Genomic DNA, 57671 nt, shown 5'->3' on the forward strand with positions numbered 1-57671 from the left:
CCGCGCCCCAGCTGCGTATCGTCGCTGCCGGTAGAGGGGGTTCTAGTGTTAACTCCAAACACCCGCAACACCAAAATCAACAAAATCACACTTTTCTGCAAAACAAATGTGAAAATAAAACAAAAACAACATCTTACACACAGATAAAGTCAGCAAACCTGCCCCAAAGTCAAAGCAAAATCCCGCCAAACCTTCACCAAACCAGAAGATCAAACCCGAGTCACACCAAACATCAAGACTTACCCACAGACTTACCAACAGAACTCAACAAAACTCATAGGAATCACACTCACAAAAACACGAAAGCCCCTCCCTCCGAGTCGGTCTAAAGCTTCAGCCCGGTGGCGTGTCCTTCATAGATGGCCTGCGCCGCCAATCGTGGTGCATTGGCGTCGCCAATCAGGTGCGGCGTCTTTCCAGCAGACAGCAGGGCATCCCGCAGGGACATATCGGCATGATTTGGAGTGGCCATGATCAGATCGGATGCCGCAAAAGTTTCGGTTCGTCCGGTCAACAGTGACAGGATCTGCGCCCCCTGCCCCGTCCAACTGGTGATGGCTGCATCGACAATAAAGCGCACATCCCGTTCGGCCAAAGCCCGGCGCAGGGCAAAATCAGTGGATGAGCGCTGGAGCTCTTTGCCAACCATCGCATCGGGAGAAACCAAAGTGACCTGATGCCCGGCTTCGGCCAGATACCAGGCCGTACCGCAACCGCGCCAATTGCCGCCTTCATCCAGAACAATGACCTGCCTGCCCAACCGGGCCCGCTTGGTCAGCACATCTTCGGCGGACCAGATATGGCCGCAGTCCAGTCCCGGCAGCTCAGTCAGATGCGGCAATGCCTTTTGAAAGCCGGTCTCGGTTGGCAGTGAGCCCGTTGCCAAGATGATTTCATCCGCCCCAAAGGCCACTATGTCATCCGCATCCAAATATGTGTTGAACCGCTGGTCCACGCCGAGCTTTGAAAGCTGCCGCTCATACCAGGACAGAAGATCCAGGATCTGGGCCCGCCTAGGCTGCAGCCCCGCCAGGCGAAACTGCCCGCCAGCGACCGGCCCGGCCTCTGCCAGCGTCACGCGATGACCGCGTTCGGCGGCGACCCGGGCGACTTCCAGTCCGGCGGGCCCTGCGCCGACCACAAGAACGGTCTTTGACGTTTGGACGGGCGTGAAGCGGTCGCCACCCCAGTCGGCCTCGCGCCCGACCGATGGGTTGATCAGGCAAGAGATCCAATAGTCACGCCCGCGCCGCCCCCAGCATTGTTGATTGCACGACAGGCATCCGCGGATATCTGCGCCGCGCCCCATCGCGGCTTTGTTCACCAGATGCGGGTCGGCAATCTGACCGCGCACGATAGAGACCAGATCGGCCTGCCCGGCCCCAAGTACTGTGTTCGCATTGTCCGGCGTGCGAATATGGCTTTCGGCCGTGACCAATGCTTGCGGTGTTGCTCCCTTGAGGGTTTCCGCCAGATCCACGCCCAGAAGCTCACCCTCCTGAAAGCTGGGAATGAGACGGGAGAAATCAAAATAGGAGCCGGACCCGACAGTGACATAGTCCATCAAGCCTTGGGCGTCATGCAGAGCGATGATCTCGCTCATGCTTTCGCGGCTCAGCGCGACCTCGACGCCGGGTTCGTCATTGACCGAAAGCCCCACGATAAAATGCTCACCGCAAGCCCGGCGAATACGGTGCAGGATCTCGCGGGAAAACCGCGTGCGGTTTTCCAGAGCCCCCCCCCATTTGTCATCACGCCTGTTGGAAAAGGGCGTCCAGAACTGATCCAGCAGGCAATGATAGGCGGCCCAGACCTCAACCCCATCAAATCCGGCTTTGCGGCAGCGGAGTGCTGCCTGCACAAAGCCCTCGATAATCTCTTCGATCTCGGACTCAGACATGGCATGGCTGGCGTCACTGTCGTGATAGCTCACCCCGCCCGAAGGAGACCAGGCGGCATGCCAGGAATTGTCCTGATCACCATGTGCGCCCACATGATAGAGCTGCTGGATCATCACAGCACCCGCCCGCTGGCAGGGTTCAACCAGCTTGCGGAAATGCGGGATCACCTCATCGGAGGCGGGACGGAAATTGCCACGCGTCAGCACCGCAGAGGCATGCACCGGCATCGGCTCCACCACAATCATGGCGGCGCCGCCCAGCGCACGCTCCAGATAGTAGGCGCAATGCGCGGCCCCCGGCAGGCCGTCCTGGGCCATATTGGTGGTATGGGCGCCAAAGACCACGCGGTTGCGCAGGGTCTTATGGCGCAGTTGCACCGGCTGGAACAGATGCGAATAGGGTGCCACGGTCAGCCCTCCAGTTTCGTCAAGCCTTCGACGAGACACGCGCCCATGCCCGCATCCACCATATGTTGGCGCAGGCGCTGGCTATAGCCACCCGGAGTATTCAGCGCCTCAATCAGATCATTCGCTTGGGTCTCTGACAGAGAGGTGGCGATAATCATGCGCAAAAACGCCTCACCCTGTGTGGGATCAGACACCCGGCTGCTGAGCCAGTCGGCTGCATCCGCAACCAGCCGTGCTACCGGCGACAGCACCGCTTGCGCGCAGAGATAGGCGTCAAGCTCGTCTGCGTTGCGCAGGGCAAAGACGGTGTTTGCAGGCGCAAAGATTTGATTCAGCAAATCACTGTCGCCCAGCGCCATGATGGCAGAGCCACCCCCGGCAATACTGGGAAACGGCATCATCACGGCTGCGGCGCGCGCAGGTGCTACCATAGCGGAGACCTGATCCAGATCCGCCCCCGCCATAAAGGAGACCACCTGCAGGTTCGGCGGAAAGGTCAGGGCGGTCAAGATTTCCGGTGCGGCCTCAAGCATCAGCCCCAGAAACACCACCTCGCTGTGATCCAGGACATCCTGCAGCGCGGCGATCTGCACTTCTGGGATCTGTGCCGCCAACTGGCCCGAGCGCGCCTGGGAACGCGCCGAGATGCGGATCTCATGACCCTGCCCTGCCAATCCGCGCACCACAGCGGACGCAATTGTGCCGGTGCCGATAAAACCCAGTCGCATATCAGATGTCCTTTATCAGGCGCAGGGCATCATAGATGGCCGCATGAGTGTTGCGCGCAGCCACGGCATCCCCAATTCGGAACAGCTGAAAAGCGCCTTTCGGATTGGTATTGACGGTCTGCGGGCGTCCCTCGATCAGCGCACTCTGATCAACCTCACCGCGGTTTGACGACAGGTCTTTCAGGTCGAAATAGAGCTCATCCAACGGCAGCGTGCCATAGTTCACCACCACCTGATCGTATTGCGCCTCAGATGTATGGCTGCTGTAGTCGGTGCCGATGGTGGCCGTCAGCTGATTGCCGCTTTGCGCGACAGAAAGCAGCCGCCGAGTGACGGTGAAGGTCACGTCCTTATCCTGCAAGGCACGCATGTAAGGTACCAGGTTCATCGCCATGATATCGGGCGCGAATGTGCGATCCGGGGTCATCACCTCGACGTGGGCACCGGCATTGGCGGCGACTTCAGCTGCCATGACACCGGGGTGATCACCGCTTTCGTCATAGATCAGCACATTGCTGCCCGGCTTCACATCGCCCGAAATTATATCCCAGCTGGTGACAAGATGCGCGGCTTCCTCGCAGGTTTCATGCAACATGGTGTTCGGCATGCCACCCGTCGCCACGATCACCACATCCGGATTGAGCGCCATCACATCCGCAGCCTCCGCCCAGGTATTAAACCGGAACTCCACATCACGCGCCGCGCATTGCGCCATGCGCCAGTCGACGATCGAGATCATCTCGGCCCGACGTGGGTTCTGCACCGTCAGGCGGATTTGGCCACCGGGGTCGGCGGCAGCCTCAAGGACCGTCACCGCATGTCCGCGTTCCGCTGCAACCCGTGCCGCCTCTAGCCCGCCGGGGCCAGCACCGATCACGACGACTTTCTTTTTCTCCGCCGCTAGCGGAATATCATGCGGCATGGTCACTTCGCGGCCCGTGGCCGGGTTGTGAATGCACAGGGCTTCGCCCGCCTGATAGATCCTGTCGAGACAATAGGTAGCGCCAACGCAGGGGCGAATGTCATCTTCGCGCCCCTCAATGATTTTGCGCACCACATGCGGATCCGCCATATGGGCGCGCGTCATGCCCACCATATCCAACAGGCCTGAGGCCACCGCATGGCGCGCTGTCGCCACATCGGGAATTTTGGAGGCATGAAAGGTCGGCATGCCCGTGGCCGCGCGCACGGAGCCCGCAAAATCCAGATGCGGTGCGTTTTTCATCCCCTGCACCGGGATCATGTCAGTCATCGCCGGATCCGTATGGATGCGGCCGCGATTGACGTTCAGATAGTCGACCTGACCTGTGTTTTTGAGGATCTTTGAAATCTCCACACCCATTTCGGGCGTGATACCCCCTTCATACGCCTCATCCGGGGCAAAGCGCACGCCCAAAACGAATTCATCCCCGACCCGTTTGCGCACAGCGGCAATGATATCGGTGGTCAACCGCATCCGGCTTTCCAGATGCTCCTTACCATAGGGGCCCTCCAGATCATTGGTCAGAGGCGAGATGAACTGGTCCAGCAAATGACCATGGGTCATGATCTCGACCCCGTCCATGCCACCCTCTTTCATCCGTTCTGCTGCATCCGCAAAATCCGAAATGATACGCGAGATATCCCAGTCTTCGGCCAATTTCGGAAAGGCATGATGCGCCGGTTCGCGGTGCCGGGTGGAGGACACCGCCGGCAGCCAGTCTCCCTTGTTCCAATGGGTGCGCCGCCCCAGATGCGTCAGCTGGATCATAACTGCCGCGCCGTGCTCATGCACCTGATCGGTCATGTTCCGGATCCAGGGCACCACCTCGTCCTTATAGGCGAGGATATTATTGAACACCGGCGGACTATTGCGCGACACCGCCGCCGAGCCGGCCGTCATCGTCAGCGCAACGCCCGCTTTGGCGCGTTCCGCATGATAGGCCGCGTAGCGCTGTTTGGGCATGCCATCTTCGGGATAGGCCGGCTCGTGGCTGGTCGTCATGATCCGATTGCGCAGGGTCAAGTGTTTCAGTTTATAGGGCTGCAACAGCGGGTCGCTGGACATGGGCATTTCTCCTCGGGGCGGCCTGGGGTCTTTTTGGGGTCTTAAGTTGCGATCTGCGAGTGATTGAAGCGACCGCCGAGGGCCAAGTACAGCCCTCGGACGCCATATTGTGGAGCTAGTACCAGGCGTCTGGTGCAGCATCCTTGGCCTTGGTGATGAATTCACGCAGCGCCTCGTCGGTACCGGGATCCATTGCCGGGGCTTGATAGGCGGCAAGCTGTGCCTTCCAGCGTGTATTGGCGCGACTTGCAGCATCAATGCCGCCCTGCTCATCCCAACTCTCCCAGGGTTGGTGGTCATCCATGGCACTGTCCCAATAGGCCGTCTGGTAGTGGCGCAGGGTGTGTTGTGTGGCAAACAGGTGCTGTCCGGGGCCGCCTTCGGCCAGGGCGTCAAAGCCCAGCGTGTCTTCGTTGACCTCGAACCCTTTGAGATAGGAATGCAGCGCGCCGCACAGATCGGCGTCCAGCATGAATTTTTCGTAGGACATCGACAAAAGCCCATCCAGAAAACCTGCAGAATGCAGTATGAAATTGGCCCCGCATTGTACCGCCGACATCATCGACATCATCGACTGCTGCATGGCCTGCCCGTCTGGCAGTTTCGAGGTCGAAAAGTTCCCCGCGCAGCGCAACGGCAGGTTCAGACGCCGCGCCAGCTGCCCCATCGCAAGGGACCCCAATGCAGGCTCAGGCGTTCCAAAGGTAGGTGAGCCGGTGCGCAGCGACATCGAACTGATAAAGGACGCCAGCACCGCAGGCGATCCCGGCCGCACCAGCTGCGTGATGGCACAAGACACCATGCTTTCGGCCAGACACTGCGCCACAGATCCTGCAACGGTCAGCGGCGACACCGCGCCGCCCAGCAAGAACGGCAAATGGATCGACCCCTGCCCGGCGGCGGCATAGGCGCGAATACCCTGGGTTGTCACCCCGTCCAGAACCATCGGCGAGGTGGTGTTGAAATTGCCCATTATAACGCAGTTCTGGTCGACAAAATCAGCGCCAAACAGGATACGACACATCTCTATACTGTCTTCAGCGCGCTCGGGCGCTGTGATCGAGCCCAGAAAAGCACGATCAGAATAGCGCATATGGGCATAGACCATATCCAAGTGACGCTTGTTCACCGCGATATCTGTCGGCTCGCAAATGGTGCCACCGGAATGGTGCAGATTTGGGCTCATCTGTGCCAGTTTCACGAAGTTTTCAAAATCCGCGATTGTGCCGTAGCGCCGCCCCTTTTCGAGATCCATCACGAAGGGAGAGCCATAGGAAGGCGCCATTACCATGGCATCGCCACCGATCTCGACCGAATTGGCCGGGTTGCGGGCGTGCTGGGTAAAACGCGCCGGTGCGGTCTTGAGGATTTCGCGGATCATGCCGGGGGCAAATTTCAAATTCCAGCTGTTCGAAGTCAAATCTGTGACTTGGGCGCCGGCAGCGCGAAACAGCTCTACCACTTCGGGGTCTTCGCGAAACTCGATACCGATCTCGGCCATAATCCGATCTGCGGTCGCTTCGATCTGGTCCAGGCTTTCGTCTGACAGGATGTCATAGGTCGGAATTTTGCGGGTAATAAAAGGCACGCGCAGGTGATCATTCTGGCCTGGCTCTGCAGAACGGCCCTCACCGCGGCGAGATCGACGTCCTCGTGGTTTTTGCTGCGTGGCTTCCATGCCTTCTGACCTCCCAAAAGCTGCGTCACCTGACATATGTGTCGATAAACAAGCCGCACCTGTCAACTCCATTGCGACTTGAGCATGTCGGTGTTAGGACATCCGCATGAATATTCAGGACAGATCCCGCCCGCCGACCTCGGAAGAGGCCTGGCTGACCGCCGCCTACGAGCAACTGACCCGGCACGGTGTGGAATCGGTCAAGATCATGCCTCTGGCCAAACAACTGGGGGTTTCACGCACTAGTTTCTATTGGCATTTCAAGGATCGTGACGCCCTGCTAGAGGCGATGATCCGGCATTGGGAAGACAAGAACACTGGCAACCTAGTCGCGCGGACAGAAGCCTATGCTGCCAATGTGTTTGAGGCGGTGTTCAACCTGTTTGATTGCTGGTTGGACCCTGAGCTGTTTGATTCCCGTCTGGATCTGGCGATCCGCAACTGGGCGCGCAACGATGCGGATCTGCAAATCCGCCTGAATCAGGCCGATGCCCGCCGCGAGGCCGCTATGGCTGCTATGCTGGTTCGGTTTGGCTATGGCGCCGAGACCGCATTGGTGCGCGCACGTACCATGGTTTACACGCAGATTGGTTATATCTCGATGCAGATCCATGAACAGGCCGCCGACCGACTGGCCCAGATGCCTCAATACGTCGAGGTTTTCACTGGCAAGGCTCCGGGTCGGGACGATATCGATCGTTTCATGTCGCGCCATCAGCGCGCAAAAAACTAGGCCAGCTACATCTGCGCAGGAAGGTCAAAAAACTCCGATTGATGGGCACGGAAATACCGCCGCAACGCATCCTTCAACACTTGCGCCTTTTTTGACTGCAGCAGATCCCGGTGGCTGAGCACCCAGATTGGCGCGTAATCCTGTGGCGCCACCTGTGGAAGCGGCACCAGGTCTGGCAGATCACGCGCCAGAAACAGCGGCATCCGAAGCGCCCCCAGCCCGGCTCGCGCCGCCGCGACCATTGACGACATATCGTCAAACCGTGCGCGGATATGAAAATTCGGATAGTGTTTCTGGGCACTCTGCGGCGGGCTGTCATAGGCAGTATAGACGACCCAGTTCAAAACCGCCTGCGGGTCCGCAGCCGCCGCCGCGGCCAGCGGGGGCGTCGCAAAACAGCCATTGCGCTGATCGCACAAGCGATGCCCTACCAGCGTATCACCGGGCGAAGCACTGATACGGATCGCCAGATCAGCCTCGCGCCGGGTCAGATCCAGGATCTCGTTTGTGGCGCGGACTGTCAGTTCAATATCGGGGTACTGGTCGCAAAACCCGGTGATCAGCGGTGCCAGATGACTTTGGATCAAAAGCTGCGGCGCGGTCAAAACCAAAGGCCCGCTGAGGCTCTGGTCCCTGCCGGTCAACTGCCGCATGATCTGGTGTTCCTCCGCCTCCATCCGCGCAGCGGCAGCGGCCAGATCGCAGGCCTCTTGCATTGGCAGATACCCTTCGGGACGGCGTTCGAACAATGCGCGACCAAGCTGCTCCTCAGCACGCTGCACCCGGCGGGCCACAGTGGTGTAAGTCACCGACAGATCATCAGCTGCCGCCGCGAGCGTTCCACCCCGTACTAGGGCCAAAATCGTTCGCATGTCGTCCCAGTTGAATTGCATACATGCATTTACGCATGGCCAACACAAAAAAGCATGTGTTTTATCACGGCCTGACCTGCCCCATCTGTGCTGCATCACAAGGAAAGGACAAAAGATGGCTTATGTTTATGTGAACCTGCTGGTGGAAAACCCTGACACTATGGCAGCCTACCGCGAGAAAGCCGGAGCAGCCTTGCAAAAGCACGGCGCCACGGTTCTGGTTTCGGCGCCAAGTCAAACCGTGATTGAAGGCCGCCGGGATGAGACCGGCATTGGGGTTCTTCTTGAATTTGCGGATGTCGATGCCGCCAAGGCGTGGATCAATGACCCCGAACTGCAGGAAACACATGCCCTGCGGCGCTCAGCCGGCAAGAGCGCCATCACGCTGCTTGGGTAACACCAGAGACACAGGTTCTCCCATCCAGCGCAAAAGAAAAAGGGCGCGGTGCCTATATGGTCCCGCGCCCTTTCGTTTGACTGTGTTGCAAAAACTTACTCTGCTGCCATCTGGCTATTCGCCTTCTCGACCTTTACGGCCGCAAATTTGAACTCTGGAATTTTCCCGTAAGGGTCCAGCGCCGGGTTGGTCAGGATATTGGCCGCCGCCTCGACATAGGCAAAGGGCACAAAGACCATGTCCTCGGCGATGGCGCGATCCGCCCGCGCCATGATCTCGATCGAGCCCCGTCGCGTCGACAGGCGCACCATCTCACCTGGCTCCACGCCCATGGCGCGCAGGGTTTTGGGATGTAGCGAACAGTTCGCCTCTGGCTCCACCGCGTCCAGAACCAGCGAACGCCGTGTCATCGAGCCCGTGTGCCAGTGCTCCAGCTGACGACCCGTTGTCATGATCATCGGATAATCCGCATCCGGGGCCTCATCCGGGGCAATCACCGAGGCAGGCGTAAAGCGCGCACGCCCTTCGGGGCGTGGGAAGCCATCGCCAAACACAATCGCCTGACCGGGATCGGTCTCGTGGAGCGACGGATAGGTAATCGTTTCCGTCTCCAAGCGGTCCCAGGTGATGTTGTTCAACGATTTCATGTTGAGCTTCATCTCGGCAAAGACCTCTGAGACATCTTTGTAGTCCCACGGCAAGCCAATGCGCTGTGCCAGTTCAACCGTGATCTGCCAATCCTCGCGCGCTTCACCCGGAGGCGCCACTGCCGGACGGACCCGCTGAACCTGACGGTTGGTATTGGAGACGGTGCCGTTCTTTTCATAAAGCGCCGAGGCCGGCAGGATGATATCGGCAAAGTTCGCCGTCTCGGTCAGGAAGATGTCCTGCACGATCATCAGATCCAGCTTGGCAAAGGCCTCGCGGGCGTGATCAGCATCCGGGTCCGACATCGCCGGGTTTTCACCCTGGATATACATGCCCTTGATGTTGCCCGCATAAGCCTGATCCACGATCTCGGTCACGGTGAGGCCCTTCGCGTTAGAGAAGTCGCCGCCGCCCCAGACGTCCGAGAAAGACCGACGTACGTCATCCGAAGTCACGGTTTGGTAGTCGGGCAGGAACATCGGCACCAGACCAGCATCCGAAGCCCCCTGCACGTTGTTCTGTCCCCGCAGAGGGTGCAGACCAGCACCGGGTTTGCCGACATTGCCGGTCATCAGCGCAAGGCTGATCAGGCAACGTGAATTATCGGTGCCGTGGATGTGCTGCGACACCCCCATGCCCCAGAAAATCAGGCCGGCATTTGCCTTGGCAAAGAGACGCGCGACACGGCGCAGCTGCTCGGATTCTATACCGCAGATCTCGGACATCTTTTCAGGGCTAAAGTCCTTGAGATGCTCCTTCTCTGCTTCCCAGTTTTCCGTGCGCAGCTTGATGTAGTCTGCGTCATAAAGCTCTTCTTCGACGATCACATGCATGATCGCGTTCAGCATCGACACGTCGGCTCCGGGACGGAACTGCAGCATTTCGGTTGCGTAACGACGCATGCCTACACCGCGCGGATCCATCACGATCAGTTTGCCACCGCGCTTGGTGAACTGCTTGAAATAGGTCGCAGCAACAGGGTGGTTTTCAATCGGGTTGGAGCCGATGATAATCGCCACATCAGCGTTTTCGATCTCGTTGAACGTCGCCGTCACCGCACCAGAACCCACATTTTCGATCAGCGCCGTCACCGATGAGGCATGGCAGAGCCGGGTACAGTGGTCGACGTTGTTGTGTTTGAACCCCTGACGGATGAACTTCTGAAAAAGATAAGCCTCTTCATTGGTGCATTTCGCCGAGCCAAAGCCCGCCACCGAGCGCGGATCTTCATCGCGCAGCGCCTTCAGGCGGCTGCCTGCCAGATCCATCGCCTCTTCCCAGGAAGCTTCGCGAAAATGGGTCAACAGGTCACCGGGATCGACGTTCAGTCCCTTGGCTGGCGCATCCTCGCGTCGGATCAGCGGCTTGGTCAGGCGGTGTGGGTGATGGATGTAGTCAAAACCAAACCTGCCTTTGACGCACAACCGGCCTTCGTTGGCGGGGCCGTTGATGCCCTCGACATATTTGACCTTACCGTCCTTGACCTTAAGCGAGACCTTGCAGCCAACACCGCAGAAGGGGCAGACACTTTCGGTTTCACTGTCAAAATCCGCGCGGTCCCCGATCTGGTTTTCATCAACCACAGTCGCGGGCATCAAGGCCCCCGTCGGACAGGCCTGCACACATTCGCCGCAGGCCACACAGGACGAGCCCCCCATAGGGTCAGCGATATCAAAGGTCGGATAAGCATCATGGCCACGACCAGCCATGCCGATCACGTCATTGACCTGAACCTCACGACAAGCGCGCACGCACAATCCACAGGAAATGCAGGCATCCAGGTTCACCGACATCGCAACATGGCTGTCGTCAAGCAGCGGAATGCGGCCCTCTTCCAGCTTGGGAAAACGCGACTCCGAAACCCCGTTCAGGTCCGCCATTTCCCACAGATGCGAGGACTTATCATGTGCTTCTTCCGGCTTGGGCTGGTCCGCGACCAGCAGCTCCATCACCATTTTGCGGGCATTTTCAGCCCGCGCATTGTTGGTGGTGACAACCATGCCCTCGACGGGTTCGCGAATGCATGAGGCCGCCAGTGTGCGCTCGCCTTCGATCTCAACCATGCAGGCGCGGCAGTTGCCATCGGGGCGGTAGCCCGGCTGCGGCTTGTGGCACAGGTGAGGAATTTTCAGCCCGCGACCGTTGGCGACTTCCCAGATGGTCAGGCCAGCCTCGGCGGTGACTTCTGCGCCATCAAGGGTAAAGGTGACTTGTTCAGACATGGCTCAGACCTCCTCGGGGAAGTGTTTGATGGTCAGACGGATGGGATTAGGGGCAGCCTGGCCCAAACCGCAGATCGAGGTATCAACCATGGCAGCACTCAGCTCTTCCAGGAGATCCTGATCCCACTTCTTTTCGCTCATCAGCTTGACGGCTTTTTCGCAACCTACCCGGCAGGGGGTGCACTGGCCGCAGCTTTCGTCCTCGAAAAATCGCAGCATGTTCAGGGCTGCATCACGCGCGCTGTCCTGATCCGACAGAACCACAACCGCGGCGGAGCCAATAAAAGTGCCATGCGGCTGCAGGGTGTCAAAATCCAGCGGCACATCATGCATCGATGCGGGCAGCAGACCGGAGGACGGACCTCCGGGCTGGTAGGCTTTGAAGGCGTGACCTTCAAGCATCCCGCCGCAAGCCGCGATAATGTCGGTGATGGTGGAGCCCGCAGGCAACAGGTGCACGCCGGGATTGTTGACGCGACCAGACACCGAATAGCTGCGCAGGCCCTTGCGTCCGTTCTTTTCAACCGAATTCAGGCATTCAGGGCCTTCGCGATTGATCTTGCAGACCCAAAGCAGCGTTTCCACGTTGTGCACCAGAGTCGGACGACCAAAGATACCCACCTGCGCCACAAAAGGAGGGCGGTGACGAGGTTCACCCCGTTTGCCTTCGATCGACTCGATCATCGCACTTTCTTCTCCGCAGATATAAGCGCCAGCGCCACGGCGCAGGTCAATATACCCAGCTTCGACAATGCCCGCCGCTTCGAGGGCTTTTATTTCGGTTGCGAGGATCTTCAGTACAGCCGGGTATTCATCCCGCATGTAGATGAAGCATTTTTCAGCTTCGACCGCCCAGGCAGCCATCAGCATGCCCTCAAGGAAGACATGCGGCGTGCGCTCAAGATAGTAGCGATCCTTGAACGTGCCCGGCTCGCCTTCATCACCGTTTACGGCAAGATAACGCGTGCCTTCATTGGCGCGTACAAAGCCCCATTTGGTACCCGAAGGAAAACCAGCGCCGCCAAGGCCCCGCAGGCCAGCCTCTTTGATTTTGGCCTGAACTGCTTCCCAATCGCCATTAGCGCGCAGTTCTTTCAGGACAGCGTAGCCACCTTCGGCCTCATAGGCAGCAAAGGCTTCGTAGGCAGGAACATGGGCATGGGTGTCGTCGGCAGCAATGGCTGCTTCGACCTTTTCGACCGTGGCGTGATCGATATGGTTGTGACCGATCTCCAGCACCGGAGCGGTGTCGCAACGCCCCATGCAGGGGGCCCGCAGCACACGCACTTGTGAAGCGTCCAGCCCATCTTCGAGCGCCTTTTGCAGCTGCGCCGCACCTGCCATTTCGCAAGATAGGGAATCGCAAACCCGGATGGTCAGGGCTGGTGGCGGGGTGTCATCTTCGCGTACCACATCAAAATGGGCATAAAAGGACGCAACCTCAAAAATCTCGGCCTGACCGGTGCGCATCTCTTCCGCCAGGGCACGAATATGCGCGGCACTCAGATGACCGTAAGCATCCTGAATAAGATGCAGAAATTCGATCAGCATATCCCGGTTACGGGGCTGGTCGCCCAGAAGTTCCAGAACCTCGCTATGCGCCTGATCGTCCAGCTGACGGCCCTTGGGAGTTTTACGCCCCTTGCCTTTGCCGGATTTCCAGACGCCCTTGCTATTGTCCAATGGTGCCACGCTGACCTCCAAAATATTCGCACGTGCGTTTTACGGGCACATGTCATCAGGAAATCATATCGTCAAATCTAATGTGAAGAATGCACAATAACGAAAACTTATTGCGCAAAGGCGGCAACCACACGCCGCAAAGAGGCCACTGTCGTCAGTTCCGGGTTACGCTGCAGACTCGCGAGACAAATCGGACGTGCCTGCGCGGCGGCTTCGCCTTCATCCACCAGCGCCAAGGCTCTGGTGCCACTGATCTCGCCCAGCGCATCGGCCAGCGCCTTTGGCAAGATGGTGGCCACTGCCCCCTCACGCGCCATGATCATCGCTGACATAAAGCCGCTGGATTCAGACATCACTTCGGGCTTCAGGTCCAGCGCCGCAAAGATCCGGTCCAGAATGCGCCGGTTCTGCATCCCCGGCTCCAGCAGGCTCAGGGGCAGATCCGCGGCAGCCTGCCAGCTGATCTCTTCCGCGCCCGACTGCACCATAGCCTCGGGGGCCAGCAGCACGTAGCTTTCTTCGTAAAGATCGGTAATCGTCACCAGGCCCGGCGGCACACTATCGCTATAGGTCACGCCTGCATCAATGGTTCCGTCCAGAATGCGCTGCTGGATCGCCATCGAGGTGGTGACATCAATATGCACCAGCACCCTTGGATGCACCTCATGCAGGCGATTGACCACCTGGGCGGCAAAGGCGGTGGCCGTGGGCACGACCCCCAGCATCAAAGTTCCGGTGACCTCCCCGCGCGAGGCGGCAATCTCTTGGTCCAGCGCCTTGGCATCATCCAGAATGCCGCGCGCCCGACGCACGATCATCTCACCTTCGCCAGTGAGGCCCTGATAGCGATTGCCGCGCCGCACAATCGACAGGCCCAGCTTTTCTTCGAGATTGCGAATGCGCATGGAAAAGGCCGGCTGAGACATCCCGCAGTCCTTTGCTGCTTTGGCAAAGTGCTGGTGTCGCGCCAGGGCGGTCAAAAGCTGAAGGTCTCTGAGTTCGATCATTGCGCCACCATAGGGGCTGCACGGGGTAAGGTGCAATCGGCCTCGCGTACCGGGGCAACAACCATAGGCCTGGCAGCAGTTAAACTGCTGAAAGAATCCATCAATAGATGCCGCGAATCGCGCCAGAAAGTTTCTGTTGCGCCATCAAATGTCGCCCTTGAGTGAATTTCCTACCGCATCTTCGCCCGCAAATGGGGTGGCAAACTGCCCCTTTGAAACCGACAATCACTAAAGTTTTTCTTAAATCACACCCATTCAGCCCTTCGTAAAACCATCAAAAAAATTTGGCGACCTCAGTTTTCTCGGCGCGCTATCAGCACCTTACCCAAAACCGCTCCGAAAAGACCCTGAGCTGCTCGGAAAGGACAATCCTGCGCCTTTATTTCGTAAACCCGCAACTGCTTCTGCGCGTTAACACCCCAGTAAGCCCCCTAAACATAGTGTTTTTGCACCTCTTTTGGACGGAACATGCTGAGGAGCATCCCGATGCGTATGATGACTATCGCTACTCTGCTTGCCTTTGCGGCCCTGCCTGCGGCCGCAACTGACTATCAGACTGCGATGCAAGACTATCTTGAGAACAACATACAAAGCTGGGCGCAGGCGCCTGTCTTGGTCACTGCGATAGCCCGTCAGAACGCTGAAACCCAAGGCTACAGCCAGCACGATATCAACCTCCTCGACAAGCAATGGCGCGCAGCAGTCGAAGCGGCCAAGACCGAGCCCCTCGCCCCGGTCCTGCAAAATGCCGCCGCCGATTTTTTGCGCCAGCAGATTAGCCTATCCGATGGCCGCATCACGGAGATCTTCATCATGGATGCCCAGGGATTGAATGTGGCCGCCTCTGGCGCGACCTCGGATTTCTGGCAGGGTGACGAGGCCAAGTTCCAAAAAACTTATAGTGTCGGCAAAAATGCCAGACATTTTGGTGCTGTCGAATTGGATCAATCCAGCCGTCACTATCAGGCACAAATCTCGCTGACGATCACTGACGCCAGCACTGAGACCGCCATCGGGGCCATGACTGTCGGCGTCGACGCCGACTCTCTGATGTAATTCAAATTCCCTTCCTTCACTTCCTCGAGCCAAAGACCCACTCAAAACTAGCTCACTTACAAAGGTGTATCCATGAAAGCTCGCATTCCCTCGATCCCTCTATTTAAAGGCATGTCAGTCTTCATGAAGTGCTGCTTGCTGATTGCCGCGACAACCCTGGTTGTGGCGGGGGCACTCACGGTCAGAAGTGACAGCACCTTTGAGGCTGCTGTCGAAAAGGGCGTACAGACTCTCGGCAATGGCGTCACAATCACCGTGGCTGCACGTAGCGGCGGTTCAATTCGCTTTGGTGACGCTGAACGCCTTTCAGCGGACATCTCCAAAATCCTGGAACTCTCGGAAGGGCGCGCCCTGTTTGGTGTTGCGGTAAACAGCAAAGGCAAGGTTGTCGCCAGTGCCGGAGAAGCAAGTGAAACAGATATCGAAGCGCTTGCCCTTTTGGGCGCTGCATCTGCGGAAACCGGTTTATTGGAAGCCAGCCCAGACGGCTACTTCATTGCGGCACCTGCAATGGCCGGCGCCAATGCTGACGTACTGGTTGGCTCGATAGCGATGATCTGGTCCCCTGAACGAGCCTTTGCCGAAGCCGCAACTGACCTGATGATGACCCATATCTTTGCTGGGGTTTCCTTTGTGGTCATGTGCCTGTTGTCCGCCCTCGCCCTGCGCTCCATTCTGTCGCGCCCCCTGCAGGCTGTTGGTCAGACGATCAATGTGATTGCTGATGGCGACTATGCACAACCGGTTCCACTGCTGGACCGACGCGATGAAATGGGTGCCATTGCCCGCAATATCGACAACCTGAAAACCCAGCTTGCCGCAGCCCATGAGGTCGAGCTTGAACGCCAAGTGGCCCAGAAAAACCAAAAACAGGTGGTCGACCGGTTGAACCGCGCCTTGCAGCATATGTCTGACGGTGATCTCACCCATACCATCAACACCCCATTCAAAGGCGAATACGAAAGCCTGCGCAAGAACTACAACGCCACGCTCACAACCATGGTCGCCATCATGAACGCCGTGGTCGAAAGTTCCAGCCGGATCCGCGCCAGCGCCGAAGAGCTGAGCCAGTCTTCGAATGATTTGTCACAGCGCACCGAAAGCCAGGCTGCGACCCTGGAAGAAACAGCCGCCGCAATGGAAGAGCTGACCGTGAGCGTGCAATCCGCCGCAGACGGGGCCCGCGAGGTCGAGACAATCGTCACCGAGGCTCAGGACAGCGCGCGTCAAAGCGGCCAGGTGGTGACAGATGCCGTCAACGCCATGTCGCAGATCGAAGACTCCTCCAACAAGATCTCGCAGATCATCTCGGTGATTGATGATATCTCCTTCCAGACCAATCTGCTGGCGCTGAACGCCGGGGTCGAGGCGGCCCGGGCCGGAGAAGCCGGACGAGGTTTTGCCGTGGTTGCCTCCGAGGTTCGGGCCCTGGCGCAGCGCTCCTCTGATGCGGCACAGGAAATCAAACTGCTGATCTCCGAAAGCTCGCAACATGTATCTAAGGGCGTCGATCTTGTCGGCAAGGCCGGTGGAGAACTGGACAGCATCATTGATCGGGTCGGCACGATTTCCAGCCATGTGTCGCAGATTGCCCAAGGTGCCAATGAACAATCCACCACCCTTCTTGAAATCAATACCGGCGTCACGCAACTGGATCAGGTGACCCAGCACAATGCCGCCATGGTCGAAGAAAGCACTGCAGCCAGCCAGATCCTGCGCAATGACGCCGGCGAGTTGGCAACTCAGGTCGCAGTTTTCAAGACCGGTGCTGAAACAGATGGAGCAAAGACACCTGTCAAAGCAGCCGCACCGGCACCTGCCGCACATGCGGAGCTTGATCAGGCCAATGACGATTTCTTTGCCGATGACCCAGCTCCGGCTGCCCTGCCCAAGGCTGTTGGCTGGGACGATTTTTAAGACACAGGCGAGCCCGGATCAAACCGGGCTCGCGCAGTGACGGTATCCGTTCTGGCCAGCCCTTTAGGCCAGAGGGGCTTCTTTTTTTGGCAGGCTTAAGACTCCTCCAACGGCATCGCAGCAGGACCGAAGAACTTCATTTCCAACGCATGTTTCACTTGCGTTTCGCGACGGAATGTCAAAGCTCCTTCGTGTAATTATTAGTACAGTAGCACTGTATGATATGCGTACCGCCCGTGGATCAGGAAAATGACGTCTGCAGAAAACGATATTGCCGAGAAGATCGGCCTCAAGAACAAACGCCGACCCGCTTGGTTTTGGATCGGCGGGACCGTCTTGGCACTTGGCTTGATCGGGGCGTGGTACGTCGCTGTTGATGGCCAACAAAGCGGGGCACAGACCTATGTGACGGAACCTGTGCTGCAAACCGACATTCAGGTCGTCGTGTCGGCCGTAGGGTCGATTGAACCCACCGATATGTTCGATGTTTCCTCAGAACTCTCCGGCACAATTGACGCTGTCCTGGTTGATTACAATCAACCGGTTGAGGTGGGGACGGTGCTGGCGCGGCTTGACACCACCAAGCTTGAGGCAGAGCTCGCTATGCAGCGCGCATCGCTCGACAGTGCCAAGGCGATGGTCACGCTGGCCAAAGCATCCCTAGAAGAAGCCCGGCTGACATATGAACGAGGTCAGGCACTCAAATCCAAGGGTGTTGAATCCAACGCGACTTTTATCGGCCAGGAAGCCGCTTTCTTGCGGGCGCAGGCCGAAGTTCAGTCGGCGCTTGCCTCGATGCATCTGGTTGAGGCCAACCTGGAGCTGATCGAGGCAGATCTCGAAAAGTCCTGCATTTGCAGCCCAACAGACGGTATCGTTCTGGACCGTGCAGTGGAGCCAGGACAGATCATCGCTGCCTCCCTCAATGCGCCCACCCTGTTCACCGTGGCAGAAGACCTCACGGAGATGGAGCTTCAGGTCGATGTTGACGAGGCCGATATCGGCAAGGTGGCGGTCGGACAAGCCGCGAGCTTTACCGTCGACGCCTATGATGAACGTTCGTTTCCGGCAGAGATTTTGCAGGTGCGTTTTGCCAGCGAAACAGTAGACGGCGTGGTCACCTACAAAGCAATCCTACAAGTGGAGAACGAGGATCTATCCTTGCGCCCTGGCATGACGGCCTCGGCCGATATCATCGTGGCTTCGGTCGAAAATGCTTTAGCCGTGCCCAATGCTGCCCTGCGCTACACACCTGCGTCAGCAGAAGACATCGTCGGTGCAGGCAGCGGTGGCTCCGGTTTTGTCGGCATGATCATGCCCGGCCATCGCGAGGACGCAAATAGCGCTGATGGCAAGCAACGCGCGGTCTATGTTTTGCGCGATGACGTCCCGCTGCGCATCCTGGTGCAGGTCGGGCAAAGTGATGGAACCGTCACCGAGGTCATATCCGAGCAACTGGCGCCCGGAGACGCGGTGATCACGGATGAGTTCGATGACAGCTGATGCTGCGCTCATCAGTTTGACTGACATCACGCGAGTCTATGGTTCTGGCGAGGCCGAAGTCCGTGCCTTGGACGGCGTGTCCTTCGACATACACTCCGGTGAATTTGTGTCGATCATGGGCCCGTCGGGATCGGGAAAATCCACAGCCATGAATGTGATCGGCTGTCTCGACAGCCCGACATCGGGTCAATACCTGTTCAACGGAGTAGAGGTGGACGAGCTGAACAATGATCAGCGCGCATTGCTGCGTCGGCACTATCTCGGTTTTATCTTTCAGGGCTACAACCTGCTGCACCGAGCAACCGCACTGCAAAACGTCGAACTGCCATTGATTTACAAGGGTATGGGCCGTGAGGAACGCGAAAGTCGCGCCCTTGCTGCGCTGGACAAGGTCGGGCTGGCGTCACGCGCCCATCACGACCCTTCGGCGCTGTCAGGGGGGCAGCAGCAGCGTGTGGCCATCGCCCGCGCGCTTGCGGGCGATCCACAGGTGATTTTGGCGGATGAGCCCACCGGCAATCTCGACACCAAACGGTCGGTCGAGATCATGGAGTTGATGGTTGAGCTGAACCGCTCTGACGGAATCACCATCGTGATGGTCACCCATGAAGATGAAATGGCGGAATTCGGCTCGCGTTTGATCTGGATGGTCGATGGCAAGGTTGAAAGCGACCGCGCGCTGGAAAAGGCTGTCTAATGCTTTGGGAAACAATCAAATTGGCGCTCCAGTCCATCCTGCGCAATCCGATGCGCAGCTTTCTCACTGTGCTGGGCGTGGTGATCGGGGTAGCAGCGGTAATCGCCATGGTCACCGTGGGCAACGGGTCTTCTACCCAGGTGACGGCTGATGTCGAAAGCCTTGGCGCCAACCTTTTGATGTTGCAACCCGGTCAGGACCGTATGGGACCGGGAAGCGATGATGGCGGCGCGGCGCGCCCCTTTGATCTTTCGGATATCGACACCATCCTGAAACAGGTCAATTCGATCTCGGTTGCGGTGCCGACCGGTTCCCAGTCTGTTGTGGCAATCCTTGATGGCGACAACTACCAGACCTCTGTCACCGGAACGCAGAATGGATATTTCGACGCAACAGACTGGCCACTTACCGCAGGGCGCATTTTCTCGACCGCTGAGGAAAAGGGCAAAGCCGTGTGCATCATTGGCGAGACGGTGCGCGAAGAACTGATGGGACGGGCCAATCCGATCGGGCAGAAGATCCGCATTGAGAACTTCAATTGCACCGTGATTGGCCTATTGGAAGCCAAGGGAGCAAATACGTTCGGACAGGATCAGGACGATATCGTCGTCATGCCCTTCAGGACCTTCGCGCGGCGCATCGCCGGCAGCAACGATGTGCCCTCGATCACGCTGTCGGTGCGCGATGGGTATTCGACGGACCGTGCCAGCGACGACCTCACCGCATTGATGCGTGAAGTGCGCCGCATTGATGCGGGTGAAGACGATGATTTCTCAATCCGCGATACCGAACAGCTGGCCAATATGCTGCGGAGCATTACCTCGGTTCTGACTGGGCTTTTGTCAGCGGTGGCAGCTGTCAGCTTGCTTGTGGGGGGGATCGGGATCATGAACATCATGCTCGTCTCGGTGACGGAACGCACCCGCGAGATTGGTATTCGCATGGCGGTTGGCGCGCAGGCCAGTCAGGTGCTGATGCAGTTCCTGGTCGAGTCGATTGTGCTGTCGGCATTGGGCGGACTACTCGGAATTGGGCTAGGACTGGCCATGGGGGCCGTTGGCGCCAAAATGCTCAACGTGCCCTTTATTCCCGACCCCGGTATCATCGCGCTTGCCTTCGGGTTCTCGGCCGCAGTGGGGGTCGTCTTTGGCTATTTCCCGGCCCGCCGGGCCGCAAAACTCAACCCAATCGAGGCCCTGCGCCACTAAAGCGACGATACATATTCCATCCGTTCAGACAAAGGATAAAGCTACCTTTAGGGAACGTGATCAGGCTGGGGCTAGCTGCTTGGAGAGTATGAGCTGACTTTCATGAGACTTCAGTACGATGCGCGCAGTGGGGCCATAGTTATTGAAATCGGGCATGAGCTCTAAAACTTCAGATCGGGTATACGCATCAAAGGAATCTAGGGTTTCATCACCTGGGTGATAGCTCTCACTCTCCAGGCCGTTGCCGGAAATAATTTCATGCTGATCGAATAGCAAATGCACATAGGTCACCGCCTGCCCGTCTGCCTGCACCCGGATTGTTGTGTCGTTTACAAGGTGCTTCGCCTTGACCAGAACTTCGGACTGCCCAAACAGCAGCACAGCCAGCTCGGATGTGATCAAGATCCGATGATTGGGCGATACCGCGATACGTCCGTGATCGCCCAGTGCATTGGCCAAAAACACCACTGGCGCAGAACGTCCGGTGGCACGGCGGGTGCTGCGCCCAATCCATCGAAGCGGTTGCAGGCCATTATCTCGGGTCACAACCAATGTTCCGATCTCCAGGTTTTCGACCGCCAGGGCGCCTTTTATAGTTTCGATCTGAGTTCCCGCAACGAAACAGGGCGGAGAGCTCACTTCTGTTGTGACCTCCACGGATCCGACGTCGCTGTTTCCCTCTTCATCCGTCACCGTGTAGGAAAACGTATTGGTTTCATCCGCCGTGCTGTCATTGACGATAGTAAGCGTGCCGTCGGAGTTCAGGGTCACGACTTCGCCTGTGGTCAGCGTGACGGAATCTCCGGCTGACACGGCCTGGCCAGAAATATGCGTGATAGTCAGGCTACTTGTATCGCCGTGGAGATCATTGCCCAGAACATCAAGAACTTCAGAACCATCGCCGGAAATCGTCAAGATGTCATGGGTTGCAACCAAGTCTGACTGAAAGGGACCAGTCAATGTGTCAATATCTGAATTCCAGACCAGATCACCAAGCAGACCTCCCGCCGGAAGGCCTGAGAAATCAAGGGTCATGGTGGTATAAAGATCTCCGACGGCCTCACTTCCAGCTAGATTTACAATTCCTGTATAGGTCGCCGTAATCTTGCCGGACAAATCCTCGTATTCAGGGGCAACTTTGAACGGGTAGCCGTTTTTGGAGCTTGGTGTGGAGCCGCCGAGAGGATCATCGTCCATCGCAAAAGTTGTATCAAACACCGAACTTGCCGGTACGAGATTGATCTCAAGCGAGGTCAACAGTTTAGTCGTCGTCAATTCATGCCAGCTGTAGCCGAAGAACATGTCGATGTCCGTGCCGGTCGCCCCGCCGGTCGTGTAGGGGTCCAGCGCCTGCCAGGTCAGGGTTTCGCTTGTGCCGTCTGCATAGGTTGCGGTGATCTGAGCACCTTCCAAATCAACCCCGCGGGAGGAAGTATCCGCGCGCACGCCAAAGTCGCTTTCTCGCGGGTCTTCATCGAGTCGGACAATATCAATTGTGGGCATGGTTATCCCCCCTAAATTTTTTGGTGTTCAATAGTAGATTTTTCTCAGCAGGAGACCTGAGGAGATTCACGATGAAGAACGGACGATTTGGCGACGTGTAAATCATGGGCATTCTGAAGCAGGCGGAGGGCGGTGTGCCTGTCTCCACCCCCGCCTATTAAGCATTACTTATACTTAATACCCTCCTCCTCGTTGAAGGAAGAGAAATCCTAGGCTCAGGACCCATTGATTTTCGGTCGGCTTCGTGATTCACCGTGCCGAAAACAAGCGGAGGTCATGTCTGACCTTTTCTGGCTGAGCGACGAGCATATGGCGCGTCTTGAACCCTTCTTCCCCAAGTCTCACGGCAAGCCACGCGTTGACGACAGGCGTGTTCTGAGTGGAGTTATCCTTATCAATCGCAATGGGTTGCGCTGGCGGGATGCACCAAAGGAATACGGGCTGCACAAGACTCTGTACACCCGCTGGAAGCGCTGGAGTGACAAGGGCATCTTCGCCCAGACGATGGCAGGACTGGATGCCGAGCACGGCGAAAAGAAAACAGTGATGTGTCCGTCGTCAGGGTTTTTCGGACCAATGGCGGCCTAAACTAAGAGAGAGTTTGGCTCATCTGGTTGGTTTGATTATGCGGCGTGCAGTCGGTGATCCTCCCGCATTCGGTTGGTTTCCGACGTATCCTCGTATTCAACGGGCTTCTTGCTCTCATCCTTCAGGATGATGACTTCTTCGCTCTCAGCCCGACCAACATCATCACGCTCAAACTGGTGAGATACCTTGGCCCTGTCAACCAGCTAGCAATGGATGACCTTGTAAGCGCACTACAAGAAGCAGCCTTATACAGCCAAGATAGTATCGAAAGAAGCAGTGAAATCAGTTTCGCAAGCGGAAAAGTTTGGGCTCACCGCTCGGCAAATTCTCGTTGGAGTGTTATTCAGGACGGTGTTGGTTGGATTTCTCGAAACGAAGAAAACCTACAGCGGGAAATTGACAAGAAGGCTCGAAAGCTTTCGATTTACAAGGAAGCCTACTCCGACATTCGCCTACTTGTGGTTGCTAATCGTATCAACAACAGCGGGAAATTGATACTTGAAGAGCGGTTTCGACCCAACCTTCGTGGGTTCAATGCAGTGTATTTTTTATCTTATCCGGATCGCGTGAGCCCCTTCTATTCTCAGTGCAACTGATTGGGTGGAGAATTACGTGATGTTGAGTTCGGTTAGCAGCTTTGGGCTGCTTCCTAAACGCCATCTTCGGCTTCGGCCCAGACTTTCCTACCACCTCAGCAGGTAAGTACTCATCCCAGATCCTATCCACAAACTGCTTCACCTCAGGATGATCAGACCACCTATGCACGTCTATTGGCCGGGAGTGCCACGGGTTCTTAATCTTGCTCATTGTCAATAAGGCCTTGGGTTTGAATGCTTACTGTGCAGACTACCTATAATTCTTAGATAGACTAGTATGTTATCTAAGGGGACCTGATCGGGTACTCCTACTAAGATCTTCACTATTCTGTCTTCTATCATCCATTACTTATACCTATTCCCTTAGGAGACCTATCCCTAGCATTGGGGGGTAGCACGTTATGACTGGTAGTGGTGAGGGGAGGGCTGCTTAAGAGGCGCTACGACATCGCCACAGAGTGGGCCTAGAAGAGCCCCTAGATGGCTTGGATGCCTAAGGTCCACGATCGTGCTCAGCCCGCCACAGAGCCCCACAGGCAGCCTGATAGAGCCACATGCAGGTGGGGGCATTACGAGGGGCATTCTGAACCACACCGGGTCAGAAGTCGCGTCTCTAGATCATGTTAGGAAGTACTGGCTGGGGTGGTAGGATTCGAACCTACGATCTTCAGTACCAAAAACTGTTGCCTTACCACTTGGCCACACCCCATCAGTGAGCGGCGTTCTAGTGTGAGTTTAGAGGGCGCGCAAGAGGCTTTGTGGAAAAAGTTGAAAACTTTTTCTGTTGCCTCCTAGGCCCCCTCTCCCAATTTGCCTAACTTGAAGCAAGCACACCAGTCTGGATCAGCACTGCACCTTGGCGTGCACCTGCCTCTACAGCCTCATGCGCCGCGCAAGCCTCTGTTATTTTGTATACCTTTTGAATATCGCAAGTCAGGGCCCCTGCCTTCAACGCTGTATGAAGGCGCTGAATTGTCGCTTGTCTTTCATCCGGTGTCAGCAAATAAACCAGAATAATTTCGACAGTAACTGCCTTGAACAAAAGCGGCAGGAAGGGAAAGCTCGGGTTCATTTCCTGAGCCGATCCGTAGGCGGCAATACGTCCGTTTTCGGCGACCACTTGAGCGTCCGTGTCGATATTGCTGCCAAACTCCACCTCGATGACCAAATCTACCAACACGCCATCATTGGCAGCGATAATTTGAGCCGCGAGATCCGGTGCACGGTAGTCAAGAACAGCATCGGCCCCGGCGGCAATCACCCGCTCGCGACCAGTGGTGCCACAGGTCGCGATGACCCGGGCACCGCCCCATTTGGCCAATTGCACCGCCAGAATACCCACGGTTCCGGCACCGCCTTGAACCAACACGGTCTTGCCCTGAACCTCTCCCTTGCCAAAAACGGCAAAGCAAGCCGTCAGGCCCGGAATGCCCAAAACAGCTCCAACCTCCAGACTCACGCCGTCAGGGAGAGCTACAGCCTGCTCCGATGGCAGGGCCATCTTTTGGGCCGCTGTACCGCAGGATCGGCGAAACTGACCATTCCAGATCCAGACACGCTCTCCGATGCGATCCTCAGAGACACCGTCTCCAACGGCCGATATCACTCCCGAGCCATCGCTGTGCGGAATAATCAGCTCCCAAGGGAAACCCTTGAGCCCCGGCTGTCCGCGGGTGCGGGTTTTGACATCCGACGGGTTGACCCCCGAAAAAACCATATCCACCAGAACTTCCCCCGCTTGGGGCTGCGGCGCAGGCAAGTCTTCGAGCTGCAGAACCTCGGAGGCTGCCCCAAAGGCGCGATAGGTGATGGCTTTCATCGATGTTGGTTCCTTGTGAAGTATTGGATGATGTATTGCGTCGAGTGTTGCCTCCAGGCGCGAGCCCCTCGCACCAAACCTGTGAGGGCACTGAATCCGCTGACAACCAGGATGGCAACCGGGATAGAATACATCGCCTTCCCGGAATGGACAGGGCTACAATCGGGACAGGCCTGTCGGGTTTGGGCCACGCACGCCACGTCATCCCCGCAGCGACCACCATCACAACTGACAAGACAACAGCTGACAAGACAACAGCTGACAAGCCAGCCAGGCCACCCGCTGCTGATCTGCCCGCCAGAAGAGATGCCTGACTAGGACGTCCCAATAGGAGTGGTCAAAGCAGGGCCGAGAACTACAAAACACATGAAAAGCCCTGCACAAACCCTGTGGTGTTGCATGCCGACAGCCGATCCTGAGGCCTGGTCTGGGGGGCTACCCGGTCTTGCCCTACTTTTTGCCAGTCAATCTGGAACGCCGGCCTGTTTCAAGGCGTCCGTCCATGCATGTCCCGCCTGAGAAATCGCCGCCGGATGTTCGCGGCTGTATTGCCCTAAATTGAAGTCTGGAGATGCGGTCATCAGATTCTGCACCACTTCTTTGGCCTCACCACCGCGCCCCGTCAGCTGCAGGGCTATGGCTTTGGTGCGCAAACTGGCCGGATAGGCCGAATTTGCCTGCAGAGACCGATCAGCCAGTTCTATCGCCCGGTCGTAATTATGGGCCGAGAGATTAGCAAAAGCCGAAACAGAATCGAAATAGTAACGCTGCGGTCCAAGCGGCGTCAGCCGCCGTGCGGCATCTGTCAGTTTTACCGCCTCAATTGGGCGGTTCTGATAGGCCCAGGTGGCACCCTTCAGCAAGATGGCCATGGCTTCGTTCGGGTTGTCCTTCAGGGCGAGATCATAGGATTCCTGTGCAAGGTCGAAATGGAACAGGAGATGGCTGGAAATAGCGCCTTTGAGAGTATGCGCCAGAGAGAAGGATGGGTCCGCTGACAGGGCCGAGGTCGCCAGTTGACTGGCAAGCTGCGCATCCAGCTGGCGATCACTGGAAAACCCCTTTTGCACCCGCAACACATGCCAGAACCCCATCCAGGTCAGCACAAGCGGGTGTTGTGGCTCGCGATCCAACAAGACGGTCAGAATTTCACGCGCCCGGCCAAAGCGGTCCGGTGTCATCTCCTGCATCATCGAAATCGCCGCCATCAACAGGGTGTGGCCTTCAAGGCTCGAGAGCGGCTTGAACCCCGCCACCCGCACGGCATCCCCGACCAGGGTCTGCCCGATCTGTTGAGTTGCCTTGCTCAGGGCATCACATTGACCAGACATCAGATCCTGCAGCGGCCCTTCAAAATGCCGTGACCAGATGACCTGTTCCCGCTCAGCGTCGTGCAGCTCGATCTCGGCCGACATTTTTTGTCCAGTTGCTCGTACGGAGCCAGAAACCAGATATTTCACTCCAGCAACCGCGGAGACTTCTGCGGGCCGAACCCGCGCCGGGTCGAACTGCCGTGATGCCAGATAGGAGGTGACAGTAAACGCCTGACTTCGAGCGAGGCTGCGCGACAACTCCTCTGAGATCAGGGACCCAAGAGCCGAGGTATCTTCGCCAGGAGAGATCTGAACAAAGGGTAAAACCGCGATCAGAGGTAGAAGACTGTCCATTCGCTGGCGCTTTACATGTTCCGGACCTGGGCTCCTGGCATTTTGGCGCCGCGCCATTTCACTGCGGGTCGTTTGCAGCCAGCGGGCGAAATTAACCTCATAGGGCAGTTCAAACCCTTCCATGAACTCTGTGCCCTGCACGGGTTCTTCAAATGCGACCTGTTTCAGGTCAAGAATAACCCTTTCACGATTGGCGCTGAGAACCTGAGCAGCCGTGGGCCCAAGATGACGCCTGAGTGTCGACAATGCGGTACGAAGGCTTGCCTTAGCCTGCTCTGGCTGCGCCAGACTCCACAGCGTCTGCTCCAGAAAAGCCCGTGTTCGAACACCAGATTCTGCGGTAGATAACAAAGCCAAGAGGGCTTGATGCTTTGCCCCCAGCGAGATTGTCTTTTTGTCGCCACTGGCGACACTGAAGGCACCAAACTGGCCCAAACGAAGTAACACACACATAATGAGATCCCAAAAAAATCACTTCACAATCAAATTACAGCAACACTCCGCAAACTTGTAAATAAAAATAACAATTAGGGATGCCGATGAAACCCATCGATTACATCGATAGGTTTTGAGTTTTTTTTACAACCTGGCCGGGAAAAATGCTACATTTCAAAAGGCTAGAGCATTGATTAACAAAGGTTAACCGGGGCAGCGAAGAGCGCCGCCCCAAAAACTATTTTCAACTCTAGACAACAAACCGATATTGGTCGTCTTTACGCTCGACCAGCCCTAGGCCTCCATCCGGCAAATGATAGCCGATCAGCCGAATCTGTTCATGGGACAGTTGGTCCAACAGCCGCATACGGCTTTGGGCCGCAGCTGAAGCATCCTGATCAGTCCCGATAGGCCAGCCAGGTTCAGCAAAGCTGACATGGTGATTACCAATGGCATCTCCGCCGACCATGATGCTTTCGCTACCGCTTCGCAACTCAAAGGACATGTGGCCGGGTGTATGGCCAAATGTGGCATGCGCCGCGACCCCTGGCAGTATCTCTTCACCATCGCGAAACCGCGTGAACCGCTCCTCCAGAACCGCCATGCGTCGGCGAGCACCCACCGCCATTGTCACTCGCGACGCGTCAATGGTTTCTGCGGTCTCGGGAGCGAACCAATAGTCCCACTCGACCTGCCCCATCAAGTATTCAGCTTGCGGAAACAGAGGCTCATCAAAATCGTCAAGAACACCCCAGAGATGGTCTGGGTGGCAATGAGTAAAGACCACGTGGGTGACCTCATCCGCTGCAACGCCCATGGCCTCCAACGCCTCGGCCAAGCGACCTGCAGAAGCTTGAAAGGCAGGACCGGATCCTGCATCAAACAGGACCACTCGCGGGCCGTCCCGCATCAGCGTCACATTAATTGGCGGCTCGATCGGGCCTGGTGCGATGCCTTGCGCCTGCAGAATGAGATCAACCTTCTGCGGGTCGAGCTCCCCGAAAAGCACCTCTCGTGGCAGGACCAGATGCCCATCGGACACTGTGTCAATCTGCATGGTACCGAGGGTCAATGCGGCCCCCGCCTGCTCTGCTCCGGTGGCGGCAGCCCAACTGCCCACCCCAGGCAAAATCAGGCCGGACCCCAGCCCCGCAATTGCTTGTCGTCGCGTGATCCTCATTTCGACCTCCTCATTCGATATTTTTCAGTATTTATATTCTCACATGCGAATTTATATGACTTTCACTCATTTCACAATTGGGGCCGAGAACCGCCGGGATCACAGGCCTTCCAAGCCACAAGTTTCATTCCCGGTTCAGGATGTGAGAGGAGTCTTTCCTATCGGTTCTACGGCAAAAAACAAAAAAGCCCGGTACAGCAATGCTGCGCCGGGCTCTTCTTTGCCTATTGGCCTTCGCCCGATCAGAAAACCGAGGAGAAGACCAAGTCAATCTCTACCGGCGTCACCGACGGCTGAGCTCTTTCCAAAGGCCACCTTCAACAATCGAAATCACGATATCATCAGCGCCCCGGTGATCATCCGCACCATAGGTGATTTTGGTGTCTGTAAGATCATCGTAATAATCCAGAGTTTCCATCGCTTTGATAAAGCTCTCTTGGCTAAGGTCTTTCCCTGCGGCCTCAAGCGCGCGCACCACGGTATCGGCAGCCGAGTAACCCAGCATGGCAAACCCGGTCGCTTTCTGATCAAAGCTGGCCTGGTAATCCGCCATGAATTTGGCCGGCACAGGGTCTGCGGAACGGGCAATCAGATCCACCCAGCCCGCAGAGGCATAGAGCCCATCGGTCACGCCACCGGGAACGGCGGCGACAACATCCAGAAAGCCTGCAGAAGTGTTGAGGAATTTGGCGTCAGTCCAGCCGATCTTTTTGGCCGTTCCAACCACGGTGATCCCCTGACGCACGCCCAGCGCCATGGTGACGATGTCACAACCGGCCGCCTTCAGCTTGGTCAGCGAGCCGACAAAATCCAGCTCATCCGGCTTGTGGGTAGTTTCGGCTGCAAAGCTCAGCCCCAGCTTATGCGCGGTATCTTCGGCACCTTCCTTGATTTCCTTGCCAAAATCCGACGGGATATACATGGCGCAGACTTCTTTGGCGTCGAATTCCTCAGCCAGATAGCTCACCCCGGCGGTGACTTGATCATAGTAGCTGGAAAAGCCGATGAATTTGTTCTCGACCGGATCCTGCAGCATCTGACGGGCCGCCGACAGTGGACCGACGTTAGGAATACCTTTGGGATCCAGCAGTTTGAACCCGGCAAGGTTCATCGGTGTGCCCAGTGACAGCAACATGGCAAAGACTTTGTCGCGGTTCAAAAGCTTGTTGTAGCCCTGCATCGCACGCGGGATCTGATAGCCATTGTCTTCGACAATGAGGCGGATCTGGCGGCCATGCACACCACCGGCGGCATTGGCCTCGGCGAAGCGCATGTTGGCGCCATTGGTGGCCGGAACCCCGATAGCCGCAAAAATGCCGCTGAGATCATTCACGGAGCCGATTACCACTTCGCTGTCACTTACGCCTTGGCTCTCGGCCAGCGCGGCAGTGCCCGCTGTCAGGCTCATGGCACCTGCCAACAGGGTACCCGCCATCAACTTGGATGTCAGTTTCATCATTTTTGTCTCCTCCCTAGAGTACAATCGCAGCGTGTTTTAGATCACGCTATCAATACATATCGTCGATCAGTGCCTTGTGCTTCTTCTCCACAAAACTGCGTTTCAGTTTCATTGTTGCAGTCAGTTCATCATCCTCGGCCGTCAACAGGACGTTGATCAGGCGGAAGTCCTTGATCTGTTCCACCCGGGCAAAGACCTTGTTCACGGCCTCGACCTCGTCGCGGATCTGCTGAACCACCTCAGCCGCCGCGCAAAGAGATGCGAAATCACTGAATGGTATCTTCCGGTCCTGTGCAAATTTTTCAACATTTTCCTGATCAATCATGATCAGACAGGTCAAAAACTTGCGCCGATCACCAATCACCACCGCATCTGAAATGTAATGGCTGAACTTCAGTCGGCTTTCGATTTCAGCCGGGGTGATGTTTTTCCCGCCTGCGGTGATGATGATATCCTTGATACGCCCGGTGATGGTAAGGTTGCCCTCCGGGTCTACCTTGCCAACATCGCCGGTGCGCAGCCAGCCATCGGCGGTAAAGGTTTCAGCGGTTTTTTCGTTGTTGCGCCAGTAGCCCTGAAAATTATTCAACCCCAGGGTCTGGATCTCGCCATCCTCGGCGATCCGCAACTCAACCCCCGGAACCGGCCGTCCGACAGTGCCGGGCAGGTTATGTTCCAGAGTATTGATCGTCGAGATACCGGCATTTTCCGTCATGCCGTAGCCTTCGATCAGGGGCACACCGATGGACCAGTACCATTTCAGCAGCTCTGGTGAAATCGGTGCTGCACCGGTGCCACCACGCCGCATCCGGTCCATGCCCAGCATCCGGCGCAGATTGCGCAGCACGGCAAAGTCCCAGAATGCATAGGTCGCCGCCACACTTGCCGGAGGCGTCTTGCCATACATCACATATTCAGCGCGCGCCTGCCCCGCCTTGATGGCGCGTTGAAAGGCCCAGCGGCCAATCGGCGTCGCTTCTTGTGCCAACACCAGTACCCTTGAGTAGATTTTTTCCCAGACCCGGGGCACCGCAAAGAAAGTCGCCGGAGAGACCTCCTGCATATTGTCAAAAACCGTCTCGGGGCTTTCGGCAAAATTCACCGTGCTGGCTGCGCCAAGCGGGAAATAGACGGACACGTTGCGTTCCAGAATATGGCACAGCGGCAAAAAGCAGAGCTGTTCATCTTCGCGTTCCACTGCCAGCGCCCGGGCACCGGACTCCATCGAAGCCAATACGTTTTCATGCCCCAGCATCGCGCCTTTTGGCATGCCCGTTGTGCCCGAGGTATAGATCAGCATGGCAGTGTCTTCGGGCTTTGACTTGGCAATTTCAGCCTCAAACGCGCCGGGATATTTGGCATCATAGGCCCGTCCCAGATCGTAGAGGTCTTCGATGAAGATGCATTTCTCCTGATCTAGATCGTGCAGCCCTTCGCGATCATAGATGATCACCTTGGTCAGGCTCGGTACCTCGGCCTCGATTTCGAGATATTTGTCCAGCTGCTCATCATTTTCGACGAACAAAAAGCGGCTGTCGCTGTCATTGACCAGATAGGCCAGCTGCGCCGCAGAATCGGTGGTATAGACCCCTGAGGCAATGCCCCCCGCGCCCTGAACGCCCATATCTGTATAGAGCCATTCCCGCCGGTCTTCGCTGAGGATCGAGACCACTTCGCCGCGTTGCAGCCCCAGCGATATCAACCCTAGGCCAATCCACTTGGCGTGGTCCCAATAGGCGCTCCAGGAATAGCTTTTCCAAATCCCCATGTCTTTTTCGCGATGCGCTGTCCGGTCCTGCAGCGCCATGCAACGGGTCTGGAACAGTTTTGGAATGGTATCGCACCCATCTACCAGAACTGGCCGTTGACCCGGTTCTGCGTTGAAGGCGACGCCATTGATCTCGATCTGAGCAGGCCCGGTCTGTTTTGCGACATGCATATTCATCTCTACCCCTCCTAGCGCCATGTTTTCTTGCGTTTCCAGCGTTTTTCGCCGCGCTGGCCCTCTTCCTGATGGCCGAGGTAGAACGATTTGATGTCTTCGCTTTCCATCAGACGATCAGCCGATCCATCCATCACGATGCGGCCGATCTCCATCACGTAGCCGACATCCGCCAGATCAAGCGCGATGCGCGCATTCTGCTCCACCAGCATCATGGTCACATGCTCTTCGGTGTTGAGACGGCGCAGGATGGCAAAGATTTCCTGTACCAGCAAAGGCGACAACCCCAGGCTTGGCTCGTCCAGCAGCATGATCTGAGGCCGCAGCATTAATCCGCGCCCGATTGCCAGCATCTGCTGCTGGCCACCCGACAGCGTGCCTGCCTCCTGATCCCGACGTTCCGCCAGAATGGGGAAATAGTCAAAGACCATTTCGCGGTCGCGCTCGATCTCAGCCTTGTCACCGCGGGTATAAGCCCCCAGGCTGAGGTTTTCGTTCACCGTCAGCAATGGAAAGACCTCGCGGCCTTCGGGGACATGCACAATACCCTGCCCCACGATCCGATGTGGCTCTTGGCCCTGAATGGGCTGACCGTTGAACAGGACTTCACCCTTTTCAGGATCCATGATGCCCGAAATGGTTTTCAACAGCGTCGATTTCCCGGCGCCATTTGCACCCAGAACAGTCACGATCTGGCCGCGGTCCACTTTCAGCGAAACACCCCGGATCGCCATGATCGGCCCGTAAAAGCTTTCGAGGTTTTTGATTTCCAGCAAGGGTTCAGCCATTATACCGCCCCCGCGCCAAGATAGGCTTCAATGACGGCCGGATTGGCCTGCACCTCTGCCGGGGTGCCCTCGGCCAGTTTGGCGCCATCCGCCAGGGCCAGAACCCGGTCAGACACGCCTGACACCAGCCCCATGTCATGTTCCACCATCAGCACCGTGATCCCCATCTGTTTGCGGATGTCGTCGATCCACCAGCGCATGTCCTGCGTTTCTTCAACCGAAAGCCCCGAGGCGGGTTCATCCAGCAGCAGCAGGCGCGGCTTTGACGCCAGAGCCCGGCCCAGTTCGACCACCTTGCGCACCCCGTAGGGCAGCCCGGCAATCATCTTGTTGCGATAGGGTTGCAGGTCGAGAAAATCGATCACCTCTTCAACCGCTTCGCGATGGCGTTCTTCCTCGCGCCGCACCCGCGGCGTAAAGAACATCTCCTCCAACAGTGTTGTCTTGCGATGACGATGACGCCCGACCAGAAGGTTTTGCAAAACCGTAGCGTGGTCGAACAACTCGATGTTCTGAAAGGTCCGCGCGATACCCAGGTCGGCGACCTGATCCGCATCCCGCTCCAGCAGGTTATTGCCATCAAAGGTGAACGTGCCTGCATAGGGCTCATAGAACCGCGATATCAGGTTGAAGGCGGTGGATTTGCCGGCTCCGTTTGGGCCGACGATGGCATAGACCTCGCCTTCCTCAACCGAGAAGCTGAGATCATTCACAGCCACCACGCCGCCGAACTTGAGCGTGGCATTTTTGATTTCCAAAAGGCTCATCTCAGGCGCTCCGTCTTCAGGTAGGATTTCTGGCGGCGGAACATGTCCTTGCGCGCGAATGGGAACAGCTCGAACCAAGTGCGGATCTTGAGCCATCGCCCGTAGATGCCCATCGGTTCAAACAGGATGAACAGTATCAGGATCATGCCAAAGACGCCGGTCTCAAGCCCCGGAATGGCGACGCCACTGCCCACGACATTGTCCTTCAGGATCGAAAGTGCCTGCGGCAGGAAGGCAACGACGATGGCACCGAAAAAGGCCCCATGGATAGAACCCAGCCCGCCGATCACGATCATCATCAACAAGGTAATCGAGATCACCAACGAAAACGTCTCGTTGTTGAAAGTGCCGGCATAGTAGCCCATCAGGGCCCCTGCCCAGCCGGTGATCATGCACGACAGCCCAAAGGCCTTGCCCTTGGTGCGCGCGATGTGCACGCCCATGGCCGTGGCAGATACCTCGCTGTCGCGCACCGCCGCAAAGGCACGCCCCAAAGGAGACCGCAGCAGATTGCGATAAAACAGCGTGCAGATGATGGTCACAACCAACACCAGGTAGTAAAATCGCCCCGGCATGGTCCAACGCTCGATCTCAAAGCCAAAGATGGAGATCATTTCCGGGAACTTACCAGAAACGCCGCCGCTCCACGGCTCGGTTAGCACGATGATATCATCGGCCAGAACCGACAGGGCAATGGTGGCAATCGCCAGGTAGATGCCGTGCAGCCGCAGCACCGGAATGGCAATCAACAGACCAACAAAGCCAGTGATGATCCCCGCCAGCGGAAACGCGATGATAAAGGGCACGCCTTGTTCGATCAGGATGGTATTGGCATAGCAGCCAATCGCCAGAAAGGCCGCATGTCCAAGGCTTGCCTGACCGGTCTGCCCGGTCAGCAACATCAGGCCCAGCCCGGCGATGGCCCAGATCAACACGTTGGTGACCTCACCCAGATAGAATTCATCCAGCAGATAAGGCAGCGCAAAGGCCAGCACCATCAGTGCGCCATAAACCATGAAGGTCCAGCGATCAGGAAACAGGCGAATGTCGTGTTGGTAGGATGTTTTGAAGTGTATCCGCATCTGCTCAAACCTTCTTCACGCGCACCTGGCTGAACAGCCCGTGGGGTCTAAATACCAACACGGCCAGCAACAGGGCATAGGGCGCAATTTGTGAATATCCGGCAGCAAAGTACCGCGCGGCAAAGGGTTCAATCACCCCGACGATCAGACCACCCGCAAGGGCGCCCGGCAGTGACCCGAAGCCACCGATGACAGCCGCAGCAAAGGCCTTGATGCCCAGAAGGCCCGCATTGGGATCAATCGCGCCTTTCGAGGCAAACAGGATCCCGGCAACAGCGGCGGTCGCCCCGGACAGGCCCCAGATCAAGCCCTGCACCCGTTTGACAGGGATCCCCATGAAATAGGCCGCCATCTGGTTCTGGCTTGCGGCCTGCATCGCCAGCCCCAGTTTGGTGCGCTGAAAGAACTGATACAGAAACCAGGTCAGCAGGAACGTGACCACGATGACGGCCACATCGGCCATGCCAAGAACCACGCCGCCAATGTGCAAATCCCCCAAGGCGAGCGGGCTTTCCAGTGTCTGTGGCTCGTGCCCCCAGATCAGCCCTGCCACAAAGCGCAGCACGAAACCCATGGCAATCGTCAGGATCACCACTGCCGTCTGGTTTTGCCCAAACAGATGACGCAGCACAAACAGATCCAGCAGATAGCCGAACACTGCCATGATCGAAATCGTCAGCGGTGCCGCGATCCAGAATGGCAGATGCATATATTCCGCATTGGTAAGGCCGAGGCTGACGAAGGCCCCGATCATCATGAAATCACCTTGGGCGAAATTCACCGCCTCGGTGGCCTTGTAGATCAGCACGAACCCAAGCGCGATCAGGCCGTAGACACAGCCATTCGCTAGCCCACTGACCAAGAGCTGCAATACTTCCAAATTTTCCTCCCCCCGCTCCTAAAGAACGGTTCCTTGCCCTGTCTTCTCCGGGCTTCTGCGCCTTTTTGGCGGATCTCCACGCTGCCTCCTCAAGCGGTGGAACCCTTGGCGTCTAAAAACAGACTAATGAGTATGTTTTTGACCTGTCAATCTATGAGACCCAGCGTCAAATGGGCAAAAACAGCCTATTTTTTACGCCTCTGGCCTCCTAGGCTGAGTAAAGGTCCGGGTGTGGGATCTCACCGCTATGCGGTCTCAAGTCATGTGAAATTCAACCACAGATACGTTGCGTACCTCCTGTCTGGCCAAAGCTTCGCAGAGAATCCCGCACCTTTGCCCTTGGCGCTGCTGCGGGGTGTGCACCGGCCCCAGACAGCCTGCCACGGGCATTGCAACATCCCCCCGGAAGCTGCTAGGCGCACAAAAATCAATCCGAATACGCGGGTCCCTCATCATGTTTGAACAGATCAGCACGTCCAAAAGTGAAATCCTTGATGCAGCGGCCTACTGCTTCATGGCGCTTGGGGCGGAAACCGCATCTGTCGATGATATTGCCCACCGCCTGGGATCGACCAAGGGACGGATATATCACCATTTTCCTTCCAAAGGTGCTTTGCTGTCAGCGGTACAGCTGCGGGCAGCCGGCTTTACCCACTGCGCAGTTGAAGCTGTGATTGATCCCAGCCTGCCGGCGATCGAGGCCCTGGAGAAGATGTCGCGCAGCCATGTCTACGCGGTGCTCGATTCGCTGCCCTATCACAAAGTAATTCTGCAGACCTACACAGGGGCCCGCGCCAAGGCCGTCACCGAGGTTGAGCGCGCTCTGCAATGTAAGGTTCGCGATGGGCAGCGCCAGTACGAGGATCTGTTTCGCGCCGAAGTCGCCCGTGGCATAACCGAAGGCAGCCTTGCCACCCGCAACATAACCGTGGCCGTTTCCGGCCTTTTGCTGATTCTCAACTCACCCGTTTTTTGGTTCCGCCCCGAGCGTGGCGCCTCAAAAACCTTTGTCGACACCATTGCCCGAGATGTCACCAGCATGGCCTTGGCCAGCCTGCGCGCTTGAGCCTAGTCACCTGGCGGTGTCCAACCGGTGTCTCAGGGCGGCGAAATACGGCCCGTATCACCAGCTCCCTCTCTCCGATGACAATGCTGGCGCAGACAGGCGCAGAACCGCGCACCAAGAGCAGAGAGCTGGTGCTCACTGCGAATGCATAAGCCGACCGGCCCCAACGTGCTTTGTGTATTGATTGCCAGCTCTCGCATAAGCCCCGCCTCCAGATCCGCGTGTACGACCCCGGCGCTGATAAACCAGATCGCCTGGTGGTTCAGCACAAAGCGGCGCCCAAAAGTCGCCGATACCGTCTCGACCGGCGATTGCGGTGCCACAAGCCCCTGCTCCAGAAACATGTGCTCAACCAGCGGGCGGATGATCGCCCCCTGTGAAGGCATCAGCACCGGATAGGTTTGCAACGCCTCCTGCGGCAGATGCGCCTGCCTCACAAGCGGATGATCTGCCGCCACTACCACGGCAACGCGTTCGTGAAACAATGGTTCAAAATCGATGCCAGCCATCAGATCCGGTGCAGGCAGTCGCCCCACCACAAGGTCCAGCACACCGCGACGCAGCTGATCCAGCAAATAGCGGTTGTCGCCGGTCGTGACAGAAAAGCGACTGTGACTGCGGCCCGCGCCCAGCTCTGCCAGCGCATCGGGCACCAGGGTCGCTGAAACCGTGGGCAGCGCCCCGATTGATAGCTTCGGCCCTTCTTCTGCATCCAACCCCTGCAGCATCGCCACCCCATCCCGCGCCAGCGCCAGACTGCGCCCGGCGTGATCGCGAAACATCTCACCATAGGAGGACAGGCGAATACCGCGACCATGGCGCTCCACCAGGGGTTTGCCACAGACCGCCTCCAGCTCTCGAATTGCACGGGTCACTGCAGGCTGTGTCATGCCCAACGCTTCGCCCGCCAAGGTGACGCTACCTTGACGAGCGACCTCGACAAAGACTTCAAGGTGGCGCAGTTTCAAGTGATCCGAGAGACGCATATCAATTCCGCAATGCAAACATGTGTATTTCCGCATTATACAGTTCATTTTCGATATGCGATACTCTTCCTGCCCCCGTTGCTAGACACGCAGCCAGACACGAGGACCCGGATGGACAACAACAGATATGATCAGGGCATGGCCACACGTCGCGCCGTTTTGGGGGATGCCCATGTGGATCGCGCCGAGGCCGCCAAGACCGATATGGATCTCGCGTTTCAGGGGCTGATCACCGAAGGCGCCTGGGGCACGGTTTGGTCCTCGGATGGCATCGCGCAGCGGGAACGCTCGATGCTGACGCTGGCGCTGCTGGCAGCTCTGGGGAATTTCGACGAAATCCCGATGCATATTCGTGCCACTGCCCGTACCGGTGCCAGCAAGCAGGATGTGATCGAGGCCTTTCAGCATGTCGCAATCTATGCCGGGGTGCCCCGTGCCAACCACGCGCTGAAGCTTGCCAAACAGACCTATGCCGAAATGGAGGCCGAGAACTCCACCGCCAAAGCCTGAACCATTGCCCAGCAGCTCCCGATAATAAGGACGCCACAGATGTCAAAACCAACCAAAAGTCAGGGTGATTTCTACCAGCGCGACCGCCGCTGGCATCCCCCGGCCCTGGATCGCAACTACAAGACCTCGGTGGCGCGTTCACCACAATTTCCGCTGATCAGCCTGGAAAACACCCCCAGCGAGATCACCGGCCCGACCTTTGGCCACAATGATATCGCCGCGACCGACAACGACCTTTTGAACAATTTCGCCAGCCCTGGCGAAAGCCCCATTGGCGAGCGCATCATCGTGCATGGTCGAGTTCTGGATGAAAATGCGCGGCCTGTGCCCAATACCCTGGTCGAGATCTGGCAGGCCAATGCCTCGGGCCGCTATCGTCACAAGAAGGACAAATACCTTGGGGCGATTGATCCCAATTTTGGTGGCTGCGGCCGCACCATGACGGATGAGGATGGCTACTACTATTTCCGCACCGTAAAACCCGGCGCCTATCCCTGGCGCAACTGGGTCAATGACTGGCGCCCGGCACATATCCATGTTTCGGTCTTTGGCACAGGCTTTGCCCAGCGCCTGATCACCCAGCTCTATTTCGAAGGTGATCCGCTGATCGCGCGCTGTCCCATCGTACAATCCATTCCTGACCCCGAGGCCGTTGAGCAGCTCGTTGCCCGCTTGGACCTGAATGCTACCATCCCGCTGGACACCATTGCCTATAAATTCGACATCGTGCTGCGTGGCCGCCGCTCAACCCTGTTTGAAAACCGTCTGGAGGGAAACTGATATGGTTCAGAAGCTGAATTTCCTGAAAGAAACCCCTTCGCAGACCGCTGGCCCCTATGTACATATCGGACTTGCCCCCGGCGCTGCCGGGTTTGAGATCTATGATCAGGAACTTGGCCATGACATTGCAGGCCCCAATGCTGCCGGTGAACGCATCCGCGTCGAAGGCCTGGTCATCGACGGTATCGGATCCCCGGTCAAAGACGTACTGCTGGAGGCCTGGCAGGCCAATGCAAACGGTGTTTACGCCCACCCCGAACATGCGGGCCCTGATCATACGCATACGGTCGACGAGGGCTTTCGCGGCTGGGGCCGCGTCATTACCGATTTTGACAGTGGCGAATGGGCTTTTGACACCGTGAAACCCGGCCCTGTAATGGGCCGCAATGGTCAGATGATGGCCCCACATATCAACCTGTGGATTGTGGCGCGCGGCATTAATGTCGGGCTCAACACCCGGATCTATTTTGAAGATGAGGCAGAAGCCAATACCGCAGACCCCATCATCAATCTCATCGAATGGGAAAAGCGTCGGGCCACTTTGATTGCAAAGCGGGACATGCGCGACGGCAAAGTGGTATATCGGTTCGACATCCGCCTGCAGGGCGAAGACGAAACCGTGTTTTTTGATATCTGAGGGTAAAAGCATGAGCACCACCAGCCAGGGCAAACCCTGCATCATCTGCGTCGCCATCACCGGGTCCGTGCCGCGCAAGGAACATAACCCCGCAGTGCCGGTCAGTATTGCCGAACAGATTGAAAGCACACAGGAAGCCTTTGAAGCCGGAGCCAGCATCGCCCATTGTCATGTGCGCAACGCAGATCAGACGCCGACCTCCGATCCAGAGCGGTTTGCCCTGTTGCAGGAAGGGCTGCACAAGCACTGCCCCGGCATGATCGTGCAACTGTCTACGGGTGGGCGCTCGGGTGCCGGGCAGGAACGCGGCGGTATGCTGTCGCTGCGCCCTGATATGGCCTCGCTTTCGGTTGGGTCGAATAACTTCCCCACGCGGGTCTATGAAAACCCACCAGAGCTGGTCGACTGGCTGGCCAGTGAGATGCGCCAATATGAGGTCAAGCCCGAGATCGAAGCCTTTGATCTGTCCCACATCCATCAGGCGGTAAAAATGAACCGCGATGGCCGCATTGCAGGCAAGCTTTATGTGCAGTTTGTCATGGGTGTCAAAAATGCCATGCCGGTCGATCGCGAGACTTTTGATTTCTATATCAAAACAGTGAAACGACTGGCACCTGAGGCCGAATGGTGCGGTGCCGGTATTGGCCCCGGTCAGATCCAGATCAATGAATGGGCTATCGCTGCAGGCGGTCACACCCGCACGGGACTTGAGGACAATCTACGTCTGGATCGTGAAACGCTGGCGCCCTCCAACGCGGCCCTGGTGCAGCGGGCTGTGGATCTTTGTGACAAATACGAACGCCCAGTCGCCAGCTGGCCGCAGGCGCGCGACATTCTGGGCCTGCGCCCAGCCAACTGACCAGATGCCGAAGCCGATCACGCAAACTTTCGGGAGCAGGCGTTTTCACCTGCTCTCGTTTCAATGTCTTCAGGCTTAAACCTCTAGTGGCGGCCTCTAGTCTTTTTCCCTAATCACTGCCCCAAATCGCCGCACTGTCCCGACAGATCCTTGAGGATCGGACAATCCGGGCGATTATCTCCCGCGCAGCAATGGACCAGTTCTGTCAGCGTGTCCCGCATTGCCTGCAGGTCGGCGATCTTGGTTTCGATCTTGCTCAGATGTTCCTGCGCCAGCTGCTTTACATCTCCGCTGGCCCGACTCTCGTCCTCATAAAGCGCCATCAGCATGCGACAGTCTTCGATAGTAAAGCCCAGTGCCCGGGCCCGCCCCAGAAAGGCGAGCTTGTGCAGATCCGCCTCGGCAAAACAGCGATAGCCATTTTCGCTGCGATGCGGTTTGATCAGGCCGATATCCTCGTAGTAGCGGATGGTCTTGGCCGGCAAGCCCGAGCGGGTAGAAACGTCACCGATATTCATGCGGACCTCTGGTTGCGCCGTCTTATTCGGCAGGGCTGTGAATGGGCAGCGCAGGGGATTGCACTGTGTCCCCCTCATCTATGCCGGATTTCAGCCGATGCAAGCGCAGAGCATTGCTCAGCACAAAGACGCTCGACAGGGCCATGGCGCCAGCCGCCAGCGCGGGCGACAGCAATGGCCCGCCAAATGGATACAAGACACCCGCCGCCACCGGCACCAAAAGGATGTTGTAGCCAAAGGCCCAGCCGAGGTTCTGTCGGATATTGCGCATGGTTGCCCGGCTGATGGTCAGCGCATCAAGCGTGCGGCGCAGATCGCCTGATACCAGCACCACATCCGCAGCCTCGATTGCAACGTCAGTGCCGGTTCCAATGGCAATGCCCACATCGGCAGCAGCCAGAGCGGGTGCATCATTCAGCCCATCGCCGACAAAGGCCAATTTGCCATACTGCGTCTGCAGATCCTGCAGCGCAGCCACCTTGTCACCCGGCAGACAGTCTGCCCGAACAGCATCGATGCCCAGCCGTGCCGCAATCGCTTGCGCTGTGCCGGTGGCGTCGCCCGTGATCATCGCCACTTTTAGCCCCTGCGCCTGAAGGGCTCGGATCGCCGCTGGCGTGTCTGGCTTGACAGGATCAGCGACCGACAGCAGCGCCGCAGTCGCGCCATTGATGGCAGCATAAAACGGCGTCTCGCCCTCGGACGCCCAAAGATCAGCCTGCGCCTTGAACGTATCGCAAGCGATCCCCTCGCTCTGCATCAAGCGTTCAGCCCCCACCAGAACCTCCCGCCCCTCGACCATGGCCCGCAGCCCGTACCCTGGGATGGCTTCAACCTTTTCGGCTTTGGGCAGGCCTTTCCCAGCCGCCGCGACCAACGCCTTGGCGATGGGGTGTTCAGACTGGGCCTCTGCCGCGCCGATCAAACGCAAAACAGCTTCACGCTCAAATCCTTCGGCAGCTTGGAAATTGGTCAGGGCTGGGTGGCCCTCGGTCAGGGTGCCGGTCTTGTCCAATGCGACGACCTGCACCTCTTCGAGGCGTTGCAGCGCGTCGCCTTTGCGAAATAGAACGCCCAGTTGCGCCGCGCGGCCAATGCCCACCATGATCGAGGTCGGCGTGGCCAGCCCCATGGCGCAGGGACAGGCAATGATCAGCACCGAAACCCCGGCAACCAGTGCCAGCGGCAAGGCAGGCGCCGGTCCCAACAGCAGCCAGGCCAACACCGTTAGTACTGCGGCCAGCATCACCGCGGGCACAAACCACAGCGTGATCCGGTCAACCAGCCCCTGCACCGGCAGCTTGGCCCCCTGTGCTTGTTCCACCATCTGGATGATCTGCGCCAAGGCCGTGTCGCGCCCCACATGGGTCACCCGAAACTCCAGCACGCCCGCACCATTGACGGTCCCGGCAGAGACCCGCGCGCCTGCGGCCTTGCTCACCGGCACAGGTTCACCGCTCAACATGCTTTCATCAACATAGGAGCTGCCCGAGATCACCTCTCCGTCCAGAGCAAACCGCGCGCCGGGACGCACCCGGATCAGATCTCCGGCGGCGATATCGTCCACCGGTGTTTCTATTACCGCATCGCCGCTGATGACTTCAGCTGTTTTCGGCTGCAGCCCGGCCAGTTTGCGAATGGCGGCCCCCGTGCGCCCCTTGGCACGGGCTTCCAGCAGGCGCCCCGTCAAGATCAGCACCACAATCACCGCTGCAGCCTCGTAGTAGACATTGGCAGTGCCCGTCGGCAGCAGCCCAGGCGCAAAGGTGGAGATCACCGAAAACCCATAGGCCGCTGCCGTGCCCAGCGCTACCAGCGCATTCATATCCGGCGCCAGCCGCCATAGCGCTGGAAGGCCCTTGCTGTAAAACTGCCGCCCCGGCCCGAACAGCACCAAGGAGGTCAACAGAAACTGGATCAAATAGCTGGTCTGATGGCCGATATTGGCCATCACCCAATGATGCATCGCGGGCACCATATGGCTGCCCATCTCGATGATGAACACCGGCAGCGTCAGGACAGCCGCGATCAAAACCTGACGCGACAGGGTTTTGATCTCATCTGCCTTGCGCTGACTGGCCTCGGCGCTTGCATCGGCCTCTGTTCCGCGCAAGCGCGCCGGATAGCCCGCCTGGGTGCTGGCGGCGATCAGATCAGCAGCGCGGCTGGCGCCGGTCAGATAGCTGACCTGCGCGCTCTCGCGCGCAAGATTGACATCCGCCGTCACAACACCCGGTACACGGCGCAATGCGGCCTCGACGCGACCAACGCAGGAAGCGCAGCTCAACCCGTCGATATCGAGATCCAGATGTGACAGCGCCGCCGGGTAGCCAGCCTGTTGCAGAGCATCGGTCAAGTCAGACAGTGGCACATCCTGCGCCAAATCGACCTGGCCTTTGGCACTGGCCAGATTGACAGATGAAGTCTGCACACCCGGCACAGCCGCCAGGGCGCGTTCAGCCCGTCCGGCACAGCCCGCACAGTTGAGACCGGTGATTTGCAGTGAAAGATGGCGCTGTTCCATGGTGAAACCCCAGAGATCGTCTTTGTCTGTGGTCGGATATGGGGCTTCCAGCGAGGGGAAGGTCAAGCCCGCAGTGTACAAAAGCCCAACAAAAATTCTGCCGAAACTTTGGATAGGCTGTGCCTAACTCAGGCCGCAAGGAGCGCCCTGAATTGGCTGGAATGCGTCATTATACGTCGGTTTTGAGCCCTGCGCGAAATCTTGGAAAAGTTAGAGGGTAAGCCAAGACTTGCCTGATCACTTTGGCGAATGTAACGCTAGGCAAACCACACCCGGACCGCGCGTTTTTGTGACACCATGTCTTGGGATGTGAACTGGATTTTTCGGGGATCTTTTGCCCAGTTGGCGACAAGAACTCCATCAACAGAACGAAGGACCGCAAATCATGATGCGCACACGTGCAGCCGTTGCAGTTGCTCCGGGCAAGCCGCTCGAAGTGATGGAAGTGAACCTTGAAGGCCCCAAGGCCGGCGAAGTTCTGGTGGAAATCAAGGCGACTGGCCTGTGCCACACCGATGAATTCACCCGCTCGGGCGATGACCCCGAAGGCATCTTTCCAGCAATCCTGGGGCACGAGGGTGCGGGCATTGTTATCGAAGTCGGCGAAGGCGTCACCAGCCTGGAAGTGGGCGATCACGTGATCCCGCTTTACACGCCGGAATGCCGCGAATGCGAATATTGCCTCAATCCCAAAACCAACCTCTGCCAGTCGATCCGCTCGACCCAGGGAGCTGGCCTTTTGCCCGACGGCTCCACCCGATTTTCGATGCTGGATGGCACGCCAATCCATCACTACATGGGCTGCTCGACCTTTGCCAACCACACCGTGGTGCCGGAAATCGCCCTGGCCAAAGTGCGCAAGGACGCGCCCTTTGACAAGATCTGCTACATCGGTTGTGGCGTCACCACCGGCATCGGTGCTGTGATCAACACCGCCAAGGTCGAAATCGGCTCCACCGCCATCGTCTTTGGTCTGGGAGGCATTGGTCTGAACGTGATCCAGGGGCTGAAACTGGCCGGTGCCGATCAGGTTGTCGGTGTCGATCTCAACCCCGGCAAAGTTGAGATGGCCACACATTTTGGCATGACCCATTTTGTGAACCCCGCCGAAGTCGAGGGCGATCTGGTCGCGCATCTGGTTGAGATCACTGGCGGCGGTGCGGATTACACCTTTGACGCCACCGGCAACGTCAACGTCATGCGCACAGCCCTTGAGGCCGCGCACAAGGGCTGGGGCGAGAGCATCATCATCGGCGTCGCCCCTGCTGGTGCTGAAATCTCCACCCGCCCCTTCCAGCTGGTCACAGGTCGCAGCTGGCGCGGCACCGCCTTTGGTGGCGCTTCGGGTCGCACGGATGTGCCCAAGATCGTCGACTGGTACATGGACGGCAAGATCGAGATCGATCCAATGATCACACACAAGCTGACACTGGATCAGATCAATGAAGGCTTTGAGCTAATGCACGAAGGCAAATCGATCCGCGCCGTGGTCGAATTCTAAAGCCACGCATCAAAAAAACCATCTAAAAGGCGCAGCTCCGAGTCCCGGAGACTGCGCCTTTTCTTTGATACCGCGGTCTGCAAATACGGCAATCCTCTTGCTCCCAGACACATATTTTTGCGCGCGACAAAAGGCTGCCTTTGGCATTGCGCGCACTCCGCTGTATACTTCGTCAACCAGATCGGCTTCAGATCAGGAACGAGGAAAATAAGCTTGAAATTTCAGGCAGTTGACATATCAAAAACCGCTACTGCCGCAGAGATCATCTTTGATGCTCTGCGCCGTGCCATCATTGAAGGTGATCTCAAAGATGGCGAGGCGCTGCGCCAGGATGAAATCGCCAAGGCCTTTAACAGCTCGCGGTTTCCAGTGCGCGATGCCCTGACCCGGCTGGAGCAACAGGGCCTGATCGAGACCAAGCGCTACAAAGGCGCCATTGTCGCCACGCTTTCGATGGGTGAGGCCGGCGAGATTTTCGATTTTCGCGCCAAGCTCGAAGCCGATATCATTCGCGCTGCGGTGCCCAATCTGACACCTGAGGTCATCGCAACAGCGCGTGGCTTTCTGGAACAGTTTGCCGCCGCCACCGATCCGATGACTTATGGGGACCTCAACCGCAACTTCCACGCGACGCTCTACAGTGTGAGCGGACTGCCTTATCATCTGTCAGTCATCGAGAACTCCATTGACCGGATCGACCGCTATCTGCGCGCGCAGCTGGTAATGAGCGGAACCGCCCGCAGCAATGATGAACACCTTGAGATCCTGAAGGCCTGCGAAGCCGGAGACGCCGACCTCGCCGCGCGTCTGACCTTTGCCCATATACATGACGCCAAGCTTTCTCTGCAGGAACAATTGAAACGCGGCAACTGAGTTGAAAAAAGGGGCCCCTGCGGGCCCCTTTTCATCTGTCAATCTATGCTGCTTCAGGAACTGTCAGAACGGCCTTTTTCAGAGCGGATGGAAACAGGCTACTTGGCTAGTCTCTCCCTGCAGTTCCGGGCGCTGCGCACGGCATTCTTCGGTGGCAAGCCAGCACCGCGGCGCAAAGGCACAACCCGGCAAATTGTCCATCGGCGAAGGCAGCTCGCCCTCCAGCTGGATCCGCTCGCGCTTGGCCTCCGGATCGGCCTTGGGGGTCGTCGACAGCAGAGCCTTGGCGTAGGGGTGGCGCGGATGCGCAAAGAGATCGTCCTTGCTGGCGCGCTCCACTGCCCGGCCCAGATACATCACGATGACCTCGTCGCAGAAATGGCGCACCACCGACAGATCATGGCTGATGAACAGATAGGCCAGCCCCATGCGATCTTGCAGATCCACCAGCAGGTTTAGGATCTGGCTCTGGATCGAGACATCAAGTGCCGAGACCGGTTCGTCCAGCACCAGAATTTTTGGATCCAACATCAGCGCGCGCGCAATGGCGATCCGCTGACGCTGACCGCCTGAGAACATATGTGGGTAGCGGTCAAAATGCTCCGGCCGCAGCCCGACTAGGTCTAGCATTTCACGGGCCTTGGCTTCGCGTTCAACAGCTGTGCTGTCTGGGCGATTGATGACCAAGGGCTCCATCAAGATGGTGCCGATTTTCTGGCGCGGGTTGAGCGATCCATAGGGGTTCTGGAACACGATCTGCACCGACTTGCGCAGTGAAGCCCAATCTGAAGGTGCCACCGGCTTGCCATCGATGCTCAAACTGCCGGCAGTCGGCTCTTCAATCATGGTGACCAGCCGCGCCAGAGTGGATTTACCGCAACCAGATTCCCCCACCACGGCCAGCGTCTGCCCCGCGTAGAGATCGAAATCCACCCCAGCCAGGGCGCGCACGGTTTTGGGTTTGCTCAGAAAGCCATCCTTGACCTCGTAAAACCGCTCTAGGCCACGCGCGGACACAATTGGATCTGTGCTGGTCTGGGTACTCATGCGGAGACCTCCTCGAATGCGACCGCCGGGAAATGGCAGCGGGCTTTGCCAGTGTCAGCGCCACTGGGGCTGGGCGGTGTTGTCTGGCAAATCTCTTGCGCAAAGGCGCAGCGTGGCGCAAACAGGCACCCCTTTGGGCGGTCAAACTGCCCAGGGACAACACCAGGGATCGTCGGCAACAGCCGCCCGGTTGCCCGTTCCGGCAAGGCCGACAAAAGTGCTGTGGTGTAGGGGTGATAGGGGGTGCGAAAAAGATCACGTACGGGCTGTTCTTCGACCTTTTGGCCGGCGTATTGCACCTGCACCCGCTCAGCTGTTTCGGCCACCACCCCCATGTCATGAGTGATCAGCACCAGCCCCATGCCACTGTCATCGCGCAATGAGATCAACAGATCGAGGATCTGCGCCTGAATGGTTACATCCAACGCCGTGGTAGGTTCATCCGCGATCAGCAACTTGGGCTTGCAGGCAATCGCCATGGCGATCATCACCCGCTGGTTCATTCCCCCCGACATCTGATGCGGAAATGTATTGAGCCGGCTTTCGGCGGCCGGAATACCGACCTGTTCAAACAGCTCGATGGCACGTTGGTGACGTTCGCGGCGCCCCATTCCCAGATGCTGACGCAGCGCTTCCTTGATCTGGAAACCCACGGTAAAGCAGGGGTTCAGGGAGGACATCGGTTCCTGAAAGATCATCGCGATGTCTTTGCCGATAATGTCGCGCCGCTGACGCGGCGTGACATGGCGCAGGTCAATGCCTTCAAAGCTCAGCTCATCGGCAGTGATCTTGGCGGTCCAGGGCAAAAGCCCCATCAGCGCCAGCATAGAGACTGATTTCCCGGACCCGGATTCTCCGACGATGGCGAGGATTTCGCCTTTGTCGACATTAAGATCCACACTATCCACCGCACGAAAGGCGCCAGATGCGGTGGAGAATTCCACCGTCAGATTTTTGATGTTCAGCAGGCTCATGTCTTTAGCTCCGCTTCAGTTTCGGATCGAGCGCGTCTCGCAGACCATCACCCATCAGATTGATCGCCAGCACGGTGACCAGAATGGCCAGCCCCGGGAAGGTCACAACCCACCAGGCGCGCAGGATGAATTCGCGGGCTTCGGCCAGCATAGTGCCCCATTCCGGAGTGGGCGGCTGGGCCCCCATGCCCAGAAAGCCGAGGGCTGCAGCGTCCAGAATAGCGGTGGAAAACGACAGCGCGCCCTGCACGATGATCGGTGCGAGACAGTTTGGCAGCACGGTCACGAACATCAGGCGAGGCAGGCTGGCGCCCGCAACACGGGCCGAAGTCACATAGTCTTTTTGCAGCTCGCCTAGCACCGAGGCCCGCGTCAGGCGCACGTAATGCGGCTGAAACACGATGGCGATGGCAATGATCGCATTGATCAGCGAGGGCCCAAGGATCGCCACCAGCACCAACGCCAGCAGCAGGGATGGGAAGGCCAGGATGATATCCATCACCCGCATCACCAGACTATCAGCCCATTTTGGCGCAAAGCCGGACAACAAACCAATGATGATCCCGCCCGAGGCCGCCACCGAGACCACCACGACACCAACGATAAAGGAATAGCGCGCGCCAGAAATCAGACGCGACAGCATATCACGCCCAAGGGGATCAGTGCCCAGTGGGAAGGCCCAGTCGCCGCCTTCCTGCCAGGCGGGTGGCTTTAGGATGTGTTCGCGAAACTGCTCGGTCGGATCATAGGGCGAAAGCCAGGGCGAAAACGCCGCGCAGATCACAAAGACCGCAAAGACCCAAAGACCCATGACGGCCCCGCGGTTTTCACGAAAATAGAACCAGAATTCCCGGAACGGACCCGGACGGGCCTCGCTCGCGGATGGAGCGGGGGATGCAGTTGTCTCGGTCATTACCGCTTCCTGATTTTGGGGTTGATGACGCCATACAGCAGATCAACGGTAAGGTTCACGATCATCACCATCACGGCGATCAGCAGCAGGCCGCCCTGCACCACCGGGTAGTCACGACGAAAGATACTATCGACCATCCATTTGCCGATGCCCGGCCAAGAAAAGATCGTTTCGGTCAGGATGGCCCCTGCCATCAGGGAGCCGACCATCAGACCAATCACAGTGATTACCGGGATAAGTGCGTTGCGCAGCGCGTGGATGCCATTGATCCGCAGCGGCGAAAGGCCCTTTGCTTTGGCCGTTCGAATGTAGTCCTCGCCCAGCACTTCGAGCATGGCAGACCGGGTTTGCCGCGCAATCACCGCCAGCGGGATGGTGCCCAGCACGATTGTCGGCAGAATCAAGTGGCGCGCGGCGGATTTGAACGCTCCTGCCTGGCCCGACAGCAGGCTGTCGATCAGCATGAACCCAGTCACGCTGTCAAAGAAATACAACAGATCAATCCGGCCCGAAACTGGCGTCCAGCCGAGGTTGCCAGAGAACACAATGATCATCAAAAGCGCCCACCAGAAGATCGGCATGGAATAGCCCACAAGGGCAGTCGACATCAGAAAGCGGTCAAAGAATTTACCACGGTTGACCGCTGCGATCACCCCGGCAGGCAGGCCCAGCGCCATGGCAAAAATCATCGCGCAGATCGACAGCTCCAATGTTGCGGGGAACAGGGAAAAGAACTCGTCCCAGACCGGTTTCTTGGTGACAAAGCTTTGCCCCAGATCACCCTGCATCACCCCCACAAGATAGTCGGTGTATTGCTCCCAGACCGGTTTATCAAAGCCAAGCTTGACCACCATCTCTTGGTAGCGTTCTTCGCTCATGCCGCGTTCGCCAGCCATGACAATGATGGGATCCCCCGGCAGAACACGGATAAAAGCGAATGAAATCAGCGTGACACCGATAAAGGTCGGCACAAAGGTCAACAGGCGGGTCAGAAGATATCCAAACATCAGCGCCCCACAATCATCAGGTCTTTGGGGAACTGCGTCAGGCTGCGATAGCCCTCTTCGGTGACCAGAACATCATCTTCGATCCGCACGCCAAACTTGCCCGGCCCGTAAAGCCCAGGCTCATTGGTGTAGACGGTTCCGGCAGGCAGCACCTGAGCATTGCCACGCATGATATAGGGGGCTTCATGCACATCGCGACCCAGCCCGTGGCCGGTCTTGGTGCGGATGCGGTCTGCATAGGGCGACGCCTCCAAAACCCCGGTCACGACATCATCGATTTCATGCGCTGTGACACCAGCGCGTGTGACCTCTAGCCCGGCCATATTGGCGGCCAGAACGGTTTCATAAACCGCGCGACCTTCGTCACTGACTTCGCCAACAAACACCGTGCGGGTGATGTCGGCGCAGAACCCATCTTTGCGTCCACCAAAATCAAACAGCAAGGCATCACCTGACTGGATTTTATAGTCGTCGCGGGCATGGGCATGAGGGCGGGCAGAATTGTCGCCTGCCGCCACGATCGGGGCAAAGGCCAGATCATCGGCCCCCTCGGCAAACAGCGCCTGAATCAGCGCGCTCTCAACCTGTTTTTCGGTTTGGCCAATCTCGACACTTTCCAACACCCGATGCAAGGCACGTTCCGACAGGGCAATCGCCGCTTCCAGAGCCGCGATATCCGTATCGGTCTTGATCATCCGCAGACCGGAAATTTCTTTTTCCGCATCGACAATTACAAGATCTGGCTGTGCCTGCTTCAGGGCGTGATGCACAAAGACCCGCATCACCTGACCCTCAACCGCCAGACGGGTCAGCGACATGTGTTCAGCCAGCGCGTCAAAGGCCGCCTGGTAGCCATCCTGATCATGCCAGTCAAAGATAGTACCGTCAAATCCAACCAGCTCCCAAGAGCCGAGCTCAAGATTGGGAACGATGGCTGCGGGCACGCCTTCGGCGGGGATCACCAGCACAAAGGGGCGCTCGTGGCTCATGAAGCTATGTCCCAGGGCGCGGGTGAAATTCGGCCCCGGCACCAAAGCCAGTGCGTCAACCGACAGGGATTTGGCCAGCCGACGGTATTCGGCCAGAGAATGGGTCATTGGATGTCTCCGGAAGAAATCAAATGAACCGGGGCCATTTGGCGGCCCCGGTTCTTGTTACAGACAAATCTGCCTTATTCGACAGTCACGCCGTAGAAGATATGGCCGCCCAGCGGGTGAACCTTGTAGCCCTGCACCTTGTTGCTCATTGGCATATAGACAACAGAGTGGGCGATGGTCGCCCAAGGGGCCTGCTCCTTGAAGATGGTCTGCGCCTCTTCATACAGCTTGGTGCGTTCGGCGGTGTCGGTGACGACCTTGGCCTTCTGGATCACATCATCGAAAGGCTGGTGGCACCACTGCGCGCGGTTCGAGGCCTCAACCCCGTCACAGCCCAGCAGCACGGCTAGGAAGTTGTCCGGATCGCCATTGTCGCCGGTCCAACCCAGCAACACAGCACCGTCGCGGTTCTTCTCTTTCGAGCGCGACAGGTATTCCCCCCACTCGTAAGACACGATCTCCACATTGACGCCGATCTTGGAGTAGTCTTCCTGGATCAGCTCGGCCATGCGGCGCGCATTCGGATTGTAGGGACGCTGAACGGGCATCGCCCAGATCTTCATGTCGAGATCGCTGACGCCAGCCTCGGCCAACATCTGCTTGGCCATCTCTGGGTTGTAGGCATCGTCTTCGATTGCCTGGTTGTAGCTCCACATGGTGGGCGGGATCGGGTTCTTGGCGATCTGGCCAGAGCCCTGGAACACCACATCAATGATCGCCTGCTTGTCGATCGCCATGTTCAGCGCTTTGCGGACCGCTGGATTGTCGAAAGGCGCCATGGTGGTGTTATAGGCGAGATAGCCGACGTTCAGGCCTTCCTGCTCCATCACATTGACATTGCTGTCTTCCTTCATCGCCGCGACATCTGCCGGGTTCGGATAGGGCATGACATGGCATTCACCGGCCCGCAGTTTCTGATAGCGCACGGATGCATCGGGGGTGATTGCAAAGATCAGGTTGTCGATACCGGCTTTTTCTTTCCAGTAGTCAGCATTGGCCTGATAGCGAATTACCGCGTCTTTCTGATAGGCAACAAAGCTGAAAGGACCGGTGCCGATGGGCGCGCCATTCAACATCTCTGGTGTGCCAGCGGCCAGCATGGCCTCGCCGTATTCAGCCGACAGGATCGAGGCGAAATCCATTGCCATATTTGCTACGAAAGGCGCTTCGGGGCGCGACAGGACGAATTTGACAGTGTGGTCGTCGATTTTGACGATTTCCTTCACCAGATCGGGCATCGACATGCCGTCAAAATATTCCCAGGTGCCGCCGGAGACCTTGTTGTAAGGGTGACCATCCAGACGCTGACGCTCAAACGAGAAGATCACGTCATCGGCGTTGAAATCACGGCTCGGCGTGAAGGCATCGCTGGAGTGGAACTTTACACCCTGACGCAGCTTGAAGGTATATTCCAGCCCGTCATCGCTGGCTTCATAGCTTTCGGCCAGGCCAGGGATCACATTGGTGGTTCCGGTCTCAAATTCGACCAGACGGTTGTAGATCGGATGCGACGAAGCATCAAATGTGGTGCCCGCAGTAAAGAGCGCCGGATCAAACCCTTCGGGGGATCCTTCCGAACAATAGACCAATGTATTGGCAAAGGCCGTGCTTGCGCTCAGCGCAAAGGCTCCGGCTGCCATCATGAATTTGGCTTTCATTTTCAACTCCCAGTTGCTTTTTATTGTCTCAACCAAAATACTGCCGCCGGGGGCATCAAAGGCCGCAGCCCTTTGATCACAATCAAAGGACGCAACAAATGACCCAAAATTCCGAAACAGCCTGGCTGCATGATATTGTATCCAATCTGCATGAGCCGAAGTCAATGCGTGCGTTTTGTCAACGATGCCCGCCAGAAAACAAAGAAAAAGCAGTTTTTCCGATACAAAATCAGTACCCTACCCCAAGAACGCGGGCCGCAGTCGGCGACAACGTCAGCTTCAGACAGTCGCGAGATACAGATATTTTTCTTTCCTGGCTTTGAGCTTGGTCAACTTTTCGATTGCATTTATCCTCCCAGGGGGGATATTTGGGGAATGGTAGATACACATCAACACAGTTCACATCCGCGAATCTCGGCCCGGCTCAAGCGCGCCAATGGCCATCTGAACAGCGTTATCGCAATGATTGCAGAGGGACGGCCCTGTAGCGAGATTGCCCAGCAGCTCCATGCGGTGGAAAAAGCCATCACCAATGCCAAACGCGAACTGATCTTTGACCACATAGATCACTGTCTGGACCAAGATCCCGACGCGCAGGACAGTGCCGCCACCACAGCAGAGTTCCGCGATATCGCGCGGTATTTATGATCTCATGCTTTCAATCCTGAAACACCGCGCCTTTCGGCATATGTTTGCGGCACAGGTGATCGCCATCACCGGCACTGGCCTCGCGACGGTTGCGCTGGGGTTGATAGCCTATGATCTGGCAGGCGCCGATGCTGCCATGGTGCTGGGCATTGCCCTGACCATCAAAATGCTGAGCTATGTAACCCTGGCCCCGATTGCTGCCGCGCTGGCGACGCAATATCCGCGGCGCAGCTGGCTGGTCAGCCTCGACATCATCCGGGCCATGGTGGCCCTGGCGCTGCCTTTTGTTAGCGAGATCTGGCAGATCTATGTGCTGATCTTTGTTATGCAGGCGGCCTCGGCCGGGTTCGCCCCCGCCTTTCAGGCAACGATCCCGGATATTTTGCCAGACGAAGACGACTACACCAACGCACTGTCGTTGTCGCGACTGGCTTTTGACCTCGAAAGCCTGTTGTCGCCTGCACTGGCCGCACTGCTATTGACCCTAGTGGCGGCAGAGTCGCTGTTTTTCGGCACTGCCCTCGGCTTCGTGGCCTCGGCGTTTTTGGTGGTTTCTGTTGCCCTGCCCTCTCCCAGTCCCGGCACAGCCCACGGATTTTACGACCGCACCACGCTGGGCATCCGGATCTACCTGCGCACGCCGCGCCTACGCGGGCTTTTGGGGCTGTCTGCCGCAGCCGCGGCCATCAGTTCTCTGGTCATCATCAACACCGTTGTGATCATCCGGGCAGAGCTTGGCCTTGGCGAGCATCAGGTTGCCCTGGCTCTGGCAAGTTTCGGCGCAGGCTCCATGATCGCAGCCTTTGCACTTCCGCGGATCCTGCCCCAATTCACTGATCGCGCAGTCATGATGGCAGGGGCTGGCCTTGCCATACTGGCCCAGATCGGGCTGGCTATCGGCACGACTGCCTACGGCCCGTCCCTCTGGGCAGTTCTGGTCAGCTGGCTGCTGTCGGGTCTGGGGTATTCTACCATTCTGACGCCTTCGGGGCGCTTGCTGAAACGCTCTGCCGCTGCACCGGACCGGCCGGCTGTTTTTGCCGCCCAGTTCACCCTGTCGCATGGCTGCTGGCTGGTGACCTATCCGCTGGCTGGATGGAGCATGAGCCGCTTTGGCATGGCCCCGTCGCTACTGTTGCTGAGCGCAATTGCCTGTCTGGGACTGATCTATGCCCAGCGCCAATGGCCTGCAAAAGGTGACAGGCAGCCGGTATCGCCAAATCGATCAGACAAGTAATCCCTGTTGAAATCTGATCTAAATATCCACGTAGGTTTCCACCGCCTCCAGTGCCACCTCATAGCCCCAGAGGCGACGTAGGTGTTTCACCACCTCACTCCGATTTTCCTCCTCAAGGTGGATGCCATCACGCACCGTATGGGTCAGGATAAGGCGGCGATCCCCGCGCAGATCCGCATCTGTCACCTGTATGTCCGGCTCCAGATAGGCCAGGTCATACTGATGCGCCAGTGCCCGGCGGATCGCCTTGTAGCCCGCCCGGTTGTGGATCTGGCTCACCACCATCTCCTGTTGATCCTCGTTGTCGGCCAGGGCAAAAAGCTTGAACTTGCGCATCAGATGTGGCGAGAGATACTGCTGAATAAAGCTCTCATCGCGGTAGTTCTCCCAGGCATCACGCAGCACCTGCCGCCAATCCGCATGGCCTGCGACATCCGGAAACCAGTCGCGATCTTCTTCGGTCGGGTCTTCGCAGATGCGTTTGATATCCATCATCATGGCAAAGCCCAGCGCATAGGGGTTGATGCCGGAATAGCGTGGATCATCGTAGTCAGGCTGCAACACCACATTGGTATGGCTGTGCATCATCTCCATAAAGGCGCCTTCGGTGATGCGCCCCTGCGCAAAGAGTTCATTGATGATGTAGTAATGCACAAAGGTGGCGCAGCCTTCGTTCATCACCTTGGTCTGTTTTTGCGGGTAAAAATACTGCGCCAGCATCCGCACAATGCGCAGCAGTTCCCGCTGCCAGGGCTCCAGAACCGGGCTGTGCTTTTCCAGAAAATACAGGATGTTCTCCTGCGGTAGGCTCATCTGTTTTCGGCGCGCATGATAGGGCGCATCCCCGTCCATTTCGGCCTTGTCGCGCCCCAGGGTGGCGTCCGTCCAGATATCCAGCAGGCTGCGACTGGACTCGTAGCCCTCACGCACCCGCTGCATCGCCTCCTGTTCTTGCGCGGTTGGCTTGGGCGGGCGGCCGTAGCGGAATACTCCCTGCGTTTGCAAGGCATGGGCTGCATCCAGGATCTCTTCGACTGCATCCAACCCGTAGCGTTCTTCGCAGGCGGCAATGTAGTTTTTCGCAAAGGCCAGATAGTCGTGAATGCCGTCTGCATCTGTCCATTGCTGGAACAGATAGTTATTCTTGAAGAAATGGTTATGCCCAAAGGCGGCATGCGCCATCACCAAGGTTTGCATCGCCATGGTGTTTTCTTCCATGTTGTAGCTGATGCAGGGGTTGGAGTTGATGACGATTTCATAAGCCAGACCTTGTCGCCCCGTCCGATAGAGCGCCTCGTCGCGGGCAAAATGTTTGCCAAAGGACCAGTGCTGGTACATCAGCGGCAAGCCCACACAGGAATAGGCATCCAGCATCTGCTCCGCCGAGATGATCTCGATCTGGTTCTGATAGACATTCAGCCCCAGATCATTCAACGCGATGTCTTCGATGGCATCACGGGCTTTTTCCATCAGCTCAAAGGTCCATTCCGGCCCGTCAAACAGCAAACCTGACCCTGGTTTCGCGTCAAGCATTCTGACCTCCCTTCACGCGTGGCAGAAAGAACTCCCGGAAGATCGGATAGATATGTTCCGGCATCGACACACGCTGCATTTCAAAATGCGGCGCCTGGGCTTTGACCTCGCGGTAATTCTGCCAGAGATCATCCCCGGTTTCCGGTGAATTGAGCAGCGCGGTGGACATCTCCGCGATAATTTCCATATAGGCGTAGTACTGACAGACCGGCAAAATATCGTTCAACAACAGATGCTTGCATCGCGTCGAGTCATTGCCAAAGTTTTCCCCGTCCGAGGCCTGCGCCCCATAGATATTCCATTCATCGGGCGGATAACGGTCTGCAATGATCTCACGCATCTTGTCGAGCGCAGTCGACACGATGGTACCGCCGGTTTCACGGGCATAGAAAAAGGTATCTTCATCCACCTCCTGGGCATGGTGAGTGTGGCGGATGAACACCAATTCGGTATGTTCATAGCAGCGCGACAGGAACAGATGCAGCAGCAGGAAAAACCGCTTGCCCAGATCTTTTTCGCGTTCCTGCATAGAGCCCGAGACATCCATCAGACAGAATACCACCGCGCGTGAGTTGCGGATCTTTTCCGGCACGAAGGTATCATAGCGCAGATCAAGCGGATCGATATAGCCGACCACCCGACGCTTACGCCGCAGACCGTCTAGGCGCTCCTGCAGCTCTGCCAGCAGAGCCTCCTGCGAAGCAGACAGCGGCGCCAGAGCCTCCAGGGCGCTGATTTCCGCCTCCAGCTCAGCCTGCGCCTGCGTCGACGGGCGTCGCAGGGCAATCCGACGCCCCAGAGAATTGCGCATGGTGCGTACAAGGTTGAGGTTGTTTGGCGTGCCCGCTGTCGTCAGACCTGCCCGGCGGGTGCCGATGGTTTCGGTCTCCACCATGGTTTTTTCGACCAGATCGGGCAGTTCCAACCCATCAAACAGGATTTCGAGGTATTCATCACGGCTCAGCGTGAAAGAAAACTCATCCTCACCTTCGCCATCCTCAGAAGCCTCGCCACCGCCCTGCCCTGTCCCGCCTTTGGGTTTCGGGATGGTGTCGCCTACGACAAACTCCTTGTTGCCCGGCAGGACATATTGGCGATTGCCACCCTTGGCGCCATGAAAAAAGCGCGGCTCCTTCAATCCCCGTGCGGGGATTGTCACTTTTTCGCCGTCGGCTGCCACGCCCTCTCCATCCTGGATGGATTTGTCGCGCACCGACCGGTCGACACGCTCTTTGATATTTTCCCGGGCACGACGCAGGAACCGTTGCCGGTTGCCATGACTTTTGCCCTTTGGATTGGCGCGCCTGTCGATGAATTGATGCATCTGCTCCGACGCCCCTTGTTACCCTGCCTTGTTCACGCGCATGTACCATTCCACCAGACGCCGGACCTGACGGTCGGTGTAGCCATGGCTGCGCATGCGTTCGACAAACTCCTGATGTTTGCCTTCGGTCTTGCTGTCCTTCTTGCTGCCGAAACTGATCACTGGCAGCAGTTCTTCAACCTGACTGAACATGTGCTTTTCGATCACGTCCCGCAGCTTTTCATAGGAATTCCAGGCCGGGTTGGACCCCGTATTGGCGCGATGGCGCAGTGCGAACTTGACCACCTCATTGCGGAAATCCTTGGGGTTGGCGATGCCCACCGGTTTTTCAATCTTGCTCAGCTCTCCATCCAGAATTTCGCGATCATAAAGCTGGCCCGTGTCTGGATCTTTGTAATCCTGCTCTTCGATCCAGGCATCCGCATAGGAGATATAGCGGTCAAAAACGTTCTGTCCGTATTCCGTATAGCTTTCGAGATAGGCCTTCTGGATCTCATTGCCGATGAATTCTTCATAGCGCGGCGCCAGATCCGATTTGATAAATTCGAGATAGGCCGCTTCGGTCTCTG

The 57671-nt window shown here is 57.6% G+C and carries 47 protein-coding genes, 1 tRNA gene and 1 pseudogene (1 of these 49 running past the window's edge); 18 read left to right on the forward strand and 31 right to left on the reverse strand.

The annotated features are described in order from the left end of the window. Positions 1–325: 325 nt before the first annotated feature. From PH5382_RS14740 to PH5382_RS14755, 4 genes are all read right to left on the reverse strand, one after another. Positions 326–2308 (reverse strand): oxidoreductase, encoded by a 1983-nt coding sequence (locus tag PH5382_RS14740; protein ID WP_058335162.1) that lies wholly within the window; start codon positions 2306–2308, stop codon positions 326–328. 2 nt (positions 2309–2310) lie between these two features. After that, entirely contained in the window at positions 2311–3036 is a 726-nt protein-coding gene (locus PH5382_RS14745; protein ID WP_058335163.1) for an NAD(P)-binding domain-containing protein, read from the reverse strand. A 1-nt stretch (position 3037) separates the two neighbouring features. Then, complete coding sequence (locus tag PH5382_RS14750; RefSeq protein WP_058335164.1) at positions 3038–5083, reverse strand: NADH:flavin oxidoreductase; 2046 nt, start codon at positions 5081–5083, stop codon at positions 3038–3040. A gap of 115 nt (positions 5084–5198) precedes the next feature. Next, a complete protein-coding gene (locus PH5382_RS14755) occupies positions 5199–6797 on the reverse strand; it encodes a trimethylamine methyltransferase family protein (RefSeq protein WP_156414927.1) in 1599 nt (532 codons plus the stop codon). 70 nt (positions 6798–6867) lie between these two features. Here PH5382_RS14755 and PH5382_RS14760 point away from each other — a divergent pair, with 70 nt between their 5' ends. Next, the gene (locus PH5382_RS14760; protein ID WP_058335166.1) at positions 6868–7494 is read left to right on the forward strand and encodes a TetR/AcrR family transcriptional regulator; all 627 of its coding nucleotides are present in this window, start codon (positions 6868–6870) and stop codon (positions 7492–7494) included. 5 nt (positions 7495–7499) lie between these two features. Here PH5382_RS14760 and PH5382_RS14765 read toward each other — a convergent pair whose 3' ends face one another. Next, entirely contained in the window at positions 7500–8366 is an 867-nt protein-coding gene (locus PH5382_RS14765; protein WP_231751897.1) for a LysR family transcriptional regulator, read from the reverse strand. Between the two features lie 115 nt (positions 8367–8481). Here PH5382_RS14765 and PH5382_RS14770 point away from each other — a divergent pair, with 115 nt between their 5' ends. Next, positions 8482–8763, forward strand: coding sequence for a DUF1330 domain-containing protein (locus PH5382_RS14770; RefSeq protein ID WP_058335168.1), 282 nt, complete (start codon positions 8482–8484; stop codon positions 8761–8763). Between the two features lie 95 nt (positions 8764–8858). Here PH5382_RS14770 and fdhF read toward each other — a convergent pair whose 3' ends face one another. From fdhF to PH5382_RS14785, 3 genes are all read right to left on the reverse strand, one after another. Next, positions 8859–11633: a formate dehydrogenase subunit alpha gene (gene fdhF / locus PH5382_RS14775; RefSeq protein ID WP_058335169.1), complete on the reverse strand. Its 2775-nt coding sequence runs from the start codon at positions 11631–11633 to the stop codon at positions 8859–8861. A 3-nt stretch (positions 11634–11636) separates the two neighbouring features. Continuing rightward, entirely contained in the window at positions 11637–13325 is a 1689-nt protein-coding gene (locus PH5382_RS14780) for an NAD(P)H-dependent oxidoreductase subunit E (RefSeq protein WP_058335170.1), read from the reverse strand. 98 nt (positions 13326–13423) lie between these two features. Continuing rightward, positions 13424–14323, reverse strand: coding sequence for a LysR family transcriptional regulator (locus tag PH5382_RS14785; RefSeq protein WP_058335171.1), 900 nt, complete (start codon positions 14321–14323; stop codon positions 13424–13426). A gap of 486 nt (positions 14324–14809) precedes the next feature. Here PH5382_RS14785 and PH5382_RS14790 point away from each other — a divergent pair, with 486 nt between their 5' ends. The 5 genes from PH5382_RS14790 to PH5382_RS14810 all read left to right on the forward strand — a co-directional run bounded on the left by PH5382_RS14790 (position 14810) and on the right by PH5382_RS14810 (position 20704). Then, entirely contained in the window at positions 14810–15379 is a 570-nt protein-coding gene (locus tag PH5382_RS14790; protein ID WP_058335172.1) for a hypothetical protein, read from the forward strand. 72 nt (positions 15380–15451) lie between these two features. After that, positions 15452–17296: a methyl-accepting chemotaxis protein gene (locus PH5382_RS14795; protein ID WP_058335173.1), complete on the forward strand. Its 1845-nt coding sequence runs from the start codon at positions 15452–15454 to the stop codon at positions 17294–17296. Between the two features lie 249 nt (positions 17297–17545). Continuing rightward, positions 17546–18799 (forward strand): efflux RND transporter periplasmic adaptor subunit, encoded by a 1254-nt coding sequence (locus tag PH5382_RS14800; RefSeq protein WP_058335174.1) that lies wholly within the window; start codon positions 17546–17548, stop codon positions 18797–18799. Then, positions 18789–19496: an ABC transporter ATP-binding protein gene (locus PH5382_RS14805; RefSeq protein WP_058335175.1), complete on the forward strand. Its 708-nt coding sequence runs from the start codon at positions 18789–18791 to the stop codon at positions 19494–19496. Before PH5382_RS14800 ends, PH5382_RS14805 begins: the two co-directional genes overlap by 11 nt. After that, complete coding sequence (locus tag PH5382_RS14810) at positions 19496–20704, forward strand: ABC transporter permease (RefSeq protein WP_058335176.1); 1209 nt, start codon at positions 19496–19498, stop codon at positions 20702–20704. The genes PH5382_RS14805 and PH5382_RS14810 overlap by 1 nt, the downstream gene beginning before the upstream one ends. A gap of 60 nt (positions 20705–20764) precedes the next feature. Here the strand turns inward: PH5382_RS14810 and PH5382_RS14815 are convergent, their stop codons facing one another. Further along, positions 20765–22207, reverse strand: coding sequence for a Hint domain-containing protein (locus PH5382_RS14815; RefSeq protein WP_058335177.1), 1443 nt, complete (start codon positions 22205–22207; stop codon positions 20765–20767). Positions 22208–22483: 276 nt separating this feature from the next. Between PH5382_RS14815 and PH5382_RS14820 the strand changes: the two are divergent. Next, positions 22484–22768: pseudogene (locus PH5382_RS14820) on the forward strand (transposase); the annotation flags it as partial. 71 nt (positions 22769–22839) lie between these two features. Further along, entirely contained in the window at positions 22840–23391 is a 552-nt protein-coding gene (locus tag PH5382_RS14825) for a hypothetical protein (protein ID WP_058335179.1), read from the forward strand. A gap of 634 nt (positions 23392–24025) precedes the next feature. Here PH5382_RS14825 and PH5382_RS14830 read toward each other — a convergent pair. The 10 genes from PH5382_RS14830 to PH5382_RS14875 all read right to left on the reverse strand — a co-directional run bounded on the left by PH5382_RS14830 (position 24026) and on the right by PH5382_RS14875 (position 35410). Further along, positions 24026–24100: transfer RNA gene (locus PH5382_RS14830), tRNA-Gln, on the reverse strand. Between the two features lie 105 nt (positions 24101–24205). Continuing rightward, positions 24206–25210: an NADPH:quinone reductase gene (locus tag PH5382_RS14835; protein WP_058335180.1), complete on the reverse strand. Its 1005-nt coding sequence runs from the start codon at positions 25208–25210 to the stop codon at positions 24206–24208. Between the two features lie 464 nt (positions 25211–25674). Continuing rightward, on the reverse strand, positions 25675–27330 hold the full coding sequence (locus PH5382_RS14840; RefSeq protein WP_058335181.1) for a transcriptional regulator: 1656 nt from the start codon (positions 27328–27330) through the stop codon (positions 25675–25677). Positions 27331–27562: 232 nt separating this feature from the next. Beyond that, positions 27563–28492 carry an MBL fold metallo-hydrolase gene (locus PH5382_RS14845; protein WP_058335182.1) on the reverse strand — a complete coding sequence of 310 codons (930 nt, stop codon included), beginning with the start codon at positions 28490–28492 and terminating at the stop codon, positions 27563–27565. A gap of 283 nt (positions 28493–28775) precedes the next feature. Continuing rightward, a complete protein-coding gene (locus tag PH5382_RS14850; RefSeq protein ID WP_156414935.1) occupies positions 28776–29927 on the reverse strand; it encodes an ABC transporter substrate-binding protein in 1152 nt (383 codons plus the stop codon). Between the two features lie 73 nt (positions 29928–30000). After that, the gene (locus PH5382_RS14855; protein WP_058335184.1) at positions 30001–31896 is read right to left on the reverse strand and encodes an AMP-dependent synthetase/ligase; all 1896 of its coding nucleotides are present in this window, start codon (positions 31894–31896) and stop codon (positions 30001–30003) included. 11 nt (positions 31897–31907) lie between these two features. After that, positions 31908–32681, reverse strand: coding sequence for an ABC transporter ATP-binding protein (locus PH5382_RS14860; protein ID WP_058335185.1), 774 nt, complete (start codon positions 32679–32681; stop codon positions 31908–31910). After that, entirely contained in the window at positions 32681–33448 is a 768-nt protein-coding gene (locus tag PH5382_RS14865) for an ABC transporter ATP-binding protein (RefSeq protein ID WP_058335186.1), read from the reverse strand. The genes PH5382_RS14860 and PH5382_RS14865 overlap by 1 nt, the downstream gene beginning before the upstream one ends. Continuing rightward, complete coding sequence (locus PH5382_RS14870; RefSeq protein ID WP_058335187.1) at positions 33445–34530, reverse strand: branched-chain amino acid ABC transporter permease; 1086 nt, start codon at positions 34528–34530, stop codon at positions 33445–33447. The genes PH5382_RS14865 and PH5382_RS14870 overlap by 4 nt, the downstream gene beginning before the upstream one ends. A gap of 4 nt (positions 34531–34534) precedes the next feature. Then, a complete protein-coding gene (locus PH5382_RS14875) occupies positions 34535–35410 on the reverse strand; it encodes a branched-chain amino acid ABC transporter permease (RefSeq protein WP_058335188.1) in 876 nt (291 codons plus the stop codon). Between the two features lie 454 nt (positions 35411–35864). Between PH5382_RS14875 and PH5382_RS14880 the strand changes: the two genes are divergently transcribed. Beyond that, positions 35865–36476 carry a TetR/AcrR family transcriptional regulator gene (locus tag PH5382_RS14880; RefSeq protein ID WP_058335189.1) on the forward strand — a complete coding sequence of 204 codons (612 nt, stop codon included), beginning with the start codon at positions 35865–35867 and terminating at the stop codon, positions 36474–36476. Between the two features lie 32 nt (positions 36477–36508). Here the strand turns inward: PH5382_RS14880 and pcaQ are convergent, their stop codons facing one another. Beyond that, positions 36509–37462, reverse strand: coding sequence for a pca operon transcription factor PcaQ (gene pcaQ / locus PH5382_RS14885; protein WP_058335190.1), 954 nt, complete (start codon positions 37460–37462; stop codon positions 36509–36511). A 111-nt stretch (positions 37463–37573) separates the two neighbouring features. On the opposite strand from pcaQ, the gene pcaC reads away from it, so the two are divergent. From pcaC to PH5382_RS14905, 4 genes are read left to right on the forward strand one after another with little or no spacing between them, the layout of a single operon-like run. Next, complete coding sequence (gene pcaC / locus PH5382_RS14890; RefSeq protein ID WP_058335191.1) at positions 37574–37972, forward strand: 4-carboxymuconolactone decarboxylase; 399 nt, start codon at positions 37574–37576, stop codon at positions 37970–37972. A 39-nt stretch (positions 37973–38011) separates the two neighbouring features. Beyond that, entirely contained in the window at positions 38012–38752 is a 741-nt protein-coding gene (pcaH, locus tag PH5382_RS14895) for a protocatechuate 3,4-dioxygenase subunit beta (protein ID WP_058335192.1), read from the forward strand. A gap of 1 nt (position 38753) precedes the next feature. Further along, positions 38754–39389, forward strand: a complete 636-nt coding sequence (gene pcaG / locus PH5382_RS14900) for a protocatechuate 3,4-dioxygenase subunit alpha (RefSeq protein WP_058335193.1) — start codon at positions 38754–38756, stop codon at positions 39387–39389. Between the two features lie 10 nt (positions 39390–39399). Continuing rightward, positions 39400–40248, forward strand: a complete 849-nt coding sequence (locus PH5382_RS14905) for a 3-oxoadipate:acetyl-CoA acetyltransferase (RefSeq protein ID WP_058335194.1) — start codon at positions 39400–39402, stop codon at positions 40246–40248. Between the two features lie 113 nt (positions 40249–40361). Here the strand turns inward: PH5382_RS14905 and cueR are convergent, their stop codons facing one another. After that, the gene (gene cueR, locus PH5382_RS14910; protein WP_058335195.1) at positions 40362–40766 is read right to left on the reverse strand and encodes a Cu(I)-responsive transcriptional regulator; all 405 of its coding nucleotides are present in this window, start codon (positions 40764–40766) and stop codon (positions 40362–40364) included. Positions 40767–40788: 22 nt separating this feature from the next. Continuing rightward, positions 40789–43290 (reverse strand): heavy metal translocating P-type ATPase, encoded by a 2502-nt coding sequence (locus PH5382_RS14915; RefSeq protein ID WP_058335227.1) that lies wholly within the window; start codon positions 43288–43290, stop codon positions 40789–40791. Between the two features lie 388 nt (positions 43291–43678). On the opposite strand from PH5382_RS14915, the gene PH5382_RS14920 reads away from it, so the two are divergent. Continuing rightward, entirely contained in the window at positions 43679–44791 is a 1113-nt protein-coding gene (locus PH5382_RS14920; RefSeq protein WP_058335196.1) for an S-(hydroxymethyl)glutathione dehydrogenase/class III alcohol dehydrogenase, read from the forward strand. 213 nt (positions 44792–45004) lie between these two features. Next, a complete protein-coding gene (locus PH5382_RS14925) occupies positions 45005–45664 on the forward strand; it encodes a GntR family transcriptional regulator (RefSeq protein ID WP_058335197.1) in 660 nt (219 codons plus the stop codon). A gap of 78 nt (positions 45665–45742) precedes the next feature. Here the strand turns inward: PH5382_RS14925 and PH5382_RS14930 are convergent, their stop codons facing one another. From PH5382_RS14930 to PH5382_RS14955, 6 genes are all read right to left on the reverse strand, one after another. After that, positions 45743–46711 (reverse strand): ABC transporter ATP-binding protein, encoded by a 969-nt coding sequence (locus PH5382_RS14930; RefSeq protein WP_058335198.1) that lies wholly within the window; start codon positions 46709–46711, stop codon positions 45743–45745. Continuing rightward, positions 46708–47685 carry an ABC transporter ATP-binding protein gene (locus tag PH5382_RS14935; protein ID WP_058335199.1) on the reverse strand — a complete coding sequence of 326 codons (978 nt, stop codon included), beginning with the start codon at positions 47683–47685 and terminating at the stop codon, positions 46708–46710. The genes PH5382_RS14930 and PH5382_RS14935 overlap by 4 nt, the downstream gene beginning before the upstream one ends. Before the next feature lie 4 nt (positions 47686–47689). Then, entirely contained in the window at positions 47690–48598 is a 909-nt protein-coding gene (locus tag PH5382_RS14940) for an ABC transporter permease subunit (protein WP_058335200.1), read from the reverse strand. Next, complete coding sequence (locus tag PH5382_RS14945; protein ID WP_058335201.1) at positions 48598–49605, reverse strand: ABC transporter permease subunit; 1008 nt, start codon at positions 49603–49605, stop codon at positions 48598–48600. The genes PH5382_RS14940 and PH5382_RS14945 overlap by 1 nt, the downstream gene beginning before the upstream one ends. Next, the gene (locus tag PH5382_RS14950; protein ID WP_058335202.1) at positions 49605–50702 is read right to left on the reverse strand and encodes a M24 family metallopeptidase; all 1098 of its coding nucleotides are present in this window, start codon (positions 50700–50702) and stop codon (positions 49605–49607) included. Before PH5382_RS14950 ends, PH5382_RS14945 begins: the two co-directional genes overlap by 1 nt. 74 nt (positions 50703–50776) lie before the next feature. Continuing rightward, positions 50777–52360, reverse strand: coding sequence for an ABC transporter substrate-binding protein (locus tag PH5382_RS14955; RefSeq protein ID WP_058335228.1), 1584 nt, complete (start codon positions 52358–52360; stop codon positions 50777–50779). A gap of 375 nt (positions 52361–52735) precedes the next feature. On the opposite strand from PH5382_RS14955, the gene PH5382_RS14960 reads away from it, so the two are divergent. Together PH5382_RS14960 and PH5382_RS14965 are read left to right on the forward strand one after the other, a co-directional pair. Next, positions 52736–53008, forward strand: a complete 273-nt coding sequence (locus tag PH5382_RS14960; protein WP_058335229.1) for a metal-sensing transcriptional repressor — start codon at positions 52736–52738, stop codon at positions 53006–53008. A gap of 4 nt (positions 53009–53012) precedes the next feature. Further along, positions 53013–54245, forward strand: a complete 1233-nt coding sequence (locus tag PH5382_RS14965; RefSeq protein WP_058335203.1) for an MFS transporter — start codon at positions 53013–53015, stop codon at positions 54243–54245. Between the two features lie 18 nt (positions 54246–54263). Here PH5382_RS14965 and PH5382_RS14970 read toward each other — a convergent pair whose 3' ends face one another. The 3 genes in view from PH5382_RS14970 to PH5382_RS14980 are tightly spaced (at most 18 nt apart) and all read right to left on the reverse strand, a layout consistent with a single transcriptional unit that may run on beyond the window. Then, positions 54264–55778 (reverse strand): SpoVR family protein, encoded by a 1515-nt coding sequence (locus PH5382_RS14970; RefSeq protein ID WP_058335204.1) that lies wholly within the window; start codon positions 55776–55778, stop codon positions 54264–54266. Continuing rightward, entirely contained in the window at positions 55771–57102 is a 1332-nt protein-coding gene (locus PH5382_RS14975; protein WP_058335205.1) for a YeaH/YhbH family protein, read from the reverse strand. The genes PH5382_RS14970 and PH5382_RS14975 overlap by 8 nt, the downstream gene beginning before the upstream one ends. An 18-nt stretch (positions 57103–57120) precedes the next feature. Next, positions 57121–57671, reverse strand: the end of a protein-coding gene (locus PH5382_RS14980; RefSeq protein WP_058335206.1) for a PrkA family serine protein kinase. The gene runs 1384 nt beyond the window's last position; only the last 551 of its 1935 coding nucleotides appear in the window; the start codon falls outside the window, past its right edge; the stop codon is at positions 57121–57123.

It is taken from the genome of Phaeobacter sp. CECT 5382, assembly GCF_001457775.1.
Taxonomy (GTDB): Bacteria; Pseudomonadota; Alphaproteobacteria; order Rhodobacterales; family Rhodobacteraceae; genus Pseudophaeobacter.

What these genes read in the sequence shown, in the direction of transcription:
- PH5382_RS14790 (WP_058335172.1), top strand. Translation starts at nt 14,810, where the DNA reads ATGCGTATGATGACTATCGCTACTCTGCTTGCCTTTGCGGCCCTGCCT.
- PH5382_RS14940 (WP_058335200.1), bottom strand. Translation starts at nt 48,598, where the DNA reads ATGACCGAGACAACTGCATCCCCCGCTCCATCCGCGAGCGAGGCCCGT.
- PH5382_RS14945 (WP_058335201.1), bottom strand. Translation starts at nt 49,605, where the DNA reads ATGTTTGGATATCTTCTGACCCGCCTGTTGACCTTTGTGCCGACCTTT.
- fdhF (WP_058335169.1), bottom strand. Translation starts at nt 11,633, where the DNA reads ATGTCTGAACAAGTCACCTTTACCCTTGATGGCGCAGAAGTCACCGCC.
- PH5382_RS14785 (WP_058335171.1), bottom strand. Translation starts at nt 14,323, where the DNA reads ATGATCGAACTCAGAGACCTTCAGCTTTTGACCGCCCTGGCGCGACAC.
- PH5382_RS14795 (WP_058335173.1), top strand. Translation starts at nt 15,452, where the DNA reads ATGAAAGCTCGCATTCCCTCGATCCCTCTATTTAAAGGCATGTCAGTC.
- PH5382_RS14810 (WP_058335176.1), top strand. Translation starts at nt 19,496, where the DNA reads ATGCTTTGGGAAACAATCAAATTGGCGCTCCAGTCCATCCTGCGCAAT.
- PH5382_RS14845 (WP_058335182.1), bottom strand. Translation starts at nt 28,492, where the DNA reads ATGAGGATCACGCGACGACAAGCAATTGCGGGGCTGGGGTCCGGCCTG.
- PH5382_RS14850 (WP_156414935.1), bottom strand. Translation starts at nt 29,927, where the DNA reads ATGGCGGGTACCCTGTTGGCAGGTGCCATGAGCCTGACAGCGGGCACT.
- pcaG (WP_058335193.1), top strand. Translation starts at nt 38,754, where the DNA reads ATGGTTCAGAAGCTGAATTTCCTGAAAGAAACCCCTTCGCAGACCGCT.
- PH5382_RS14935 (WP_058335199.1), bottom strand. Translation starts at nt 47,685, where the DNA reads ATGAGCCTGCTGAACATCAAAAATCTGACGGTGGAATTCTCCACCGCA.
- PH5382_RS14855 (WP_058335184.1), bottom strand. Translation starts at nt 31,896, where the DNA reads ATGAATATGCATGTCGCAAAACAGACCGGGCCTGCTCAGATCGAGATC.
- PH5382_RS14815 (WP_058335177.1), bottom strand. Translation starts at nt 22,207, where the DNA reads ATGCCCACAATTGATATTGTCCGACTCGATGAAGACCCGCGAGAAAGC.
- PH5382_RS14860 (WP_058335185.1), bottom strand. Translation starts at nt 32,681, where the DNA reads ATGGCTGAACCCTTGCTGGAAATCAAAAACCTCGAAAGCTTTTACGGG.
- PH5382_RS14920 (WP_058335196.1), top strand. Translation starts at nt 43,679, where the DNA reads ATGCGCACACGTGCAGCCGTTGCAGTTGCTCCGGGCAAGCCGCTCGAA.
- PH5382_RS14870 (WP_058335187.1), bottom strand. Translation starts at nt 34,530, where the DNA reads ATGCGGATACACTTCAAAACATCCTACCAACACGACATTCGCCTGTTT.
- PH5382_RS14970 (WP_058335204.1), bottom strand. Translation starts at nt 55,778, where the DNA reads ATGCTTGACGCGAAACCAGGGTCAGGTTTGCTGTTTGACGGGCCGGAA.
- PH5382_RS14880 (WP_058335189.1), top strand. Translation starts at nt 35,865, where the DNA reads ATGTTTGAACAGATCAGCACGTCCAAAAGTGAAATCCTTGATGCAGCG.
- PH5382_RS14770 (WP_058335168.1), top strand. Translation starts at nt 8,482, where the DNA reads ATGGCTTATGTTTATGTGAACCTGCTGGTGGAAAACCCTGACACTATG.
- PH5382_RS14930 (WP_058335198.1), bottom strand. Translation starts at nt 46,711, where the DNA reads ATGAGTACCCAGACCAGCACAGATCCAATTGTGTCCGCGCGTGGCCTA.
- PH5382_RS14950 (WP_058335202.1), bottom strand. Translation starts at nt 50,702, where the DNA reads ATGACCCATTCTCTGGCCGAATACCGTCGGCTGGCCAAATCCCTGTCG.
- pcaC (WP_058335191.1), top strand. Translation starts at nt 37,574, where the DNA reads ATGGACAACAACAGATATGATCAGGGCATGGCCACACGTCGCGCCGTT.
- PH5382_RS14800 (WP_058335174.1), top strand. Translation starts at nt 17,546, where the DNA reads ATGACGTCTGCAGAAAACGATATTGCCGAGAAGATCGGCCTCAAGAAC.
- PH5382_RS14965 (WP_058335203.1), top strand. Translation starts at nt 53,013, where the DNA reads ATGCTTTCAATCCTGAAACACCGCGCCTTTCGGCATATGTTTGCGGCA.
- PH5382_RS14840 (WP_058335181.1), bottom strand. Translation starts at nt 27,330, where the DNA reads ATGTGTGTGTTACTTCGTTTGGGCCAGTTTGGTGCCTTCAGTGTCGCC.
- pcaQ (WP_058335190.1), bottom strand. Translation starts at nt 37,462, where the DNA reads ATGCGTCTCTCGGATCACTTGAAACTGCGCCACCTTGAAGTCTTTGTC.
- PH5382_RS14760 (WP_058335166.1), top strand. Translation starts at nt 6,868, where the DNA reads ATGAATATTCAGGACAGATCCCGCCCGCCGACCTCGGAAGAGGCCTGG.
- pcaH (WP_058335192.1), top strand. Translation starts at nt 38,012, where the DNA reads ATGTCAAAACCAACCAAAAGTCAGGGTGATTTCTACCAGCGCGACCGC.
- PH5382_RS14835 (WP_058335180.1), bottom strand. Translation starts at nt 25,210, where the DNA reads ATGAAAGCCATCACCTATCGCGCCTTTGGGGCAGCCTCCGAGGTTCTG.
- PH5382_RS14805 (WP_058335175.1), top strand. Translation starts at nt 18,789, where the DNA reads ATGACAGCTGATGCTGCGCTCATCAGTTTGACTGACATCACGCGAGTC.
- PH5382_RS14955 (WP_058335228.1), bottom strand. Translation starts at nt 52,360, where the DNA reads ATGAAAGCCAAATTCATGATGGCAGCCGGAGCCTTTGCGCTGAGCGCA.
- cueR (WP_058335195.1), bottom strand. Translation starts at nt 40,766, where the DNA reads ATGAATATCGGTGACGTTTCTACCCGCTCGGGCTTGCCGGCCAAGACC.
- PH5382_RS14765 (WP_231751897.1), bottom strand. Translation starts at nt 8,366, where the DNA reads ATGCGAACGATTTTGGCCCTAGTACGGGGTGGAACGCTCGCGGCGGCA.
- PH5382_RS14750 (WP_058335164.1), bottom strand. Translation starts at nt 5,083, where the DNA reads ATGTCCAGCGACCCGCTGTTGCAGCCCTATAAACTGAAACACTTGACC.
- PH5382_RS14865 (WP_058335186.1), bottom strand. Translation starts at nt 33,448, where the DNA reads ATGAGCCTTTTGGAAATCAAAAATGCCACGCTCAAGTTCGGCGGCGTG.
- PH5382_RS14755 (WP_156414927.1), bottom strand. Translation starts at nt 6,797, where the DNA reads ATGTCAGGTGACGCAGCTTTTGGGAGGTCAGAAGGCATGGAAGCCACG.
- PH5382_RS14915 (WP_058335227.1), bottom strand. Translation starts at nt 43,290, where the DNA reads ATGGAACAGCGCCATCTTTCACTGCAAATCACCGGTCTCAACTGTGCG.
- PH5382_RS14960 (WP_058335229.1), top strand. Translation starts at nt 52,736, where the DNA reads ATGGTAGATACACATCAACACAGTTCACATCCGCGAATCTCGGCCCGG.
- PH5382_RS14905 (WP_058335194.1), top strand. Translation starts at nt 39,400, where the DNA reads ATGAGCACCACCAGCCAGGGCAAACCCTGCATCATCTGCGTCGCCATC.
- PH5382_RS14975 (WP_058335205.1), bottom strand. Translation starts at nt 57,102, where the DNA reads ATGCATCAATTCATCGACAGGCGCGCCAATCCAAAGGGCAAAAGTCAT.
- PH5382_RS14745 (WP_058335163.1), bottom strand. Translation starts at nt 3,036, where the DNA reads ATGCGACTGGGTTTTATCGGCACCGGCACAATTGCGTCCGCTGTGGTG.